This is a genomic window from Bacteroides gallinaceum (assembly GCF_030373775.1).
GTDB lineage: Bacteria > Bacteroidota > Bacteroidia > Bacteroidales > Bacteroidaceae > Phocaeicola > Phocaeicola excrementipullorum.
Genome location: NZ_JAUDEN010000002.1, coordinates 115343 through 173013, shown reverse-complemented (window position 1 = coordinate 173013; position 57671 = coordinate 115343). Strand labels below are relative to the sequence as shown.

The window sequence follows — 57671 nt, the reverse complement described above, 5'->3', positions numbered from 1 at the left end:
TACAACATGTCATTCGAAGGCTACGATGTTGCAACCGGAAACAAAGTTTCTTACGGAGGCATCGGCAGCGGCGGTGGCGTGCGTAATCTGAAAGATGAAATCGTTGATTTCGCCGGAAGCGATGCGTTCCTGACAGATGAGGAAATGAAAGATATGAAGCCGGTTGTGCATATCCCGACTTGTATGGGAGCTGTTGTGCTGGCTTACAATTTGCCTGATGTGGTGAAACTGAACCTCTCGGGTGACGTTATTGCTGATATTTATGCAGGCAAGATCACAAAATGGAACGATGCCCGTCTGGTTGAACTGAATCCGGAGGTGAAGCTTCCTGCCAAAGACATTATCGTAGCTTACCGTTCGGACGGCAGCGGCACTACTTTCATCTTTACTGACTATCTGTCGAAGGTGAGTGAAAACTGGAAGAACACTTACGGGGCAGGCAAGACCGTTGACTTTCCTGTAGGCCAGGCAGCCAAAGGCAACCCGGGCGTTGCGGGAATCATCGCTCAGACTCCGTATTCGTTCGGCTACATCGGTTCTGAATATGCTTTTGCTCAGAAGATTCCTTATGCAAGCGTGATGAACAAACGCGGCGAGCTGATCACTCCGTCCACTGAAAGCATTTCTGCCGCTGCCGGCGACATCCCTCAGGATACTCGCTGCTCGATTACTGATGCAGATGCGGAAGGCGCATATCCTATCAGTTGCTTCACCTGGCTGCTGGTATATCAGGAACAGCATTATGGCGACCGCAGCATGAATCAGGCAAAGGCTACTGTAGAGCTGATGCAGTATATGCTGTCTGACAGCGTTCAGCAGAAAACGGCTACGGTACACTATGCTCCGCTGCCTAAGAAAGCAGTAGAACTGAGTCTGCAAAATCTGAAGACCGTTACTTACGACGGACAGCCGATTTTAAAATAAAAAACGTCGTTTATGCAGGATAAAATATTTAAAGTTTTACTGATTTTATCTGCTGTGCTTATACCAATCATCGGTGGGGGAATCATTCTCTCCCTCACCGTTGATGCTTCCGGTGCGTTTGAAGAGTTCGGATTCTGGAAGTTCGTGTTTTCTGATGATTGGGTGACTACGGCAGGTAAAGAAAGCTACGGAGCGCTTCCGTTCATTACGGGTACTTTGCTGACCACTGCCTTGGCATTGATCATGTGTATTCCTTTTTCGCTGCCGGTTGCTTTGTTTACGGGTGAATATTTCAAGGGGCGTAAGATTGCCGCCATTCTGGGAACGGTAATCGACTTGCTGGCCGGCATTCCTTCCATCATTTATGGCTTGTGGGGATTTTATGTGCTTCGCGGGGCATTCATGTATTTGGATCTTTCTCCTCAGGGTTCCGGCATCTTGACAGCATCTTTCGTTCTGGCGATTATGATCGTTCCTTATGCAGCTTCCTTGAGCGCCGAGTTTATCAAGATGGTTCCTGCCGAATTGAAGGAAGGAGCTTATGCAATGGGAGCTACGCGTGCTGAAGTGATCCGCCGGGTGATATTCCCTATGGCCGGTTCCGGTATTTTCTCAGCCTTCATTCTTGCCATTGGCCGCGCATTGGGTGAAACGATGACCGTGACGATGCTTATCGGAAACACCAATCAGATGCCTGATACGCTGCGCACCACAGGTAATACGATGGCCAGTATCATCGCCAATCAGTTTGGTGAAGCTGACGGCTTGAAGCTTTCTTCATTGATTGCCATCGGTCTGCTTTTGTTCTTGATTACGGCTGTAATCAACATTATCGGAAAGATTCTGATTCGCCGTGCCCGCCATGTCTAACTTGTAAATAGAGTGCTATATGGATAAAGTAAAGTTTCGTATATTCAAGAGCCGGCTTCTTTTCATACTGGTTTGTGTGCTGTCGGGGGTGACAGCCATTCCGTTGCTGGCCATTTTAGGTGAAGTGCTCATCAAAGGTTGGAATCAGTTGGGATGGTCGTTCCTCACGGAAGCTACGCCAAACGCATACAAGGCCATGCTTGCCGCTCAGGCTGGTGAGGAAATGCCGGGCGGAATAGCCAACGGCATTATCGGTACTTTTCTGATGCTGCTTTTGGCGGCTGTGGTGGCAATTCCGGTGGGTATCCTTTGCGGTATCTGTCTGTCTGAATACCGGAAAAGCTGGTTTGCGACATTTGTCAGCTATCTGACCGACTTGTTGCAGGGTACTCCCTCTATTATCATAGGTATTATTACATATATTTGGGTTGTTGTGCCGATGAAGGGCTATTCGGCCATTGCGGGTAGCGTGGCACTGTTTATCATGATGCTTCCTTTGATTATCCGTTCTACGGAAGAAACGATGAAAGTGTTGCCCGAAACATTGAAGGAGGCCGGTCTGGCATTGGGAGGAAGCTACTGGCGGGTGATGCTGAAAGTGATGGTTCCTACTGCTCTTGGAAGTATCTTTACCGGTATCTTGCTGGCTATCTCGCGCGTCGTTGGCGAAACGGCCCCGCTGATGTTTACCGCATTGGGCGGTGCGGCCATCAGTTGGAACATGACCAAGCCCATGTCGGCGGTTCCCTTGCTTATCTGGGAATTCTTCAACGACCCGAACCTGCAGAACTTGATTTGGGGAGCATCCCTGTTCCTGCTGGCATTTGTATTATGTTTGAATTTATTAGCTAAACGAATTGCAAAGAAATGGAAAGTATAAAAGACCCGATTCTTCAGATAAAAGATGTATGTATCTCATATACCAGCAGCGTGATGGCTGTAAAGCATGTCAGCGCTGATATCGAGAAAAACTCTATTACAGCCATCATGGGACCGTCCGGATGCGGTAAGAGTACCCTGCTGCGTGCCGTAAACCGTATGCACGAGCTGTATAAGAACATCCGCGTGACAGGCGAAATCCTTCTTAACGGGGAGAATGTGCTCGAGATGGAGCCGATGGTTGAACGTCGCCGTATCGGTATGGTGTTCCAGCGTCCGAATCCGTTCCCGACAATGAACATTTTCGACAATGTGCTTGCCGGATATATCCTGAACGGAATCCGTCTGTCAAAATCCCAGAAAGAAGAAATCGTTGAGCGCAACTTGCGCAACGTGTCCTTGTGGGATGAAGTGAAGGATTCGTTGACAAAGAGAGGAACATTCCTCTCTGGCGGACAGCAGCAGCGCTTGTGCATCGCGCGCTCTTTGGCCTTGCAGCCGGATGTGCTGCTGATGGACGAACCGACTTCGGCTCTCGACCCGATCGCAACCAAGCACATTGAGGACTTGATGGACCAGCTGAAGAAAGAAGTGACAATCCTGATCGTGACTCACAACATGTCGCAGGCCATGCGTATTTCCGACCGTTCCATGTTCATGTTCCTGGGTGAGCTGATCGAATATGATGATACGAAGAAGATGTTTGAAAATCCGTCGGACGAACGTACACGTTCTTATCTGACCGGAAAGATGGGATAACCAGTCTGCACAGCAATATATAAGGGTGTTCTCGGTATGGAAGCCGGAAACACCCTTGTTTGTTTGCGTTGGATCTGGGCCGGTGCCCGTTCAAACCGTTTTCGCTTTCAGCTTGCTTGTGCGCAGGATATTCCAGATATCTTCTTCCGAGCCGGAGAACGGGCCGCTTTTTTCCAGCTTGATGGTAGACATGGCGGCGGCAAAACACCCGGCTTCTTCGCATGAGAAGCCTTTGTTGCGCATGTACAGGTATCCCAGCACGTATGTATCTCCGCATCCGGTAGCGTCTACCACCTCTTTGGGAGGATAAGCCGGAATCTTGTAGAACTTGCCGTTCGCGTAGATGAGCGATCCAAGGCTTCCCAGGGTGAGCAGTATTTCCTTGACTCCCCATTCGGCAAGCTGTCTGGCCGCCTTCTTCGGGTCTTTGTGTCCGGTCAGCACTTCCGCCTCCTGTTCGTTGACTTTCAGGATATCGATGTATTTCAGCGCCTCCCTTTTTTCTTTCCAGTCGGTCGGATACACATGCTCGCCCTTCACTTCGCGCAGATAACCTTGCGCATCCACGGCGAGAATGCCTTTTTGCGCGAGCAGCTTCACCACTTCCAGCGGAAAGTCATCTGCCAGCAGGCTTCCGAGATGGAAGAATCGGGCCTCCTCGTGTTTCAGTTCGTCGGCGGTGAACGGATCGGCTTTTGCAAGCACACGCTGCGTCCGTTCGTCCTGATTTTCTCCGTAGGTATTCTCGAAAAAGACCGTATGTTTGCTTGGCAGCACTTCCACCTGTATGCCCTTCTTTCTCATCTCCTCCACGGTGTTGTATTCGCTGGGAGCCAGTGCCGTTACGAGCTTGTAGTTTTTAGAGTCTTTAAGATGCTGTATGCCGTATGAAAAATAATAGGACGTGCCTCCCGGCATGTAAGTCGTTTTTCGTGGCGTGACAATTTTGTCTAATGTCAGATGCCCGATGCAGCAGATGTCGTTCATGAGCTATTAATTCTGTTTTTGCCCGCAAAGGTACGTATATTTTTAGTGTTTTGTAAGTCCGTAAATGGCATTTTCTTCTGTTTTTATAGCTAATTTTTACTTATTAACCTATAAAATAACGGCAGAAATGGCTTTTTAAAGAAACAAATCTGTAACTTTGGGCGGTTTGTTCCGAAAGTTTCGGGGCGGACTGCCTGAATTTTTGTCAGAAATTTGGGAAAACATAGGTAACAGAAGTGTTTTATTTAAAAATAAAAAAGGAATGGAAAAAATGAATGTAAAACCGGCTGAAGGCAAACTGGGAGTTTTGTGTGTGGGGCTTGGAGCTGTGGCTACCACGTTTATGACCGGTGTGCTGATGGTCCGTAAAGGGCTTGCCAAACCTGTAGGATCCATGACTCAGTACGACAAGATTCGTGTGGGGCGTGGTGCTGAAAAGAAGTATCTTCATTACAATGAGATTGTTCCGATGGCTGAATTGAGCGACATCGTATTCGGAGCGTGGGATGTATATCCTGCCAACGCTTATGAGTCTGCAATCAATTGCGAGGTACTGAAGGAGAAAGATATTAATCCGGTCAAGGATGAGCTGGAAAAGATTGTTCCCATGAAGGCCGCTTTCGACCATAACTATGCGAAGCGTCTGGACGGAAACAATGTGAAAGACTGTGCTACGCGCTGGGACATGGTGGAACAGCTGCGTGAAGATATCCGCCGTTTCAAGGCTGAAAACGGGTGCAGCCGTATCGTGGTGCTGTGGGCTGCGTCGACTGAAATCTATGTGCCGGTATGCGAAGAAGTGCACGGAACATTGGAAGCCTTGGAAAAGGCGATGAAGGCAGACGACCGCGAGCATATCGCTCCTTCCATGTGCTATGCGTATGCGGCCTTGTCGGAAGGCGCGCCTTTCATCATGGGTGCTCCGAACACCACCGTAGACATTCCTGCGATGTGGGAAATGGCCGAAAAGACCAAGATGCCTATTGCAGGAAAAGACTTCAAGACGGGACAGACGTTGGTGAAGTCTGGTTTTGCTCCGATTATCGGCACACGTTGCCTGGGACTTTCCGGATGGTTCTCTACCAACATCCTCGGCAACCGCGACGGACTGGTGCTCGACGAACCGGCAAACTTCCATACAAAGGAGGTGAGCAAGCTTTCGACGCTGGAGTCGATTCTTGTTCCGGAAAACCAGCCCGATCTGTATACCGACTATTATCATAAGGTAAGAATCAACTATTATCCTCCCCGCAACGACAACAAGGAGGGGTGGGACAACATTGATATTTTCGGCTGGATGGGCTATCCGATGCAGATAAAAATCAATTTCCTGTGCCGCGACTCCATCCTTGCCGCTCCGCTGTGTCTTGACCTGGTGCTGCTGAGCGACTTGGCTGCACGTGCCGGACGCTACGGTATCCAGCGTTTCCTGAGCTTCTTCCTGAAGAGTCCGATGCATGACTATACACAGAACGAAGTGCCTGTGAATCATCTCTTCCAGCAGTATGTGATGCTGAAGAACGCGCTGCGTGAGATGGGCGGTTATGAGGCTGATGAAGAAATAGACTGATCGGTTGCGGACCGCAAGATATAGGCTCTCCCCGCCGGGTTTCATTTCCCGGCGGGGGGAGCCTTGTTTTGGCGGCATTCAATTATTATTGCTGGAGGCGGGAAGTTTTTTTCGGATAAATCGTATCTTTGTCTTCTGAAGACACAAATTAAAAACTTATCGTTATGAAGACCTTATCCAATTCTCATCTCACAATCCGGGTTTCTCCGCACGGCGCTGAACTTTGCAGCATCATGCGAGGCGGAAAAGAATATTTGTGGCAGGCCGATCCAGCTTTCTGGAAACGGCATTCGCCTGTGCTGTTCCCCATTGTGGGCAGCGTGTGGAACAATACTTATTATGTCAATGACAAGCCTTTCGGACTTTCCCAGCACGGGTTTGCCCGCGACATGGATTTCGAGCCGGTGCTTGAAACGGCGGATGAAGTCAGGTTTCGTCTTGCCAGTAATGGGGAAACGCTGGCAAAGTATCCTTTCCCGTTTGTCCTTGAAATAGGATACAGGCTCGAAGGCAATGCGGTGAGAGTGATGTGGCAGGTCACCAATCCGTCTGACGAAGAAATCCATTTCCAGATAGGAGCCCATCCGGCGTTTTATTATCCCGCTTTCAATCCGGCAGAAAGCCGGAGAGGATTCTTCGGATTCGGCGGCAAGCGCAGGCTCGAATACCTGCTTATAGTCGAAAAAGGATGCGTGGACATCGAGAAGAGGAATCATCTGGAGCTTGGCGGAGAGGGACTTCTTCCGATTGACACTCATACGTTTGATCATGACGCACTGATCATTGAAGACGATCAGGTAAAGGAGGTTACGCTTTACGACCTTGAAAAGCGCCCTTACATCACTTTGCGCTTCGATGCCCCCGTGGTGGGGCTGTGGTCGCCTCCCGGAAAAAACGCGCCCTTTGTCTGCATCGAACCCTGGTACGGCCGTTGCGACCGCATGTGTTATGTCAGTGAGTTTAAGGATAAAGACTGGATGCAGCATCTCCAGGCTCACGGCGTATTCCGCGCGGAGTATCTGATTGAAGTGAGGTAAAAACCGGAATATATCCTGTTGTCTTTATCTCTTCACTGGAGTGATACGATCTCCTCACTGCAACGATACGATGTCTTCACTCCAGTGATACGATCTCCTCACTCTAGTGAAGAGATCGGGATGATGCGCTGTCACAGGGCTGACGCATTACTAAAGTCATTGATATTCAGAGTATCTGATATTTAGAGATATACTAAAGCCAGATAAAAAGGCTGTTTTTTACCTATAAAATCAGTATATGCTGAATAATAAGTACTTAATAATCAATATTCTTTTTAATGCGTCAGCCCTGATGCGCTGTCTGCTGCGTTGTCCCGGCTCTTGTGTGTGGATTTCCTTTGCCTTTCGGTCTGCCTTGCAGCGGGAAAGAAGTTTTCCGGTTGGGTTTTCCGTGCAGCCCGTTGTACGGTTTTTTATCCTATTATTCATAAAAAAAGGTAAGAATATCTGTTTTAGGACATGTAAATTTGTGAAAGACCTTTTTGCTATGTAATTTTACACGCTATTTGTAAAATGACAGATAAGGTCTTGTTTTTTAATATGGTAAAAAGATTTGCATTGTTCGTGACTTTGTGTGTGGCGATTGTAAGGTTGTCGGCTCAGACAATCACGGGGGTCGTGACTGATGCTGATTCGGGCGAGCCGTTGCCTTACCTGAACGTATATTATGAAGGAAAGAACGTAGGTACCGTTACAGATACGGACGGAAAATATTCGATAGCTCTTCGTCCGGAATGGAAAGTTCTGACATTCTCGATGGTGGGCTATTCGTCGCAGAAGCTGAAGGTGACTTCTTCAACGAGGAAACTGAACGTGAAGATGAAAGCCGACCTTGTGCTCGATGAAGTGATTGTCAAGCCGAAAAAGGAAAAGTATTCGCGGAAGAACAACCCGGCGGTGGAGATGATGAAGAAGGTGATCAAGGCAAAGAAACTGTATGATCTGGGAGCGAACGACTATTATCATTATACGAAGTACCAGAAGATTACCTTCTCGATGAACGACATTACGGCAGACTCGCTGAAAGAGTCGAACTTCTTCAAGAAGTACCCGTTTTTCCGCGAGCAGGTTGAGGTTTGTGATGTGACCGGAAAAAACATCCTCCCTTTGTCGATGGATGAAACGGTGTCGGAAAAGGTGTACCGCAAGGAGCCGCACAGCGAAAAGACAATCATCAAAGGGATGAACTCGTCGGGAATCAACGAGCTTTTCAATACGGGTGATATCCTTACGACGATTCTGAAGGATGTGTTTCAGGACATAAACATCTATCAGGACCGGTTCCGCTTCCTGCAGTATCCTTTCGACAGCCCGATTTCGAATGCGGGTATCAATTTCTACAAGTACTATATCATGGACACGCTGGAAGTTGACAAGGAAAAGTGCTTCCGGCTGACGTTCGTGCCGAACAACTCGCAGGACTTCGGGTTTACGGGCGAGCTGTATATCCTTGCGGATTCAACCTTCCGCGTGCATAAGTGCCGGCTCAAGCTGCCCAAGAAGTCTGACATCAACTTTGTGGACAACATGATCATCGACCAGAAGTTCGGCGCGCTGCCTTCGGGCGAGTGGGTGCTGAAGGAAGACGACATGCTGTGCGAGCTGTCATACTTGCGGAAGATTCTGGGTTCGTTCCAGGTGCGCAGGACCACGCGGTATTCTGACTTCGGCTTTGAAGAGATTCCCGACCGGATATTCAAGAAGAAGGGCGATGAGATAAAGGATGTCAATGCCATGATGAGGGACGAGAGCTTCTGGAAGGATTACCGGCCGGAGCAGCTGACCAAGTCGGAAGACAACATGAGCAATTTTGTGGAGAATCTTTCCCAGATCAGAGGGTTCAAGTACATCATGTTCGTGCTCAGGGCCTTTATCGAAAACTTTGTGGAAACCGGTGTCAAGGGACGTCCCAGCAAAGTGGACATCGGGCCCATCAACACGATGATTTCGAGCAACTACATCGACGGGCTGCGCTTGAGAGGCTCTCTGCAGACCACCGCCAATCTGAATCCGCACTGGTTCTTCAGAGGATATTATGCCTACGGATTCAAAGACAGAAAGTCGAAATACAAGGGAGAGGTGGAGTATGCCTTTGACAAGAAAGAGTATCTGCCGCGCGAATATCCGATCAACTCGCTGACCCTGTCGTATTCATACGACAACATGCTGCCCACCGACAAGTTCATGGGTACGGACAAGGACAACGTGTTCACTTCGCTGAAGGTGACCGATGTCGACCAGTACAATTACGAGCGGACGGCAAGCGTCAAGTATGAGCTTGAACGGGAATCCGGACTGAAGACCACCATCCTGCTCCGCCATACCAATCTGGAACCTTGCGGAAAGCTGTTCTATCGCACGATGGAAGGCGAGAGCCGGCTGCAGCAGGACATAGCCTCAGGCGCATTGAGCGGTACCGAATGGGTGCGTTCGCCTTATAACACGCACGACTTCTCGGTGGCTGAGGCTTCGGTTGCTCTCCGCTATGCTCCCGGTGAAACGTTCATCAACACAAAACAGCGCCGTCTGCCGATCAATCTCGACGCTCCGGTGTTCACGCTCCAGCATACGCTGGGACTGAAAGGCGTGTTGGGAAGCGACTATACCTATAATATGAGTGAAGTCACCTTCTACAAACGCTGGTGGCTGAGTTCGTGGGGAAACATCGATACTTCTCTCAAGGGAGGAATCCAGTGGAACAAGGTTCCTTTCCCGCTGCTGATCATGCCTGCCGCCAATCTTTCGTACATCATCCAGGACGAAACATTCAGCCTGATCAACAACATGGAGTTCCTGAACGACCGTTACGCTTCGCTCGACGTGTCGTGGAACATGCAGGGAAAGATTTTCAACCGCATTCCGCTGCTGAAGAAACTGAAGTGGCGCGAATTTATCAGCGTGAAGTGTCTGTGGGGCAAGCTTACGGACAAGAACAATCCGTTTCTTCCGCAGAATGCGAACGACCCGACCTTGATGATGTTCCCCGGCCATTACGATGCGGCCGGCAACTTCCATACGTCGAGCTATGTGATGGATCCCAAGAAGCCGTATGTGGAGGTCAGCGCAGGAATCCACAACATCTTCAAGCTGCTCCACGTGGAGTATGTCCGCCGTCTGAACTATAATGAACTGCCTACGGCAAGCAAGTGGGGCATCCGCTTCATGATCCGGACGGTGTTCTGAGAATATTCTTTTTTCTGACAAAATTACTTGTTTATATAAAGTTTTTGTAATTTTGTCATATAATCCGAGGAAACTTATGGTGAAGACAGAAATACAGAGCGTGAAGTTGCGGTTCGGCATCATCGGCAATACCGAGGGACTGAACCGCGCGATAGATATAGCCATGCAGGTGGCTCCTACCGACCTTTCCGTATTGGTGACGGGAGAGAGCGGTGTTGGTAAGGAAAGTTTTCCGCAAATCATCCACCAATTCAGCCGCAGGAAGCACGGGCCTTACATTGCCGTCAACTGCGGAGCGATTCCTGAAGGTACCATTGATTCGGAACTTTTCGGCCATGAGAAGGGAGCGTTTACAGGCGCAATCAGCGACCGGAACGGTTATTTTGCCGAGGCTAACGGAGGTACAATCTTTCTGGATGAGGTGGGAGAGCTTCCGTTGTCTACCCAGGCGCGCTTGCTCCGAGTGCTTGAAACCGGCGAATATATAAAGGTAGGTTCTTCGAAAGTGCAGAAAACCGATGTGCGCATCGTGGCGGCCACGAACGTGAGTTTTGCCGATGCCATCGCCGAAGGCCGTTTCCGTGAAGACCTGTACTACCGTTTGAATACGGTGCCCATTAAAGTGCCGCCCTTGCGCGAGCGTCCCGATGACATTGTTCTCCTGTTCCGCAAATTTGCTTCAGACTTTGCCGAGAAATACCGTATGCCGGCCATTCAGCTTACAGAGGATGCCAAGCGTGTGCTCGTGTCGTATTCGTGGCCGGGCAATATCCGCCAGCTGAAGAATATCACCGAACAGATTTCTATCATCGAAACGAACCGTGACATCAGTGCGGAGATTCTGAAGAATTATCTTCCGGCACAGCCGGAATCGCAGCTGCCTGCATTGTTGGGGATGAAGCCGGGTGAGAAGAAGTTTGAAAGCGAGCGCGAAATCCTTTATCAAGTGCTCTTTGATATGCGGCGTGACGTGACGGAACTGAAGAAGCTGGTTCACGGAATACTTGCCGAACGTAACGGAGGGGCTTCCGCAGCTTCTCCGGAGGTGCAGAGTGCGGTGCATTATTTGCAGAATCCGCCAGTGAATGTCATTCAGGATCCGTCGATTGTGGTGAATGCGCCTTCTGTGACTCCGGTCAGCACCATTACTCCGGCGGATGCGCCTCAAGTGAAGCTGGCTCATCCGGCTGTAAAGGTGACTCCGGTCATGATGCCTGAAGTGCAGGATACGGAAGAGTATGTGGAAGAGAATCTTTCGCTTGACGAGGTGGAAAAGGAAATGATCCGCAAGGCTCTTGAAAGGCATCACGGGAAAAGGAAAAACGCGGCAAACGATCTCAAGATATCAGAACGTACACTTTATAGAAAGATAAAAGAATATGGGCTTGATTAACAGAATAAAGAAAAAAACAGTGGTCTGCTTTTCGGCTGCCGTGCTCTGTGTGCTGACGGCGTGCACCATCTCTTATAAATTCAACGGTTCGTCCATCAACTATGACAAGGTAAAGACCATTTCGTTCGATAATTTTCCCAACCGTTCAGCTGCTTTCGTGTGGGGTCCGATGGAGTCAATGTTCAATACGGCCTTGCAGGACAAGTACATGCAGCAGACAAGACTGCGGCAGGTGCGACAGAACGGTGACCTGCAGCTCTCGGGAGAAATTACGAATTACGACGCTTATAATAAAGGCGTAGGGTCTGATGGCTATTCTACGATGGCCGAACTCCGCATGACTGTCAACGTGCGTTTCGTGAACAACTCCAACCATGCGGAGGATATTACCGACCAGCAGTTCTCGGCGAGCCGGGAATACAACTCCAGCCAGCAGCTCTCTTCCGTACAGGAAGAGCTTGTGACGCAGATGATTGATGAAATCGTTGAGCAGATTTTCAATGCAACCGTAGCTAACTGGTGATGCGGACTATGATGTGGCAGCAGCTTATACAGAAATGGATCAGGCATCCCGAGTCGTTGGACGGAGAAAGCCTCAGGCAGTTGAAGGAACTGCTGGATGCTTTTCCTTATTTTCAGACAGCAAGGCTTCTTTATCTGAAGAATCTGTTCTTGTTGGGCGATCCCGGCTTTAAGGAAGAGCTGCAAAAGGGAGCTTTGTTTGTTGCCGACCTGAGCGTACTGTTCTATTTCATTGAGGGAGAGCGTTTCGAGCTGAAGAAGCATTTGCCTGAGGCGGCCGGCGTATCGGAAGCGGAAGGTGACCGGACGCTTGATCTGATCAACCGTTTCTTGTCGGATGCGGAGCAGGCGGGCGATGACGGCCTGCTTCCTTTGCCCGTTGAGTCGAGCGTAGACTATACGTCTGTCTTGCTGGAAGAAGGAGAGGAAGACGGCGGATCCGCATTGCCTTTGCAGGGACATGAGCTTATAGACCGTTTTATAGAAAATGCCGGTTCTGAGGAACTTTTGCCGGATTTGCCTGCCGGGAAGCCGGAAGAATGTGCCGCTGAGGACTCCCTTGCGGGAGATGCTTGCGCAAAAGAGGATGACACAGAGGAGGATGAAAGCTATTTCACCGAAACCTTGGCTAAAATATATGTTAAACAGCAACGGTATGACAAAGCTTTGGAAATTATTAAAAAATTAAATTTGAAATATCGAAAAAAAAATACTTACTTTGCAGACCAAATGAGATTTCTGGAAAAATTGATTATTAACGCTAAATCAAAATAGGAAAATGTATTTATTATTAGTTGTATTATTGGCGCTTGCGGCTGTACTGATGTGCTTTGTCGTATTGGTGCAGAATTCTAAGGGTGGCGGCCTTTCGTCGGCATTTGCCTCTTCAAACCAGATTATGGGTGTGCGCAAGACTACTGATTTCATTGAAAAGCTGACGTGGGGACTGGCTGTTTTCATGGTTGTAGTGAGCGTTGCGGCATCGTATGTGATTCCGTCGCAAACGGGAAATTCTTCTGTAATCATGGACCGCGCGGTGAAAGAACAGACCACTAATCCTTTGAACGCTCCTGCAGGCTTTGCTGCTCCTCAGAGCAATGACGGAGCTGCTGCGACAACTCCGGCACCTGCCGCAAATGATTCTGCCGCGAAGAAATAACTATTGATCAAAACAGCAGTTGGTTTCAGATATGCTTGAAATCATAAGATAAACAGACAACGGACCTTGTATTTCTCTGGAAAGATGCATTCAAGGTCCGTTGTTTTTATATTTACTCGGTCAACTATGGAAACGCAGTCAAAAAAACGCATCCTGGCAGTCGACGCTTTGCGCGGATTTGCCGTAATGGGGATAATACTTTTGCATAATATCGAGCATTTCAACTATTATTCTTTTCCGGAGGCTCCGTCGCCTTTCATGAAATCGCTCGACACTTCTCTGTGGAATTTTCTGTTCTTTTCGTTCTCCGGAAAGGCGTATGCCATCTTTGCTTTGCTGTTTGGCTTCACTTTTTATTTGCAGAGCCACAGTGCGGCAAAGAGGGGCGAAGATTTCAAGAACCGCTACATGTGGAGGCTGCTTCTGCTGCTGGGCTTCGGCTTCATCAATTCGCTGTTTTTCCCCGGAGAGATATTGGTGCTGTATGCAATATTGGGCTTCATCCTCGTGCCTGTCCGCCATTGGACAAACAGAAGCCTGCTTGTGCTGGCCATAATTCTCATGCTCCAGCCTTTGGACTGGATAAAAGTTTTTATGGGGCTGTCTGATCCGTCTTATGCTCCCGAACAGATGATTTATTCTTTGGGTGACGTTTATCCTCAGTTGGGCGGGGACTCGTTTTGGGAGATGATCAAGGCGAATTTCGTTGCCGGACAATTGGCGAGCCTGAACTGGGCATGGTGTTACGGACGTGTATTCCAGACTTGCTCTTTGTTCATTCTGGGCATGCTGCTGGGCCGTCTGGGGTATTTCAGGTTTGCAACGGACGACGAGCAGAAGCGTTCGGCCCGTTTCTGGATCCGGATGCTCTGCGTTTCGCTTCCTCTGGCTGTGGTGTTGTATTACTTCAAAGAGCTTGTATTTGCCTGCGTTGACCAGAAGCTGGTGCTGGAGAGCCTGAAAACCATCTTGAACTCATGGTACAATCTGTTTTTCATGTTTTCGATGGTGGCGGCTTTTCTGTTGCTCTATTGGGTCAATGAGGGCAGAATCCAGCGCATCCTTGCTCCTTACGGACAAATGAGTCTGACCGACTATATCACCCAGTCCGTAATCGGCAGTTTTTTGTACTATGGATACGGACTTGAACTGCATAAAGTGTGCGGCACGACTTACAGCCTGCTGATCGGTATCTGCTTCTTGATTCTGCAGGTGATATTCGCTCACTGGTGGTTCCGTCATTTCAAGCGCGGGCCGTTGGAAACCGTTTGGCACAAGCTTACCTGGCTTGGGAGCGGCAGATAGTCTTCGGTCTGCGTATCCCGCATAAAATCAAAGCCGCAGCCGCGATGATATGCGTCCTTTTTCTTGCAGGACGGTTTCATCACGGCTGCGGCTTTTTCCTGTTGCGGTATGCTCCGATCGGCCTTAAAGTTTCAGTTTCATTGTTACGAACTGTTTGATGAAGTCAACGGTTCCGTCGATGCCCAGCACGGAAGAGTCAATGCAGAGATGATAGGTCGCTGCGGCTCCCCATGTATTGTAGCTGTAATAGTTGTAATAGGATGAACGTTTCTTGTCGGCCTTTTCCATCAGTTCTTCGGCTTCGTCTGCCGTAATGTCATGCAGTTTCATCAGGCGTTCGATGCGTGCTTCGGGTGCGGCAGACACGAACACGTTCGCGCAGCGCGGATGGTCGCGCAGGATGTAGTCGGCGCACCGTCCTACAAACAGGCACGATTTCTCTTCCGCCAGCTTGCGTATCACGTCGCTCTGGATCTTGAAGAGCGAATCGTTGCTCAGGTATGAGTTATATGGATAGGCACCTTCGGTGATAAAAGGAAAACGGGTGCCGAACAGTCCTCCCAGAATCGTTTGCGAAGCTTTTTCGTCGGCCTTTTCAAAAAATTCCTTGCAAAGTCCGCTTTCTTTTGAAGCCAGGTTTATCAGCTCCTTGTCATAGAAAGAAATGCCCAGCTTTTTCGCCAGCTTTTCACCTATTTCTTTTCCGCCGCTTCCCAGTTGGCGGCCCAAATTGATAACATAGTGCTCGTTCATAGCGTATCAGTATTAGTTATAGTGCAAAAATATAATTTTTTTGCAACGGAAGGCTATTGCGATCGTATTTTTTTGAGGCTGAACGCCCGCTTTTGTCCTGTTCGCTCTGCCGGCAGAGCCTCAGTCAGGCCGGGGTGTGCGGCGGAAGAAATGCGGGAGTGTGGCGGCGGATTCTTTATCTTCAGACTGGAGATGCAAATCTTCAGCCTAAAGATACATATCTCCAAGCTGGAGATACACATCTTTAGGTTAAAGATGAAGATTCTTTTTTATGCGATTGAGTTTGCGGCCCGCATTCTTTGGAAACGCGGCGTGTGTTTGTCCTGTTTTCCTGTGGCTCTTGGCGTTACAGCAGCAAGTCCGGAATCAGGTAGACGCTTTCTTCTGTCACTCCCTGTTCAAGCAGCGCATCTTTGTCTGCGAGGTAGATTTTCATAAATTCGTCGTGGGTCTTGGACTGCTTTTCCGCGTGTCGGTAACATTCCAGCGCCTTGGGTATCTGGTGCATGGCCAGATAGACGTGGCCCGTATTCAGCCAGTCGGAAATCTGCGCGTCGGAAGCCTGTATCAGTTTCTCGAAGAACCGCAGCGCTTCTGCGTGTTTCCCGGTCATGAAGTAGCACCAGCCTATGGCGCGCTGTGCGTTGGCCGGCGTGCGGTCAAGGTATTCCACCTTGAAGAAATATTGCAGCGCCTTGTCGTAGTTGCGCAAGGTTGCCAGGCATTGCCCGATTTGGAGCAGCAGGTTCAGGTTGTCAGGCTGGATGCTTTCCACGCGGTAGAAATATTCCAGCGCCTTTTCAAAGTTATGGGTCCGCTTGTAGCATTGGGCCAGGTGCTTGAGAGTCCATATATGGTCGGGCTTCACAATGTCTGCTTGCAGATAGGCGTTGATAGCGTCCTCATATCTTTCCATTTTTTGATAGGAGAATCCCAGCTTCTGCCAGCTTCCCGCTTCTTCGGGATTAGACTGCACCAGTTCTTCATACAGTTCCGAGGCTTCTGGAAAATAGTCTTTGGCAAAAAGATAGTCCGCTATCTGCTTTCTCCGTTCGTTTTGCAGGATGAGGCGGTTGAGGAAAGGAGATTTCCAGAAAGCCAGTTCGTCGGCAAAGATGTCGTGCTGTTCGCTTCTGTACATCCACAGCTTGAAGAACCTGTAGAGGTCGTGGATGTATTGCCGGCTGATGATGTTGGCTTTGTCCCGGCTGCTTGTTTCTCCGGCCAGCTTGTCCAGGTTTTCTTCCATGACTTCGCTTTGCGATCCGATCTGCGACCTCAGCGCATCGATTTGCAGCTTGGGCAGCGAGAAGAGTGTGAGGCAGAACGAATATTTGTCTGAATTGCAGAAAATGGGTGATTCGAGCAGCATCTTCAAGAGCGACTTGTCGCTTATGTCGTTGTCGGCAAACAGGTCGGCAATGTCGGCCGTTTGCTTGTCGAACGGGTAGAACCAGTGTGCCGCCTGTCCGAAAAAAGCATAGCTTTTCAGTTGCGAGAAAGTGCTCATATACGTGTCGGCCCCTTCCATCTGGAGCTCGCCCAGCTGCTGTATCTCGTCGCTTATCTGCTGCATTTCTTTTTCCCATTCCGGATTTTTGTCTTCCAGATCTTCTATGTCGATGATTTTAAAGTCGGTTTTTCTCAGCCTGGGGTTTCGCATCATCTTTGGAATGATCTGTTCGCGCATCCTTTTTCCGATTTTTTCCGTTTCTCTGGACAGCAGAAACAAAATCTGTATGTCGTGAAGCTGCTGTACGGTCTGCGCGTTGTCACCCAGCATCGTCAGCGCGGCTGTCAGTTCCGGATAGAGAGAAAGCCGCTTTTCCTGATAATATGCCGTGAGCAGTATGCCGGCAAGCGCGCGTTGTGAAACGACGGCTTCCGTACGCCTCCGGTAGGCAAGCAAAAGAAACTGTAACTTCTGAGGGTCAAACAGTTGCAGCAGGCTTAACGTCGCGGCACTCACCATGACAGCCAGCGAGTTGGCCGGTATAAGCTGGGAATCCAGCAAGGCAGAAGCCTCTTTCGCTTCTTCGTCAGTCCAGTGGGCAGATGTCCATATCTTGTCGAAGAGTTCGTCTGTAGCCTTTTCCTTTTGCTTGTAAAGCTTTTTCAGTTCGCTGTTTTTGTCTGCGTTTTCAGCGAGCATCAGCGGAGTGACGCTCAAATCTTCCGCATTGGTTTCCAGTGTCATTCCGATTTCCTGGAACGAATGGACTGCCGTCTGTTTGAAAGTCCGGCATTTTGTTGCGAAGAATCCTTTTGAGGCGGATTGCTGTCTGATGAATTCCGCCCGGTCTGCCAGTTCATATCCTTTGCGGTACAAATGCGCATACATCTTTCCCTGCTGCGGGTCTTCTGTTCCCTGAGCGGCATATTGCAGCATATATCCGTAGGTGTTCTGCAGCGTTTCCACTTCGGATGTCAGAGTCCAGTTGTTTGTTTCGGAAGCCAGTGAACCAAGTTGCGCGAAAGCTTCTTTCAGTCGTTTTTGGTCGAGAAGCTGAATGATGTCCTTATACATGAGTTGTTTCAATAAGAAAATTATCATTTACAATCACTGCAAAAATAGCAATTATTTTGTAATTTTGCATATCTATCTATAGAACAATGGGTATAACGGAACTTCAAAAGGTGTATGCCGGTCATCCGAATTTGTCGGGGCTGGCATCATTGTTGGATAACAAAGAAATAAGAACGATATTTTTAGACGGGATGCACGGTTCGTGCGCGTCGCTGTTCGCTTCCGCTTTTACCAGGCGGAATGCGGGCGTTCATGTGTTTGTATTGGATAATCTGGAAGAAGCCGGGTATTTTTATCACGATATCGTGCAGGTGAACGGGGAAGGGCAGACTATGTTTTTCCCTTCATCGTACCGCAGAGCCATCAAGTACGGCCAGAAAGATGCGGCGAACGAAATCCTGCGTACCGAAGTGCTGGGAGCGTTTGAACGGAACGAGCCGGTTACGGTGGTCACTTATCCGGATGCGCTGGCAGAAAAGGTGGTGTCGCAGAAGGTGCTGAGCGACAAAACGATCGCGCTTAAGGTCGGGCAGCATATTGCAACCGGGAAAATAATGGAGGAGCTGGCCGGACACGGTTTTGAGCATGTGGATTATGTATACGAGCCGGGGCAGTTCGCTTTGAGAGGAAGCATCCTGGATGTGTATTCGTTTGCGTCCGAATATCCTTACCGGGTTGATTTTTTTGGAGATGAAATCGACAGCATACGTACGTTTGAGGTGGACTCGCAGCTCTCCAAGGAAAAAAAGGATGCGGTGAGCATTGTGCCCGAACTTTCTGCAGCGTCTGGAGGAGACATCTGTTTTCTTGATTTCATTCCGGCGGATGCGGTGTTGTGGGTAAAGGACTTCGTCTGGCTGAAGGAGCGGATTCAGACCGTGTATGAGGAGGCATTTTCTCCGCAGGCTCTGGCCGCTTATGAAGGTGAGCAGGATGGGCTGAAGGAACTTGAAAAGCAGCTTGTCGACGGAGGTGAGTTCTGTGTCCGTGCGTTGGAGTTCAGGCGGATTGATTTCGGACACAAGGCACTTGGTACGCCTCAGGCTTCGCTGAAGTTTGAAACTTCCGTGCAGCCTATCTTTCACAAGAACTTTGATCTGGTGTCGGGTTCGCTGACTGATTATTTGCAGCGCGGATATCGGATTTACATTTGTTCGGACAGCGTGAAGCAGACCGACCGTCTGAAGGACATCTTTCAGGAGCGGGGCGACAAGATTGCGTTTGAACCTGTAGACCGCACGTTGCACGAAGGATTTATCGATCATACATTGCGCTGCTGCATTTTTACCGACCATCAGATTTTTGACCGTTTCCATAAATACAGCCTCCGGAGCGACAAGGCGCGGAGTGGAAAGGTGGCTCTTTCGCTTAAGGAACTGAATATGTTTGAGCCGGGTGATTATGTGGTGCATATCGACCACGGGATCGGGAAGTTTGCGGGACTGGTGCGTGTGCCGAACGGAAACACCACGCAGGAGGTTATCAAGCTGGTTTATCAGAATGACGATGTTGTGTTCGTTTCTATCCATTCGTTGCATAAGATTTCGAAATACAAGGGAAAGGAAGGCGAACAGCCCCGTATCAGCAAGCTGGGTACGGGTGCATGGGAGAAGATGAAAGAGCGGACAAAGACGAAGATCAAGGACATTGCCCGCGACCTTATCAAGCTTTATTCCCAGCGCAAGCAGGAAAAAGGTTTTCATTTCAGTCCCGACAGCTTTCTGCAGCATGAACTGGAAGCCAGCTTCCTGTATGAAGATACGCCCGATCAGCTGAAAGCTACTCAGGAAGTAAAGGCTGACATGGAGAGTGACCGGCCTATGGACCGTCTGGTCTGCGGCGATGTGGGATTCGGAAAGACAGAAGTGGCTGTCCGTGCAGCGTTCAAGGCTGTGGCCGACAACAAGCAGGTGGCGGTGCTTGTGCCTACCACCGTATTGGCTTTCCAGCACTATCAGACATTCAAGAAACGTCTGGAAGACATGCCTTGCACCGTAGAATACCTGAGCCGCGCCCGTACGGCCAAGGATACAAGCCGCATCTTGAAGGAGCTGGCCGACGGAAAAGTCAATATACTCATCGGAACGCATAAAATAATCGGAAAGAGTGTGAAGTTTAAGGATCTTGGCCTGCTGATCATCGACGAGGAGCAGAAATTCGGGGTGAGCGTGAAGGAAAAGCTCCGCCAGATGAAGGTGAACGTAGATACGCTGACCATGACTGCCACGCCGATTCCGCGCACGTTGCAGTTTTCGCTGATGGGAGCGCGCGACCTTTCGGTTATCCAGACTCCTCCTCCCAACCGCTATCCGATTCAGACCGAAGTGCATACCTTCAATGAAGGAATCATCGCTGACGCCATTAATTTTGAGATGAGCCGCAACGGTCAGGTGTTTTTCGTGAACAACCGCATTCAGAATCTTCCGGAACTGAAGGCAATGATTCAGCGGAACATCCCGGACTGCAGGGTGTGCATCGGTCATGGGCAGATGCAGCCTGAGGAACTGGAAAAGATTATTTTTGATTTCGTGAACTATGATTACGACGTGCTTCTTGCCACGACAATCATTGAAAGTGGAATTGATATACCGAATGCCAATACCATTATTATTAATCAGGCGCAGAACTTTGGCTTGAGCGACCTGCATCAGATGCGCGGACGTGTGGGGCGAAGCAACAAGAAGGCATTCTGCTATTTGCTGGCTCCTCCCTTGTCGAGCCTGACCCCCGAAGCGAAACGGCGTCTTCAGGCGATTGAGAACTTCAGCGATTTGGGAAGCGGCATTCACATTGCCATGCAGGATCTGGATATCCGTGGCGCAGGAAATATGCTGGGAGCCGAACAGAGCGGATTTATCGCCGATTTGGGCTATGAAACCTATCAGAAGATTCTGGCAGAAGCGGTTACGGAACTGAAGAACGAAGAGTTTGCCGACCTGTATGCGGATGAAATCAAAGCCGGCGAAGAGAAGATCAGCGGCGAAGAGTTTGTTGACGAGTGTACGGTGGAGAGCGACCTGGAACTGCTTTTCCCGAACGAATATATTCCCAGCAGCAGCGAGCGTATGCTGGTTTACCGCGAACTGGACAAGCTGGAGCTTGACAAGGATGTGGATGAATTCAAGGTGCGGCTGGTAGACCGTTTCGGACAGATTCCTCCGGAAGGGGAAGAGCTTATCCGCATTGTTCCCCTGCGGCGGCTGGCAAAGCGTCTGGGCGTGGAAAAGGTGATTCTTAAGGCTGGCAAGATGACTCTTTATTTTGTCAGCAACCTGGAGAGTCCTTATTACCAGAGCAGGTCTTTCGGGAAGGTAATCGAATACATGTCGAAGAATCCGCGGTATTGCAATCTGAGGGAACAGAACGGAAAACGAAGCATGGTTGTGCAGCATGTAACTACAGTGAAGGATGCGGTGGCTATTCTTCAGGAAATGGTGAGCATGAACGGAGATTCGTTTTCTGCCTGAAGCATCTCAAATCAATGACATCCGGATTTCATTTGTGTTTCATTTGAATTCCGGATGTCTTTTTTATCCGGGAAAGAATGCCGCGCAAGACTGAAATGCTTTATTTTCGCCGGAAATTTTATGGACTACAAAGATAATGGTTGAGTTTATTCAGATGAAAGGAAGGTTGCTGGCCTTGGCTTTGCTCGTTTTCCCGTTGGGAGTGGCGGGGCAGAGCGCTCGTGATGAAATCCGGCAGAATCCGGCTTTGGCTGCCGGAAAGTATTATGCTTATCAGGAGCCGCAGACAAAGTATGCGCCGGCGCCGGCCGGATATGAACCGTTCTATATCTCTTCGTTTGCGCGCCACGGTTCACGCTATCTTACCAAGGAAAAGAAATACGTGCAGCCGATGCAGGCGCTTCTGAAAGCAGGAGATGAAGGCCGGCTTACACCGGACGGCAGACGGGCGTTGAAAATGGTCGTTTCGTTAGCGGAGGAGGCCGAGGGGCGTTATGGCGAACTGACTCCGAAAGGGGCTGAACAGCATCGCAGGCTGGTGGACAGAATGTATGCCAATTATCCGCAGGTGTTTGAAGATGGGATTCATGTGGATGCAAGGTCCACTTACAAGACGCGCGCTTTTCTTTCGATGGCAGCAGCCTGTGTGGAGTTGAAAGGCTTGAACCCGAAACTGAACATCACGACTGAAACAAGCGAACACGATGCCTGGTATATAAAGTATAAGAATCCGCTCTATGAAGCGTTGCACATGGAAAATGTCGATTCGGTATACCGTGCGGCCGACAGTGTCTACATTCATCCGGAGAGGTTGATGAAGCAGCTTTTTAACGATTCTGTTTATGTGGCGGAGAATATCGACGCGAAAAAACTGATGGCGGATCTGTTTGAACTTCACGGAATCAGCCAGAGCAGCTACAGCCAGCCGGATCTGGGCTTCTTGTTTACGGAAGACGAGCTTTATGACATGTGGCAGCGCAACAATTTTGAATGGTATTATGAAAAGGGGCCTTCTCCGTTGAGCGATGCCTGCATGTATAAATTGGAAAGAAATTTGCTGCGAAATTTCATCGAAACCGCAGATACGGTGATTGCGTCGGGGAAAAATGCAGTTTCGCTTCGTTTCGGTCACGATACGAACCTGGCGCCTTTGGCCGCACTGATGGGAATGAATCAGTTGACAACAGCCACAACAGACTGGGAGAAAATCGCTGATACTTACCGCACTTATCGGATCATTCCGATGTGTGGCAATGTGCAGCTGGTGTTCTACCGCAAGAAAGACAATGACGACATTCTGATGAAAGCGCTTTTGAATGAGCGTGAGGTCATTTTGCCTGTCAAAACTGACAAAGCTCCTTATTATCATTGGGAGGACGTGAAAAAATATTGGATGGAACTGATAGAATCCATTGTGCTTCCCTGACATAAAAGCCGGGAAGGTGGCGGAGGGGAATGCGCTTCTGTCGAAATCGGGCGAGAGCCGCGAAAATGCTGGTAACTCAGCGGTTTCGCGGCTCTCGCCTTTCTTCAGGCGGGTAAAAGCCAAGTATGCTGTAATATGAAAGTAATATGGGCGTAATCCAAAAGACACATTTGCGTAATTATGTTGAAAACCCATACTGATACCTTTGCGTCGAAATAAAAAGATAAAGAATGAAAGCTAGATTTATTGCTGTGATGTTTTTATTGGCATCAGCCAGCGTGCAGGCCGGAGTCGTTAAGGGAAAAATAAAGGATGCACGGACCGGGGAAGAAATTATCGGTGCTTCGGTGATGGTGAAAGAGGAACCGGGCAAGGGGACGGTGACGGGTTTGGACGGCAGTTTCAATTTGTCCGTCAACAGGAACAAATATACGTTGGTTTGTTCTTATATCGGTTATAAGAATTATGAAGTAACCGTCGATTCAAAGAGTAAAGAAATAGAGATTCCATTGAATACGGATGAGGTGGCTTTGGGCGAAGTGACGGTGGTGGCTTCCAATCCGGGCCGGACAGAGGCCGGCGCACGTGCCATTGAGCGCAAGGCGATGAACGTGGTGAACGTGATGAGCGCAAAGGCAATCGAGCTTTCGCCGGATATCACCGTAGCCAATGTCATCCAGCGTATGTCGGGAGTGACGATCGAACGCAACAGCAGCGGCGAAGGTCAGTATGCCATCCTCCGAGGCATGGACAAGCGCTATAATTATACATTGGTAAACGGAGTGAAGATTCCGAGCCCGGACAATAAAAACCGGTTTGTTCCGCTCGATATCTTCCCTTCGGAGATGCTTGACCGTCTGGAGGTAACGAAGTCGCTGACTGCCAATATGGAAGGCGACGGCATTGGCGGTGCGGTCAATCTGGTGATGAAGGATGCGCCGGCTGAACGTCAGTTTACGGCAAGTATTTCGACGGGTTATAACGCGATGTATTTCGGTCGTGACTTCCAGTCGTTCAACTACGGGGAGATAGTGAAAAAGTCGCCCTACGAAGCGATGGGGAAGCCGGAGGATTATAAAGTAACACAGGACAATTTCACTTCCTCCAATCTGCGCATGAAATGGAAGAAGCCGCTTCCCGACCTGACCGCCAGTCTGTCTTATGGCGACCGCTTTTTCGGGAACAAGCTGGGAGTGATGCTTGCCGGAAGTTATCTGAATACCTATAGAGGAAAAGAAAGCCAGCTCTATTATCAGCCGGGTGTGACTCATAACGGTATCGAATACCGTAACTATTCGTCCCAGCAGACCCGTATCGGCGCACATGCCAAACTGGACTATCATATCAACGGAAATCACAAGCTGACATGGTATAACGGCTATATGGATATGCGCGAGGCAGAGGTACGTGACGGGGAGGATGACAAGGAGCGTGCCGTACGTATGAAGTGGAATCGTCAGTACATCATCAACTCGACACTGAAAGGCGAACATCAGTTCCTTGAAGACGGCAGGCTGAAACTGAACTGGTCGGCGGTAATTTCCAAGGCATACAGCGAAACTCCCGACAATGCGGAGATATTCATGCAGGGATCTCATGTCCAGACTTCCGGAGCCGCCACCCGCCGTTGGGAGCACAATTCGGACAAGGACAAGGCGGGCTATGTGGATTTGAGCTACAAATGGAGTTTGAAGGATGAATCGTTTTTCGACTTCTCTGTCGGAGGCATGTACCGTGATAAGAAGCGCGACAGCTTCTTCAATGAGTATACTTTCGATTCAGGTACGGGTAGAGATCCGCAATATATCAATGAAGACTGGTATAATTTCGATGAAATCGTGTTTACGCCGGCCATGCGCGGATATGGCAACATTGGAGATCCGTTGAACTATGACGCTTCGGAGAAGATAGGGGTCGGCTACGGTATGGTGAAGTATACGTTCCCGAAGTGGGAGCTGATTGCAGGCGTACGAGTGGAGCATACCAATCAGGGGTATGTGTTGAAGTTCCCGCGTGATGTGGATCCGGAAGGCAGCCAGAAGTATACGGACGTGTTGCCCAGCTTCCATGCGAAATACAACGTGCATGAGAACGCGAACCTGCGCTTCTCGTATGCCCGTGCCATCAACCGTCCGAGCTTTTTCGAAATCGTGCCTTACAGTATTATCAACGAGGATTATAAGGAAAAAGGTAATCCGGACTTGAAGCATACCGTGGCCGACAATGTGGATTTGCGGTATGAGTTCTTTCCGAAATCGTCCGAACAGTTTATGGTCGGTTTGTTCTACAAGCATATCCAGAATCCGATTGAATACAGTCTCAGTCTGGTAAGCTCCGGGCAGGACACTTATTACCAGCCGATGAACTTGGGCGATGCCACGAACATGGGTGTGGAGGTGGATGTTATGAAGTATTTCAACTGGTTCGGCATCAAGGCTAACTATACTTATACGCATTCCAAGATTACTACAGACAAACGTTATATGGACGGCTCTGAGGTCAAGACAAGAAAGCAGTCCCGGCCTTTGTTCGGACAGGCTGCGCATGTGGCCAACCTTTCTCTCCTGTTCAAGGATGCCAAGCGCGGGTGGGAAGGCCAGCTTGCCGGAAGCTATACCGGAAAACGTCTGAGCGACATTTCCAACTGGTACGATAACGATATTTGGGAGGACGGATATTTCCAGCTGGACGCTTCCGTGGAGAAGAGCTTCAAGAAAGGAGTGAGCATCTTTGCAAAGGCTTCCAATCTGCTGGATGTGCCCTTGCTGAGATATGTCCAGAAAGGTCCCAGCACGGAAGGGCTCAATTATGAACGGCATAAAGGCAATGTAATCGAGCGCAAGGAATGGCATGGACAGACCATCATGCTGGGTGTGAGATATAAACTTTAAGGAAAAACAAACTGAACGACATATTGACTAACATCTTAATTTTTCAAATTATGAATTTCAAGAAGTATTTATTCATGGGTGCGGCTTTGATGGCTTTGTCATTCTTTGCTGCTTGTAGTGACGATGAAAATGAACCGCAGACTCCGCCTAAAGATCCGGAAGGTGAACAGCCCGGAGAATCAACCAGTTTGGCAGATCAGTGGAACAATACCAATACGGTGGTTTGGCCTGCTGATACGGTGGTCAACTTGACGGACCATTATGTGGTTCCCGAAGGAAAGACTTTGGTTATCAAGGAAGGCGCGCAGATTATCGCTAGTTCCAAAGGCGTAGGAGCCAACCATGCGGCCATTGAATTTACGGTAAACGGAAACCTGTATTGTGAGGGTACGGCGGAGAAACCCGTTCTGTTCTCTGTTTCCGAAGAGGAACGGACTGAGGAAAACATCTTTGCTGGCTTGTGGGGCGGTATCGTTGCTTCCGAGACTTGCGGCGAAATGCTGATTGACCATACCATCATTGAGTATACGGGAGGTCAGGTTGTGGAAGGTTCTCCTGCCGCGACAAACGGTGTTTATACGGCCGGTGACGATGCTTATCCGCAGATTACTACCAACAACATTAACGGCAAGTATGTCATCATCAACTCCGTTCTGCGTAACGGCTGGTCGGATGGTATCTACATGATGGGCGGTGAGGGCATCATAGCCAACAACTTGTTTGCCGCCAACGGATACGATGGCGCTGAGGCTGTGAACGTGAAGGCCGGATGCAAGGTTGACGTGGCTGGAAACGTGATGTTCAGCCCGAATACCAACGGCTTGAAGTTGTCGAGCTCCGGTCAGGGCGGAAACCGTGGTCAGGCGTTGATTCAGGCATACAACAACACCATCATCAATGCCGGATGGAGACGTGACGGAGAAAAAGGCGGTTGCGTGTATGTGGAAAAGAACGCGCTTGCCAATGTGTTCAACAACTTGATGGTGAACTGCAAGTTCCGCGCCATGACTCCGAGCTTTGATATTCCGAACAATCCGGAAGAAGGATATGATAACAAATCCGTAATTGACTACAATTTCTACGCTTCGGGCAATCAGCAGAGTGACATCATATATGACGGTGAGGACGAAAGCGGTGTGGCATACGCTTGGCAGGGATATAACTACGACCACGAAGACTATAACACGGGAGTGGTTGATGTGCATAGTGTCATTGCCAAAGAAAAAGACTTGAAAGACCCTCAGTTCGTGAACTTCGACATCAATGCCGTGGCATTGACCGGCTATGTATACGATAGCGCATGGGATTTCCATCTGAAAGCAGGTTCTCCGGCTTTGAACGGTGCGGCTGGCGCTTCCGAATCATTTGCAACTCCGCTTTTCGGCACGACTGGTCTGACCATTAACGGAGAAAACTACACTTCTCCGGCGGTTCAAAGCCATTATGGTGCTTACGGCGAATAAATTCAGGCTCTTTTTGAGACACAGCTGATATACATTCATTTCTTTGGAAGCCCGGATCTATTGATAAAAGCATCCGGGCTTTTTTAATTGTTTTTTCGTGGCGGCTGGGATTTTTTCATATTTATTTCAGTTTTCGGACCCAACTTTGCCATGACAAAACGAAAATAACATTTAAAACAGTTTTTAGTATGATTTCATTGAAAAGAACTTTAAGCACTTTGGGAGTGGCTTTGTTTGCGTTTTCCGCTTTCGCACAGACACCGGCCGACTGGAAACCGCTTGAAAAGCCTTTGAATTTCTATTTGGCAAACGATTTGGGGCGTAACGGATATTATGACCAGAAACCGATAGCAGAGCTTATGGGGAAAATGGCTGAAACCATAGACATCGAGTTTGTGGTTGCCGCCGGTGATGTGCATCATTTTGAAGGTGTGCGCAGTGTGGACGATCCTCTCTGGATGACCAACTACGAGCTTATTTACAGCCACCCGGATCTGATGTTGCCTTGGTATCCGATTCTTGGAAATCACGAGTACCGGGGAAATACGCAGGCCGTGCTTGACTATGCAGGTGTAAGTGCACGCTGGCAGATAGCCGGGCGTTATTATACGAAAACGATGGAGGAGGATGGAGCGACATTGCGCCTGGTGATGATTGACACCCCTCCCTTGCTTGACAAATACCGTAAAGACACGGAAAAATATCCGGACGCGCATCTGCAGGACGTCGACAAACAGTTGGCCTGGCTTGATTCGGTGCTTACGGCTGCAAAGGAGGACTGGGTGCTTGTGGTAGGCCACCATCCCATTTATGCGGATACGGACAAGAATGATTCGGAACGGACGGATATGCAGAAGCGCGTTGATTCGGTTCTCCGCAGGCATAAAAATGTCGATATGTATCTTTGCGGGCATATCCATAACTTCCAGCATATCCGCAAGCCGGGAAGCGGAATCGACTATGTGGTGAATACTTCGGGATCGCTGAGCCGCAAGGTGAAGCCTGTCGAAGGGACACAGTTCTGCAGCGATGCTTCCGGCTTTTCGCTCATTACGCTCGACAAGAAAGAACTCTGTCTGCACATGATAGATAAGGAGGGAAAGGTGATTCACACCGTGAAAAGAACCAAGTGACGGATTTGCCCTGCATAATGGGCAAGATGACCGCCCGTATTGCCGAAAATGACCGCCCGTCTTGAGCAAGATGAGCGGTCATTTTGTCTGCCGGTTGCTGCCGTTGTTTGCAAACTGGAGTTTGCGTTTCCTGTATATGCTTTTCCTTCTGTCGGTTTTCTTCGTGTTTTTGGAGATAAAAACATCCCTTTCGGCAAAAAAAAGGCCGTTCTTTGGACTGATGTTTCTTTTTTTGTTATTTTTGCACAGATTTAAGGTTGCTGTGCCGATTTGTCTGGCGCAAGCGGCTTTGTCCGGCCGAAGAGTTCGTGCCGGATTGTCAAACGGAAGTAATAACTAAAACATAAAGCATGATACACAAAGTATTGATCGCTAATCGTGGTGAAATAGCTGTGCGTGTGATGCGTTCGTGCCGCGAAATGGGCATCCGCACCGTTGCAGTTTTCTCTGAGGCCGACAGGACAGCCCGCCACGTACTTTATGCGGATGAAGCCTGTCTGATAGGCCCGGCGGCATCTCGCGAAAGTTACTTGAACATCGACAAGATTATCATGGCGGCCAAGCGTCATGGAGTGGACGCCATCCATCCGGGGTATGGATTTCTGTCGGAAAATTCAGAGTTCGCCCGCCGCTGCCGTCAGGAAGGCATCATCTTCATTGGTCCGGATCCGGAAACGATGGATGCGATGGGGGACAAGATTTCTGCCCGCAAGCACATGATTGCTGCAGGCGTTCCGGTGGTTCCCGGCACAGAGCAGCCTTTGCAGAGCGTTGAAGAGGCGAAAGAAATCTGCAACCGCATCGGCTATCCCGTAATGCTGAAGGCTTCCATGGGAGGAGGCGGAAAAGGCATGCGTCTGATTCACAGTGAGGACGAAGTGGAAGAGGCATACAATACGGCCCGTTCGGAATCCATGTCATCGTTCGGTGACGATACTGTTTATCTGGAAAAGTTTGTAGAAGAGCCGCACCATATCGAGTTCCAGATCTTGGGGGACAACTTTGGAAACGCAATCCATCTTTACGAGCGCGAATGCTCCATTCAGCGGCGCAATCAGAAAATAGTTGAAGAAACTCCTTCGCCTTTTGTAACTCCCGAACTGCGACAGAAGATGGGAGAGGCTGCCGTGGCGGCCGCCAAAGCCGTACATTACAAGGGAGCAGGCACAATCGAATTCCTCGTCGACAAGCACCGCAACTTTTATTTTCTTGAAATGAACACTCGTTTGCAGGTGGAGCACCCGATTACGGAAGAAGTGCTTGGCGTGGATTTGGTGAAAGAGCAGCTCCGCATTGCCAACAACGAGCCGCTTCATCTTAAGCAGGAAGAGCTGGTGCAGCGCGGACATGCGATCGAATGCCGCATCTGCGCCGAAGACTCGGAAAATAACTTCATGCCTTCGCCGGGCGTTATCCGTCAGCTGATTGAACCGAACGGCATCGGCGTGCGCATCGACAGCTATGTGTATGAGAGCTACGAAATCCCTATTTATTATGATCCGATGATCGGCAAGCTGATTGTGTGGGCCACAACCCGCCAGTTCGCCATCGAGCGGATGCGCCGTGTGCTTTATGAATACAAGATCACAGGATTGAAAACCAATATCGGATACCTCCGCCATATCATGAACGTGCCTGATTTTGTGGAAGGCCGTTATGATACGCTGTTTATACCCAAGCATCAGGATATACTCCGCAAGTGGGCTAACAAGAAGGAGGAGGAAACTGAAAACATCGCGATGATTGCGGCCTACATCGATTATTTGATGAACCTCGAAGAAAACAAGACGGCTTCTACGGACAACCGTCCGATCAGCCGCTGGCGTGAGTTTGGCTTGAAGAAGGGTGTATTGAGAATCTAAATAAAGCAGGAAATTATGGAAATACATATAGGTGACAGAGTGGCTGATGTGTCATTGGTCAACAAGGAAGGAAACAAGGTACAGCTTACAATCGACGGCGTTCCTTACGATGTAGACATTGTGATGGCTGAGAACGGAAGCTGCTCTATCCTTCATAACGGCAAATCGTATAATGCCGAACTTATACGCAAGGACGGCGGAAAGAGTTATACCGTCAATGCCCATTATCAGTCGTATAACATCGACATTATCGATTCTCAAGCCAAGTATTTGCGTATGCGCAAAGGTGGCGAAGAAAAACAGCAGGACAAGATTGTTTCGCCCATGCCGGGAAAAGTGGTCAAGATCCCCGTAAAGGTGGGCGACCGTCTGGAAGCGGGCGACATCGTAGCTGTAATCGAAGCCATGAAAATGCAGAGCAACTACAAGGTGAACAGCGAATGTACGGTGAAGGAAATCTTGGTGAATGAAGGTGATTCAGTAAACAGCAACCAGGTGATCATGACTCTGGATGTGATAAATAAAGACGAAGAATAATTATGACAGCAGAAGAACAATATAAGAAATTTGAGGAGCTTGACAAGCTGGCTTCGCAAGGCGGCGGTGTGGAGCGTGTGGAAAAACAGCACGCAAACGGTCACATGACCGCACGTGAACGGATTGACATGTTGCTCGACAAGGGCACTTTCAATGAAATAGACAAATTCGTAGTTCATCACTGTTCTGATTTCGGAATGGATAAGAAGCACATTCCCGGTGACGGCATCGTTTGCGGCTATGGAAAAATCGACGGGCGGCTGGTGTATGTGTATGCATATGATTTCACCGTATTCGGCGGCACGCTGAGCACAACCGGTGCAAAAAAGATTGTGAAGGTGCAGGAACTGGCCTTGAAGAACGGCGCTCCGGTCATCGCTCTGAACGATTCGGGAGGCGCACGCATTCAGGAAGGCGTCGGCAGCATTTCCGGATATGCTTCCATTTTCTATCAGAACACCATTGCCTCGGGTGTCATTCCGCAGATTTCGGCCATTCTCGGACCGTGTGCGGGAGGCGCATGTTATTCTCCGGCCCTGACCGACTTCATTTTCATGGTGAAGGAAAAGAGCCACATGTTCATTACCGGTCCGGATGTGGTAAAGGCCGTGACACACGAAGAAGTCGACAAAGAGGAACTGGGCGGTGCCTATACGCACAGCAGCAAAAGCGGCGTGACTCATTTTCTTTGCGATACGGAAGAGGAAACTCTGATGAGCATCCGCGAACTGCTTAGCTTCCTTCCTTCAAACAACATGGAAGATGCGCCGATGGTTCCATGCACAGATGATGTCCGCCGTGCCGACGAATCGCTGATGTCTGTCATTCCGGACGATCCGAATATGCCGTATGACATCAAGAACATCATCGAGCCGGTTGTAGATAACCAGTATTTCTTCGAGGTGATGCCGCATTTTGCAAAGAACATTGTGGTGGGATTTGCACGTCTGGGCGGACGTTCAGTAGGTATTGTAGCCAATCAGCCGGCTTATCTGGCAGGTGTGCTCGATATCGACGCTTCTGACAAGGCTTCACGTTTCATCCGCTTCTGCGACTGTTTCAATATTCCTATCGTTACGTTCGAGGATGTTCCGGGCTTCCTTCCGGGATGTGCGCAGGAGCACAACGGAATCATCCGTCATGGTGCGAAGATTGTCTATGCCTATGCCGAGGCAACCGTGCCTAAAATCACAGTGATTACGCGCAAGGCCTATGGCGGCGCCTATATCGTGATGAACAGCAAGCCGATCGGTGCGGATGTGAACTTCTCATATCCTACGGCAGAAATTGCCGTGATGGGTGCAGACGGTGCCGTGAACATTCTTTACCGCAAGGCGACGCCCGAGGAAAAGGCACAGGCCATCGAAGACTATAAGGAAAAGTTCTCTAACCCGTACCGTGCGGCTGAACAGGGATATATCGACGAAATCATTCTTCCGAAGGATACACGCTTCAAGCTGATTCAGGCTTTGGAGATGACTCAGAACAAGAGCCAGAGCAATCCGCCGAAGAAGCACGGCAACATGCCGCTCTAATGCCGCTCGATTTTAGAATTAGACTTATCATTTGATAGAAAAAGGGCTGTATCAATCTGTATTTGGTGCAGCCCTTTAGTTTAAACTGTGTTAGGGTATGAAAGAAGCTTTTGTCAAACTTCATCTTTCTATTCTGATAGCCGGAGGAACGGGAATATTCGGAAGGCTGATCACTTTGAACGAGGCGCTGCTCGTGTGGTATCGGATGATGCTTGCCTCGCTGATGTTTGCGGTTTTGCTTGCCGTGTGGAAGAAGCTTCGCAAGGTGACGCTCCGCGATGTTCTGAAGATAGGCGGTGTGGGGCTGCTGCTTTCGGCGCACTGGCTTTTCTTTTACGGGAGCATCAAGGCCTCGAATGTTTCTATCGGCGTGGTATGCCTTTCGCTTATGAGCATTTTTACGGCCTTGTTCGAGCCGGCAATCAACCGCCACCGCATATCTGTGCGCGAGATTCTGTTCAGCCTGGTTGCGGTGATGGGAATTGTGCTGATATTTCATTTTGATACGCGCTACCGCTTGGGCATCTGCATGGGAGTGGTTTCATCCGCTTTGGCCTCTTTGTTCACCATTGTCAACAAGAAGGTTTCGGTGGGATATACCTCGAGCACCATGCTGCTTTATGAGATGGCAGGCGGATTTGTCGGCATATCGTGCGTGTTGCCCTTCTATCTGCATTATTTCCCGGTAGGGACGATTGTGCCCGAGATGAAGGATTTCGTTTATCTGTTTTGTCTTGCATCCGTCTGTACGGTTGTGCTTTACATCCTGCAGATTCAGGTGCTGAAGAAGGTTTCGGCCTTTACGGTCAATTTGAGCTACAATCTGGAGCCTATCTATAGCATCATCGGGGCTATGATTATTTTTCATGAAGCAAAAGATCTGGGCGCGAGCTTTTATTTCGGACTGGGACTGATTATCCTGTCTGTGGTGCTTCAGACGTGCAGTGTCCTGCTCCATCAAAAGAAGATGACTCCTTCAATTTATGTCAAATGGAAACGTTGAGAGTTCGTGTCCGGCAATTGCTGGAAGTATTGAATGAGCGGGTGTATGGAAAAGAGCATGTCATAGCCTTGTCTTTCTTGTCGGCTATGGCGGGCGAGAGCATCTTTCTGTTCGGTCCTCCGGGCGTGGCGAAGAGTATGGTGGCGCGCCGGCTTAAACTGGCTTTCCGTCATGGCGCGGCTTTTGAATACCTGATGTCCCGTTTCAGTACTCCCGACGAGATTTTCGGTCCGGTGTCTATCTCCAGGCTGAAGGATCTGGACAAGTATGAGCGGGTAACAGAGGGCTATCTTCCGACGGCTGATGTGGTGTTTCTTGATGAAATATGGAAAGCAGGACCTGCCATTCAGAACGCTTTGCTGACAGTCATTAACGAGAAAGTCTACCGTAACGGAAACAATCTGCTCCGCATTCCATTGAAGGGACTGATAGCGGCTTCGAATGAACTTCCGGCACAGGGGCAGGGACTGGAGGCGTTGTATGACCGTTTCCTGATCCGTCTGCTTGTGGGAGGGGTGGAAGACGTGTCCGACTTCGACCGGATGGTTCTTTCTTCGGACGAGAGCGAGCCGGTTGTTCCGGAGGATCTGCCGGTAGACAGGGAAGAATATGCGGAATGGCAGCGGCGCATTTCGGAGATAAAGGTACATTATTCTGTATTGGAGGTTATCCATCTGCTGCGCGAGCAGATCGAAGAATACAACGGACGTATCGAGAATGATGCGTCGGGAGTGCCTTATCTGTATGTGTCCGACCGGCGGTGGAAAAAGCTGGTCAGGCTGATGCGGGCTTCTGCCTTTCTGAACGGATCGGATACGGTCCGTTTGTCCGACTGCCTGCTGCTGGCGCATTGCCTTTGGGGCGAGCCGGACCAGATTGACTGGGCTGCGGAGGCGGTGATGGCTTCGGTGAGGAAAAGCATGGAGGGATACATGCTGAATCTTGCGAGTGTGGGCCGTGAACTGGAGAATCTGAAAAGTGAGCTGGCTTCCGTTTCCGGTTTGAATGAAAGCCGTGATCCGGCTCTTCAGCTGGTCGACAATTTTTATTACCAGATAGAGAAAGCGCGCATTCCCGGGCGTCTGCTGCTGTTTGCCGATGATTATCAGAATCTGAACGACAGGGGCAGGCTGTTCTATATGCATAAGGACAAGTATAAAACGAACTGCTATATACTGAAGAAATACGATCCCTCGATGCGGAATAAAGTTCCCCAGTCGAAGATTTATTCTTTGCGCAGGGGATGCCGGTCGGTGCTTGTCAATGACTACGAATATCCTTTGTTGTGTGTGCCGGGAGGCGATGCGGTCCCCGTAAGCGGAGGGATTTCAGAAAAGGCTGTAGAGGAAAAGTTCATTCATCTGGACCGGATGCTTTCGAATGTGGAAGGCGGCTGCCGGGACCTGCTGGATGCGGAGCAGCAGTATTGCCAGGAGCACCTTTTCCTTTCCGCAAAAGAAAAAGAAAAGATGGTGCGGATGTTGCAGGCCCAGCAGGGAGCAGCCGGCCGCTACCGCAACGAGTTTGAAGAGTTGAAGCATGCCTACCGTAAAGAGAATCAGGAATATCCGTCTGAAAGACCTGAAGGCGGTCTATTTGGAGCGTCTTCGCGCTGAGTGCTATGCGAAGCTTGAGGACTGCTTGCGCGAGCAGACCGTGTTTCCGCGCGAGCTGGAAGCGTATGTGTGGGATTATTATCAGAAGACATCGCCTTCCTTGCAGGAGTTCTACTCGCGCTATACTCCCGAGTGGGAGGTGTTTTATGAGAGCGAGCCGCTTTCTCCTTCCGCCATGCTGGATTTCATGAAGCGGATGAAGCCGGCATTTGCAAAGCGTTATCCGCTGTTTGAACTGGATATAGACTATTATATCGGGCGGATGGAGATGCTTCCTCAGGCAGGAAAAGAGCGGAAGGAATTGCAGGAGAGTTTTCTGGACAAGTGGCATCGTCTGCTGAACGCCAAGGAATACGACTACCAGTATCACCACATCGACGAGCTTTGCCGGGGCTTTATCCTGCTCGACAAGCGTTTCGGGCTGAAGACCGAGGCCAGCCAGCCGGGTTCCCGGATCAAGTGGCTGATGCTGAATCATCCCGAACTTTACCGCAGGATATTTCCTTACGAGCGGCAGATGGAAAAGAATGCCTCTATCCGCGAGCTGGTCCGTGTGCTTGGAAAGCGGAGTGCGGGGGAGCGCATGTCGTTTGATTCGCTCTCGGGCATATCGAAAGAAAGCCTGGTGCGCCATGCCGTGCAGAGCGATATTGAAGGAATAACCGTGGGGGATAACCTGAACAGCCTGCTTCCGGCAGAATATTGCTGCCTGTCGGACGAGAAGCTCCATCCGGTCTTTCTCCGGAAATATGTGGAAAAGCGCCTGCAGGTGTTCGATAGCCGTTCGGTGGCCGTTGACAGTTCGAGCCGTTCGGAGCGTCACCCCGTGAGCGGGCAAGGGCCTTTTATCGTTTGTGTCGACACCTCCGGTTCGATGGGGGGACGGAGAGAGATGCTTGCCAAGTCGGCGGTGCTTGCCATTGCCCGGCTTGTGGAAAAGACACACAGAAGATGCTATGTCATCAATTTTGCCGAAGAAGTGCGGACCCTGCTGGTGCGCGATTTCAGAACCGACCTTCCGATGCTGGCCGAGTTTCTTGCGCACAGCTTTGACGGAGGTACGGATATACGTCCGGCCGTCGGCGAGGCGTTGGTGATGCTTCGCAACCAGGGATGGAAGCGTTCGGACGTGGTGCTTATCTCCGACTTTGAGCTTCCTCCCGCCGATGATGCGCTTCTGGAGTCGGTGCGCAAGGCAAAACTGAGCGGCACTTCTTTCTATGCCCTGCTGTTTGGAACGCGCCCCGAACCGGATTATCTGAACTTCTGTGACAAGTATTGGGAAGTACGCTGACGCATCCTGTTTTTTCTTTGTGAGAATATCATTACTTTTGCCTGCTGAAATGTGTTGTATAACTGAAAAAAGAAAATGATTATGGCAAGAGGACTGTTTTCACGCTCCAGCGTTTTGGGCGGATTGGTTGATCTGTGTGCGCTGGCTTGCATCTATATGCTGTGGAATCCGGAAAATACGGTGCTTACCGTGGCGTTCGTAATATGGGGGCTGGTTGTGGCCGTCGATCTGGTTCTCACCGTTTACCGGCTGGTGTTCCGCAGAAAGAAATAAGGAAGGCGGCGATTGCAGAAAAAGCGAAACGCAGGCCGGCGCTTCTTCCCGACGTATGCACATCGGTTTGTTTTCAGCGTCAGCCTGCGTTTTTTTCAGATGTCTGGCAGACAGTGATTATTTCTTGAAATATCTGTTGTACAGACCTTCGAAGCCTTTGCCGTGGCGAGCTTCGTCTTTAGCCATTTCGTGAACCGTATCGTGGATAGCATCCAGATTCAGCTGTTTTGCGCGGGTAGCGATACGCTTCTTGTCTTCGCAAGCTCCGCATTCAGCGTTCATGCGCTTTTCCAGGTTGGTTTTGGTGTCCCATACGCAGTCGCCCAGCAGTTCGGCGAATTTTGAAGCGTGTTCAGCTTCTTCCCAAGCATAGCGTTTGAAAGCTTCAGCAATTTCGGGATAGCCTTCGCGGTCGGCCTGACGGCTCATGGCCAGATACATTCCTACTTCAGTGCATTCGCCCATGAAGTGGTTGTTCAGGTCCTTGATCATTTCTTCATCGCAGCCTTTGGCAACGCCGATGACATGTTCGTCAGCGAAAGTCAGTCCGCCGGCGGTTTCTTCCATTTCCTTGAACTTAGATGCCGGAGCCTTGCAGAGCGGACACTTTTCAGGAGCTGTTTCACCTTCGTAGATGTAACCACATACAGTACAGATAAATTTTTTCATACGTCTAAAAGTTTAAGTTATTAGTTTATATTGCAGTTAGTTAAAACTCAAAATCAGTTTTTCTTGCTCTTCTGTTTCGCGCATTCCGGACAGATTCCTTTGTAGTAGTAGTGGACTTCTTCAACCACATACCCTTCTTCGCCCAGCTTGTCTGTGTCGGTGAGCTCTTCTTTCAGCGGCATGTCGAAAATCTTTCCGCAGCTTCTGCACAGGAAGTGTGCGTGCAGGCTTGTGTTTCCGTCAAAGCAGGCATTGCGCTCGTCAATCGTCAGCATCTTTGCGGCTCCGTGTTCTACAAACAGCTTCAGGGTGTTGTAGACCGTAGTCTTTGAAAGAGTCGGAATCTCTTTGCACAGTGCCATATAAATCTCATCGATACACGGATGCGTTTCATGCTTGAGCAAATAGTCCATAATTGCAATGCGTTGTACGGATGGCTTGATATTGTAATTAAGCAGGTATTCGTAAACGTTCATCTCTTCTTTCAATTATGTAATTGTTACAATTCTAATTCGATGGCAAATGTATAAAGATTTTTTATATTGGCAAAGCCTTGCCTGTTTTTTTTGATTTTTTTACTTTCTTTCTTGCTTTCTTCCTTTGCCGGACATGGCTGGAGGAGGTGTTGAAAATGACGTGTAATCTTGATGAAGATGACGGCTTGTTTTGATGAGGATGATGGGAAAGACTGATGAAGATGACGGGTCATTTTTTTGCCGGAATCAGACGGCATCATTTGTCTTTGCATGCGGGCGCCTTCGGGCGGACGAAAAAAGGGCGAACTTTGCTCCTGTTGTCTGAATATTGCTTATTTTTGTGCATTAAAAGATGTAGATATGAAATATGGTTTTGTAAAGGTTGCGGCAGCCGTTCCCTCTGTAAAGGTTGCTGACTGCAAGTTCAATGCGCAGGAAATAGAGAAGCAGATCGTGATTGCCGACGGCAAGGGCGTGCAGATTGTGGTGTTTCCGGAACTTTCGCTGACGGGCTACTCGTGCGCCGATCTGTTTGCCCAGTCCCTGCTGCTCGAGCAGGCTGAGTTCGCTCTGATGCAGGTGATGAACAACACGCGCCAGCTCGACATCATTTCCATTGTCGGCATGCCCGTAACGGCCGGGCCGGTGCTTATGAACTGTGCCGTGGTGTTTCAGAAGGGCAAGATACTGGGTGTGGTTCCGAAGACTTATCTTCCCAACTATAAAGAGTTTTACGAGCAGCGATGGTTTGCCTCTGCTTCCACGCTTCCGGACAATGCGACGGTCCGTCTGTGCGGCCAGCTTGTTCCGCTCACCGCGAACATTCTTTTCGACACGTCCGACACATGCTTCGGCGTGGAGATTTGCGAGGATATATGGGCGCCCATACCGCCCAGTTCCGGACTGGCTCTGAAGGGAGCCGAGATCATCTTCAACCTGTCGGCCGATACGGAGAATATCAGCAAGCACGCTTATCTCCGCTCTTTGCTCGCCCAGCAGTCGGCGCGATGCCTGGCGGGATATGTGTTTGCCTCTTCGGGTTTCGGAGAGTCTACAACCGATGTGGTGTTTGCCGGAAACGGTCTGATTTATGAAAACGGCAACCTGCTGGCGGCTTCCGAGCGTTTCTCGTTCGAGGAGCAGCTGGTGGTGAGCGAGATTGATGTGGAGCGTCTGCGCGGGGAGCGTCTGGTAAACACCACTTTCGCCGCCAGTGTCCGGGCAAACGCTTCCGGCCAGCCTCTGAGGGTGTCGGCCGAACTGGTGGCTTCGCGCGAGCTGACATTGAGCCGGAGCGTCGACCCGCATCCGTTTGTTCCGTCGGGGAGCAGGCAGCTTGACGAGCGCTGCGAGGAAATATTCTCCATACAGGTGGCAGGCCTTGCCAAGCGTCTGGTGCATACCGGCTGCAAGAACGTGGTGGTGGGCATTTCCGGCGGACTGGATTCTACGCTGGCCTTGCTGGTGTGCGTGAAAACCTTCGACAAGCTGGGCTTGCCGCGCAAAGGGATTACGGGCATCACGATGCCGGGATTCGGAACAACCGACCGCACCTATAACAATGCGCTTTCGCTGATGGCTTCGCTGCAGGTCACGGCAAAGGAGATAAGCATCAAGGATGCCTGCATCCAGCATTTCCAGGATATCGGGCAAGACATGTCGGTGCACGACGTGACCTACGAAAACGGCCAGGCGCGCGAACGCACGCAGGTGCTGATGGACTATGCGAACAAGATCGGGGCGCTGGTTATCGGTACGGGCGACCTTTCGGAGCTGGCTCTCGGATGGGCCACCTACAACGGCGACCACATGTCGATGTACGGGGTGAACGCCAGCATCCCCAAGACGCTGGTGCGCTACCTGGTGGGATGGGTGGCGCAGACCGGCGTGGACACGCTTTCGCGCAACACCCTGCTCGACATCATCGACACGCCCATCAGTCCGGAACTGATTCCGGCGGACGAGAACGGAAACATCAGGCAGAAGACCGAAGACCTGGTAGGGCCGTATGAACTGCATGACTTCTTCCTGTATCATTTCCTCCGTTTCGGCGCGCGTCCGGCAAAGATCTATTACCTGGCCGAGATTGCTTTCCGAAACACATACGACAGTACAACCATCAAGAAATGGCTGACCATCTTCTTCCGACGCTTCTTCTCTCAGCAGTTCAAGCGTTCGTGCCTGCCCGACGGCCCGAAGGTGGGTTCCGTGTCGCTCAGCCCCCGCGGCGACTGGCGTATGCCGAGCGATGCGAGTGCGGCTTTGTGGATGAAGGAGTGCGAAGAGTTGCAGGGGTAGCAAGTAAAAGTCATGGGGATGAAAAAGAATCTGATAAGAAATCTTGCGGGAGTTCTGGCGTTGTGCTGCCCGGCGGCGTGCCTTCATGCGCAGCAGGTTTCGCTGAAGTATTGGAAAGCTGAGGATCATTCCGGGCAGATGAGCATTGAGGTGGCGGGCGATACGCTGGACATCGTTTCGCCGAAAGGGGTGACCTTGTGGTACGCGCCCCGTCTGACCGGGCATTACGAGATTGCGTATCGTGTGTGTGTGCTGATGCAGGGAGGGGCTTGCGACCGGCTGAGTGACCTGAATTGTTTCTGGGGAGCCAACGACCCTCTGCATCCCGGCGACCTTTATGCGCGGGCAGGATGGAGGATGGGAATCTTCCAGCGGTACAAGTCGCTCACGCTGATGTATGTGGGCTATGGGGGGAACCATAACTCAACGACCCGTTTCCGCGAATATTTCGGACGGGGCATGGATACGAAGGATGATGTGACCCGTCCCGTCATTAAGGAGTATACCGACGAAGCCCACCTGCTGAAGCCCAACCGCTGGATGAATATCCGCATCCGTGTGGAGGAAGGGGTTACGACGTATAGCGTGGACGGGGAAGAACTTTTCCGCTATGCCGTGAAGGAAGGCCAGTGTGACGGAAACTTCGGCCTCCGTCTGCTGGAAAACCATGTGCAGGTGACCGGTTTCCGAGTAAAAAAGATTGACTGAGGGCTGTAGAATGGCTGACACCATGAAAAGAATACATTTGCTTTTTGGAACAAGTTTGATTTGCCTGCTTTGTCTGTTGCCCGCAGGTCTGTACGCGGCTCAGGAAAAGGTGCTGGCAAGTTATTTTGACATACTGGTTGATAGCCCGGAAGGGACGGAAGTGACCGGACGCATCCATCTGGAGAGGAACAAGGACGTGCATACGATGCCGGTTCCCGAAGGCTATCACTTTGAGATTCTCCGCCAGCCGGAAGAGGCGCTGTTCCGCATCGAAACCCGGTATGACCTGTCAAAGCGCATGATGGGAGTATTGGAGGTGGATAAAGGGAAAAGCACTCCTTCCGCCCCCCGGAACTATCGGATGATTGTAGCCCTGAAAGACGGGGACAGGCAGTTGGAGAAGTTTGATGTAAACGTGCGCATCGTGAAGCAGACATTGTGGAGCCTGCTTTATGAACGCTATCTTCCGAAGACGCTCAGAAACCCCCGTATGTACGGCAACAAGAAATGTACGGATGCAGAGATTGGAGCCATGATCGAAGAGGTGGAGCGCAATGGAGGAAAGTTCGAGGGCTTCCGTTCGTACGGCACGAAACCGCAGGATTTTGACGGGAGAAATACAATCGAGCACGACTGGACATCCATCGCCAGCAAGATCGGGCAGATGGGCTATGCCTATGCCGCATCGGAGGTATATGGCCCGGAAGGCCGGACGGACAAGCGCGAGCGGTTGAAGAATGCCTTGTATAAGGCTATTCTCGCATATACGAGGTCGGTTCCCGTGGAGGGGGATGACGTGATGATTGACGGGAAGCCCATCGGCGACTGTACGGGCGACGGGTTCAGCCTGCTGGAGGCGGACGGAATCATCGGGCGTCAGGTTCCTACGCACCAGTGGACAATGACCGACCCGCTGGTTGTTCCGGCCTTGCATCTGATGCCCGGTCTGCTTGAGGGCATGAAGAAGGGGGATGAAACCTGCCTGCAGGTGCATGATGCGCTGGTACGTTATTTCCAGATATTCATGTCCGTGATCAAGAGCCGGCGGGCCATCGACAATCCCGACGAGCGCTGGGGGGAAATCCGCGACACGCTCTATTCTTCCGGAGCCTGGGCGGATGCCAATCTCGGGCACCGTTCGCGCACCATGCTGGCCCTTCCGCTTATCTGGGCCGACTATAACCGTCCGATGACATACGTGCAATATTGGTACGAGGACTTTTACGGAGGAAAGCCTTTCGAGGGGTTCAGCTTCCAGCCGGGATGGAGCCCGCACGGTGTGGTGTCTGACGTAAGCTACTGGATGACGAAGTATAACATCCCCGCGCACCGCTATGCCCAGTCCGGCTTCCAGCCCGACGGTACGGTGTCGCATCATATCGGGCACGGTACGGATGCGGCGATGGTGGCATACGGCTTTGAGTGGCTTACGGAGTGTTCGGAGGGATATGCCTGTTTCAGGGACACGCCGTTCAAGATTGCGGACAAGCACTATCAGTTCCAGCTCGACCGCCTGCTGGAGGTGTATCCCAAGTTGTTCTACAAGCAGCGGATGGATTTTCTGGTGGCAGGCCGCTCTTTTTTGCATGATATGCGGCGTTTTGCGCTGAAGACTTATCCGAACGCCGTCCGCAGCCTGTTCAGGGCACGCAGCAGGGATACCCGGCTGGAGAGGGCGGAAGAGCTGGAGGAGGTTTGCCGGAGGCTCAAGGAAAACACTTACGAGCATTCCGGTACGCACGCTTATTGGGTGAACGAGTTTCTGGTGCACCGCCGTGGAGAGAATGAGCCGTCTTTCTATGCCTCCCTCAAGCTGAAGTCCGAGCGTACCGTGGGTGCGGAGGATTTTGACCGCAAGGTCCGTCATTCCTGGCACATGGGATATGGAATCCTTCCGGTGAAGGTGGACGGCGACGAGTATTCGGACAAGGTGCTGAAGAACTTCGACTGGCACGCCTTGCCCGGTCTGACCGAGGAGTGGCGCACCGACCCTTTTCCGCTGGAGGGAGGTTCGCAGGCATCGCTTCCCGGAAAGAACAAGATTGCGGGGGTATTGTCCGACGGGCTGAACGGGATGGGCATCTATCATCATCTGCCGGCGGAAACCTACAGCTCTGCCTCCGCCTTCAAGAGCTATCATTTCATTGAAGACAAAATTGTACTTCTGGCCAGCGGAATCGCCCGGGAAAGGGAGGGGCAGCAGAAGGACATCGCGACTTTCGTTGACCAGACGGCCTTGCGAGGAACGCTTACATGGCACGCCAACGGAAAACGGCATGAAATCGCCCCCGGCGAGTCGGTGAATATAGCCGAACCTGTCGAGGGCGTATGCTGGCTGCATCAGGGCAAGAAGGGATATGTGCTGCTTCCGGAAGGAAAATTGCAGCTGCTGATAAAGACCGGAAAGGAAATCAATGCAACCGACCCCCGGGAGGCGGGAGGAAAACCAAACTTCATCATAGCCATCGGCCACGGATCGGTGCCGGGAGAGGAATGGAGCGACGCTTGCCGCTATATCCAGCTTCCGAACGTCAGTGCGGAAGAAATGCCGGAAAAAGTTGAGGCTTTGCTGGGCAGTCTGGAACTCGTGCAGAAGCCGAAGTCGGCCCATGCGGCCTATTCCGCTGATGAGAAAACCTGGCAATACGCTTTCTTCCGCCCGGACGAGATTGAAGCCGGAGGGGTGAAGGTCGTATCAGACGATGTAGCCGAGATTATGCTGCGTGATATGGGGGACGGATGGGTGCTGTCCGTCGGCAATCCCATGCCCGACGGAAAGAAGCAGACGCTGAGCTTCACGTTGTCCCTTGCCTTGAACCCCGGAGTTTACGCATATCCCGTGCCGGGCATGAATCCTTATGAGGGAGAAACGGTTACGGTGGCATCGGAAGGCGCACGAAGCAGGGTTACGGTAGAGCTTCCCGACATCAGGGATGCCGCGCGTTACGGCTGCCAGTCGGATTTGTACTCCGCCGTTCCCGTTGTGGTGAGGATTCCCAAGGCTTTCTGAGGAGGCATGTAATCCGGGGGAGGAGTTACCGGATGTATTTCCCCACAAACTCCTTCGTCCTCCGTGTATATTCTTCCGGACGGTTGCGGTATGCCTCTGCATGTTCCGTGTCCGGAACGATCCATAGCTCCTTGGGCTGGGGCTTGGCCTCGTAGAGCGGATAGACCATCCATGTGGGCACGTAGTCATCGTCTGCTCCGTGGATGAAGAGCATCGGCTTCGTGCACTTCGCCACCTGCTTCAGCGCTGAGGCCTCGCGGAAGTTCCATCCGTACTTCATGCCGCAGAGCCAGCTCGCGGTGTGGAGCAGAGGGAAGGGAGGGAGCCCGAACTGCGTCTTCAGCTCCTTGCTGAACTCGTCCCATACGCTCGTATAGCCGCAGTCGTCTATAAAGCAGCGCACATAGCCGGGGAGGTCTTCGCCCGACACCATCATCGTTGTGGCTCCTCCCATGGATATGCCGTGTACCGCCATCCGGAGCGAATCGCCGAAGAGAGCCGGAGCCGCGCCGATCCATTGCATCACGTCCAGCCGGTCGAGCCAGCCCATCTGGATGGCCTCGCCTCCGCTCTGTCCCGCATGGCGCAGGTCGGGCATCAGGATGTTGTATCCGAGCGAATGGTTGTACATGTATCCGATGTGGAGCATGTCGGTGGCACGGTTTCCGTATCCGTGAATCACCAGTGCCGTGTTTCCCGTCGGACGGGCGGCATACGCATAGAACGCGTGGAGAGCCGTTCCGTCGGGAGCCGTGACGAACGTGTCTTTCAGTGCTTTGTGCCTCTGCAGGCTGTCTGCCCACGTAGTGATGGCGGGATAGTCCTTGCAGGTTTCGGCGATGGCTTCGCGCACGCTGCGTTCCGGCCTGTCGGGGCGGAGAGCATAGTCAATCAGATACATCCCCCCTCCGATGGAGGCGGCCATGAGAGCCAGCAGCGCAATGCCGGCTCCTGCCAGCAGTTTCTTTTTCATGCGGACCCTCCCTTTCATTCGTTCCAGATGTCCCACGACGCGAAAGCCTGGAGCAGAAGCATCTCAAGCCCGTTCTTCACGATAGCCCCCTGGTCGCTTCCCTTTTTCATGAAAAGCGTGGTGTCGGGGTTGTAGAGCAGGTCGTAGAGCAGATGCTGGGGAGTGAGCAGGGTGTAGGGAATCTGCGGGCACTTGTCGGCCTGGGGATACATCCCTACCGGGGTGCAGTTGACGATAACCTTGTAGTCGCTCATTATCTGGGGAGTGATTTCCTCGTAGGTGACGGTGTTTCCGTTGTGCTTGCTGCGCGAAACGAAGAGCGTTTTGAGCCCCAGCTGCTCCAGTCCCTGGCGGATGGCCTTCGAGGAGCCTCCGGTTCCCAGAATCAGCGCGCCCTTGTGGTAGGGCTCCAGGAGCGGCTCGATGGAGCGCGTGAAGCCGATGATGTCTGAGTTGTATCCCGCCAGCTTCACCTTTCCCTTTGTCCGGTCGATTTTTATCACGTTGACCGCTCCGATTGCGGCGGCCGTATCGTCCAGCCTGTCGAGATAAGAGATTACCTTTTCCTTGTAGGGTATGGTTACGTTCAGCCCTTCCAGGTTCGGGTTTTCGGCGATCACCTTGGGGAGCTCGTCGATGGAGGGGATTTCAAAGTTCACGTATTCGGCGTCGATGTTTTCTGAATGGAACTTCTCGTTGAAGAAGTTTTTAGAGAAGGAGTGGCCGAGAGGATATCCTATTAAACCGTATTTTTTCATGAGTAACCAGTCATAATTAGTTTGTTGTAATGCGTCTGTTTGGGACCGCGTCCGTGTTTCATTTGGTGGCGAAATAGAGCGTGCATATTCCCATTGTGAGCCGTTTGAAGCTCACCTGGCCGAATCCTGCCCGCAGCATGATTTCCTGCATCACCTCGCCTTGCGGGAATGCCTTGATGGATTGCGGCAGGTAGGTGTAGGCGCTCCGGTCTTTCGAGAGGAGTTTTCCCAGTGTCGGGATCACGGCCTTCGAGTAGACGGAGTAGAGCTGCTTCATGGGGAAGCGTTCGGGGGTGGAAAGCTCGAGGATCACCAGGTGTCCGCCCGGAGCGAGCACCCGGCGCATTTCCCTGAGCCCGCGGTCGAGGTCTTCAAAGTTTCTCACCCCGAAGGCTACGGTGATGGCATCGAAGCGGTTGTCGGGGAATGAGAGTGCCGTGCAGTCTTCTTTGGCGAACGAGATCTGGCGGTCGAGCCCCATCTGCTTCACCTTTTCGCGCCCCACGTTCATCATGCCTTCCGAGATGTCCGTGCCCACCAGTTCTTCGGGGTCGAGCATCCGGCAGGCCTTGATTGCGAAATCTCCCGTTCCGGTGGCCACGTCCATGATGCGCCGCGGGCGGAAAGGCTTGAGCAGGTTGATGGCTTTCTTCCGCCAGCTCTTGTCGATGCCCCACGAGAGCAGGTGGTTCAGGTTGTCGTAGGCGGGAGCGATGTGGTCGAACATCTTTTCCACCTGTTCCTTCTTGCTCCCGTTCTTGTCGTAAGGCTTGATGTTTTCTTGAGGATAGTGAGGCATGTTGCAGTTGATGGTTGATGGGTGACAGCCGGCAGTTGGCGTTTTTGTCAACTGTCAGCTGTAAGACTGTAAGTGTTTTTTATTTCAGATAATCCGTCACGTTCTTTTCGATCCGTCCGTTCAGGCTGTCCGTATCCCCTTTCACGAAAGTTTCTCCCGTGAGGTGTTCGTACAGCTCGATATAGCGGTCGCTGATTGACTTCACGATTTCCGGGGTCATTTCGGGCACCTTCTGTCCCTCTTTTCCCTGGAATCCGTTTTCCATCAGCCATTCGCGCACGAACTCCTTCGAGAGCTGGCGCTGCGGCTCTCCGTTTTCGAAGCGTTCCTGGTATCCCTCCGAATAGAAGTAGCGGCTTGAGTCGGGCGTATGGATTTCGTCCATCAGATAGATTTCTCCGTTGTGCTTTCCGAACTCATACTTGGTGTCCACGAGGATCAGTCCGCGTTCGGCGGCGATTTCCGTTCCGCGCTCAAACAGAGCCAGGGTGTATTTCTCGAGGATTTCGTATTCTTCGGGAGTGGCCAGCCCTTTGGCCAGGATTTCCTCCTTCGAGATGTCCTCGTCGTGCAGGCCCATTTCGGCCTTTGTGGTCGGGGTGATGATGGGGTGGGGGAACTTTTCGTTCTCGCGCATTCCTTCGGGCAGGCTCACGCCGCATATTTCGCGCACTCCGCTCTTGTATGCCCGCCATGCGCTTCCGCACAGGTATCCGCGCACGATCATTTCAACGGGGAATCCCTTGCACAGCACGCCCACCGTCACCATCGGGTCGGGAGTGGCGAGCTTCCAGTTGGGGCAGATGTCGGCGGTGGCGTCGAGAAACTTGGCCGCTATCTGGTTGAGCATCTGTCCCTTGTAGGGGATGCCTTCGGGGAGCACCACGTCGAATGCCGAGATGCGGTCGGTTGCCACCATTACCAGTTTTTCGTCGTTGATGTTGTACACATCGCGCACTTTCCCGTGGTACACGCTTTTCTGACCCGGAAAGTGATAGTCTGTCTTAGTCAATGCTTTGCTCATTTCTCTTCTTGTTTAAATTGTTGGATGAATCGGTTTTTTCCTTTCTTGTCTTTTCTTCGAACTTCTCGTAGGCTTCCACGATGCGCGTCACCAGCTTGTGGCGCACGATGTCCTTCTTCGTAAGCTCCACGAAGCTGATTCCCTTCACGTCTTTCAGGATCTTCATGGCCTGCACCAGTCCGGACATCTGCGACGGGGGGAGGTCGATCTGCGTCATGTCGCCCGTCACGATCATCTTCGTGTTCATTCCCATGCGCGTGAGGAACATCTTGATCTGCTGGGCGGTGGTGTTCTGCGCCTCGTCGAGGATAACCACCGCGTCGTTCAGCGTGCGTCCGCGCATGAAGGCGAGCGGGGCTATCTGGATGATGTTCAGCTCCATGTATTCCTTCAGCTTCACGGGCGGGATCATGTCCTGCAGCGCGTCGTAGAGCGGCTGGAGGTAGGGGTCGATTTTCTCTTTCATGTCGCCCGGAAGGAATCCCAGTTTCTCGCCGGCCTCCACCGCGGGCCGGCTCAGTATGATTTTCTTGATTTCCTTGTTCTTGAGGGCGCGCACGGCCAGGGCGATGGCGGTGTACGTCTTTCCCGAGCCGGCCGGACCGATGGCGAATATCATGTCGTTCTTCTCGAACTCGCGCACCAGCTTCAGCTGGTTTTCGCTCCGTGGCGTGATCGGCTTTCCCGTCACGCTGAACACGATGGCGTCGCCCGTCTTCTCTATCTTGGGCATGTTTCCGCTCACGATGTCAAGTATCGCCTCCTCGTTCAGCGAGTTGTAGGTGGCGCAGTGCTTTTCGAGCGCGGTTATCGCGTCTTCGAAGGCGCACATGGCCTCCTCATCTCCCATCACCTTGATGACGTTTCCCCTCGCCACGATTCTCAGTTTGGGAAACAGCGCCTTGATCATCTGCATGTTTGCGTTGTTCACCCCATAGAATATGACGGGGTCGATCTCTTCCAGTACGATATGTTTTTCTATCATTCAGTCAAAATTCGGATTATGCTTGTGTTTCGTTTATTTTCCGCAAATTTAATCATAACTTTTTGATTGTGGCGAAACGGGGGGCATTTTATTTTGGAATGGAGGATTGTTTCGTTCGGATGCTGCTTTGGGATGAGGACGTTGTGTTCTTAAACATGCCATTTTTTGGAGGGATACCGGGATGTTTGCGTATATTTATACATCAGATTGCAAAATACGTTTTTTCCGCAAGTCAATATTGTCCTAACTATTATAAAATCCGTAAGTTATGAAAACTTTAGTCAGAATGATGTTTCTTGTTGCGCTCGCGCTCTTTGCGGGGAGTTGCGGAACGCAGAGAGAAACCGCCGTTCCGTCCGCCGAGCACCGCACGGCACTCGAAGCCTTGCAGGCCGGACGCTTTCTCGTGAAACTGGATGCCGTTTATCCCTCGTCGGCAAGTCCCTGGCAGCATTCTTCGCACACGGAATACCGCGAACTGCACGGAAGCTATTTTGCCGTAGCGGACGGGAAATATACCTCCTATATCTCTCTCGAAGACAGAGGTTTCTTTGCCGACGAGTTTCCGGCAAGGAAAAGGGAAGGGCTTCGTGCGGAAGTTTCCGGGGGAAAAAGATGCGGAACGGAGAAATCCGCTTCAGGGTGAAAGTGACCGGAGGAGGCCTTGTGGCCGACAAGCGTATCGCGGTCTTTCTCGACGGAAAGTCGAACAAATGTTATGTCAAAATAACCCCTCCAAGCGGAAATCCTTTGCAGACGAGCATGAGCGGGCGCGTATATCCGTCCGGATCTGCCGGGAAGTGAATGATGCTTTGCGTTTGCGCAAGTGCCTTTCCTTTCATATTCTTTCCGCAAAATCACCTTAAAGTTGGGATTTTGTGCTATCTTTGCCGGTATAATCTTGAAAAAAAGACATGTATGGGAACTGTTGCTTTGGAGGCATTGCAGAACGAAGTGATACGCGAGGTTCTGAATGTGCGCGATATAAGCGTGTTGAAGAAAGTGAAGAAAATGCTTCTCCGGGAAGACTTTCTGGCAAATTTTGGCCAGGCGTGCAAGGAACTGAAGCAGAACCTGGAAGGCAAGCTGGAGTTCAAAACGGCGGAGGAGTTGCTTGATGAATTGTAGGATAACTTATACGCCGGAACGGAATTGAACTATGATGCGCAAACTTGCACTGGCGCTTGCGCTCTTCTCCGCATTGTGCGGACGGGCGCAGCAGCATACGGCCGAAAACTGTTTCACTTCGCCCTTCGACTTCCCCCTGCTGCTGAGCGCGAACTTCGGGGAGCTGAGGCCGAACCATTTCCATAACGGAATCGACATCAAGACGCAGGGCGTGACGGGCAAGCCCGTGCGGTGCGTGGCCGCCGGGTATGTGGCGCGCGTGGCGGTGCTCCACGGGGGATACGGGCAGGTGGTCTACGTGAACCACCCCAACGGGCTGACCTCCGTATACGGGCATGTCATCTCGTTCGCCCCTGCCATACAGAAGGCGGTGCGCGCATACCAGTATGCCCGCGAAACTTTCGTGTGCGACCTGACGTTCGCGCCCGGAGAGCTTCCCGTGAGGCAGGGAGAGGTCATCGCCCTGAGCGGAAACGAGGGAGCCTCGGCGGGCCCCCACCTGCACCTGGAGCTCCGGCGCACCGCGACAAACGAATACATCGACCCCATGCCCTATTTCAAACGTTATCTCAAGGATACGAAAGCGCCCGTGGCGAGCCTGGTCGGATTCTATCCGGTGCCCGGCCAGGGGGTGGTCGACGGGTCTGCCGCGAAGAAGCTGGCGCCCGTGTCAAGGCTCGGGACTCCGGTCACGGCTTGGGGGAAAATCTATACGGGCATCAGCGCAAAAGACTATATGGACGGAACGTCAAACTTCTACGGGGTGCATTCGGTCACCCTCTATGTGGACTCGGCGGAGGTGTTCCGCTCGGTCACCGATGCCGTCATGCCCGACGAGAACCGGATGATCAACGCCTTTACCGACTTTGAGGAGCTGAGCCGCACGCGCCGGCTGATCATGCGCTCGTACAAGTCGCCCGGAAACCGCCTGCGCCTGCTCCATACGGACGGAAACCGCGGCGTTGTGGACATCTGCGAGGAACGCGACTACCGCTTCCGCTATGTGCTGGAAGACAACTTCGGAAACCGCCGCACGTACAGCTTCACGGTGCGGGGCAGGAAGCAGGAGATACCCGCGCGGGAAGAGCGCAGGGGGCAGACCCTCTGCTGGAACCGGACGAACGTGGTGCAGCGTCCCGGCCTGGAGCTGGTGGTGCCGAAATACAATCTCTATGACGACGTGAAGCTCCGCGCCGGAATCTGCGGCGACAGCGCCGGAATCTCCTTCGACTATGTGCTCGACGCCGGATACACGCCCCTGCACGCCTGGTGCCCCCTGTCGATAGGCATGCGCTGCCTTCCGGTGGCCGACACCGCGAAGTACTACGTGGTGCAGAAGTGGGGCAGGAGGCGCGCCCCGATGGGCGGGAAATACGAAAACGGATGGATGAAGACCAGGGTGCGCTCGCTGGGCACCTTTGCCGTGGCGCTCGACACGGTGGCGCCGCGCATCGTCCCCCTGGGGCAGGAAGGCTGGAGGGCGTCGCGCAACATCCGCTTCCGGGTGAGCGACGCCGGGTCCGGAATCGCTTCCTATAAAGTGTACGTCGACGGAAAGTTCGTGCTCTTCGCGCTGAAGAAGGGCGTGCTGGTCATCCAGGACAAGGAGCGGGTGAAGCGCGGAGAGGCGCACAAGGTGGAGGCGGTGGTGACCGACTGCTGCGGAAACGTGGGGCGCTGGGAGTGCTCGTTCTGACAAGAAACGGAAATCAAAAAAAACGCATATAAATGAGAAAAATGATGATGGGAATGAAAAAACTGATGGCCGCGGCTCTGATGCTGGCGGCAGGAGTGGCGAGCGGATGGGCTTGCACCAACTTTATTGTCGGCAAGAAGGCATCGGCCGACGGGTCGGTAATCGTGTCGTATTCGGCCGATTCATACGGAATGTACGGCTTCCTGTGCCATTATCCCGCGGCGGCACATGCCGGAGGCGAGATGCGCGACATCTACGAGTGGGACACCGGAAAGTATCTGGGGCAGATCAGGGAGGCGAAGCAGACATACAACGTGATCGGAAACATCAACGAGTTTCAGGTGACTATCGGCGAAACAACCTTCGGCGGACGCCCCGAGCTGGCCGACACCGCCGGCGTGATGGACTACGGAAGCCTCATCTACGTGGCCCTGCAGCGCTCGCGCACCGCAAAGGAGGCCATCAAGGTGATGACCGACCTCGTGAAGGAATACGGATACTACAGCAGCGGCGAGTCGTTCTCCGTGGCCGACCCCAACGAGGCCTGGATCCTCGAAATGATAGGCAAGGGGCCCGGCGTGAGGGGAGCCGTATGGGTGGCCGTGCGCGTTCCTGACGACTGCATCGCCGCGCACGCCAACCAGAGCCGCATACACCGCTTCGACATGGACGACAAGGAAAACTGCCTCTACTCGCCCGACGTGATCTCGTTCGCCCGCGAGAAGGGATACTTCAGCGGAAAGAACGAAGACTTCAGCTTTGCCGACGCCTACTGCCCGCTCGACTTCAGCGGCCTGCGCGCCTGCGAAGCACGCGTGTGGAGCTTCTACAACATGTTCAGCCGCACGACCGGACAGGCATGGCTCCCCTACATCCAGGGCGAGGGAGGAGAGCCGCTCCCGCTCTACGTGAAGCCCGACCGCAAGGTGTCGGTGCGCGACATCCAGCAGGCCATGCGCGACCACTACGAGGGCACTCCGCTCGACATCACCGGCGACATGGGAGCGGGATGCTTCAACACGCCCTACCGCCTGTCGCCCCTCACCTTCAAGGTCGACGGCCAGGAGTACTTCAACGAACGCCCCATATCCACCCAGCAGAGCGGATTCGTCTTCGTTTCGCAGATGCGCTCGAAACTCCCCGATGCGGTGGGAGGAGTGCTGTGGTTCGGGCTCGACGACGCGAACATGACCGTGTTCACCCCCGTATACTGCCAGACCGACAAGGTGCCCGTCCCCTACAGGCAGGGCAACGGCGACTGCGTGACCTTCTCGTGGGATTCGGGATTCTGGATCTACAACTGGGTGGCCGGCATGGTACGCCCCCGCTACAGCCTCATGGAGGGCGACATGCGCGCCGTGCAGAACACGCTGGAGGATACGTTTGCCGACGCGCAGAAGGGCATCGAAAGCACGGCCCTCGAGCTATGGCAGCAGGACCCGAAGAAGGCCCGCGAGTTTCTCTCCGCCTACACCTCGATGACGGCGCAGACGGCCGTAGACAGCTGGAAAAGGCTGGGCGAGTTCCTCATCGTGCGCTACAACGACGGGGTGGTGAAGCGCATGAAGGACGGGCAGATACAGCGTCCGGCCACGGGAAACACCGCGCCCCTCGACCGTCCGGGATACTCCGAGGACTTCCTCAGGCAGCTGGTGAAGGAAACGGGCGACCGCTACAGGGTGAAAGCGCTGAAGTGATGTCAAAGACCTCCGCCGGAAGGACTTGTCCGCTCAGATTCATGGTTCCGGGCGGACAGGTTCCGCATTTTTCGCGGCAGAAGAGAAATCTCTGCCGTGATTTTTTTTTCTCTGCACAGTTCTGAATACCTGGGGCGAAAGTAGCGGGAATCTGCGGAACGGAGTTTGCAGACGTGCCCGGACGCGCAGAAACGTGCAGAAATGTGCAAAAATGTGCAGAAACGTGCAGAAACATGCAGGAATGTGCATGAAAAGCGTGCGTGCCGCCCCTCTTCTTCCTTACAGCCTTACAGTCTTACAGATTACAGTTTGCTTTTTCTGAGATAAAGCTCCCTTTCATCAGCAAAAATGTTAGTAAATAATTTTATAATATATATTATATATAAATATATTTATATATAATATATATTATAACCTCTATATTCCATCGGATACAGACGAATATCAGCTTTTTGTAATACTGTAATCTGTAAGTCTATAAGGGCGTAAGGCTTTTGCGGAAGCGGCGCCGGGGGCACCGGTGGCGGCCGTTCCCGGCAGGCCGAAAAAAAATCGTCCGGCTATAGGATTTCTCGAATAAAATTCTTATTTTTGTCTTCGCATAGACTGAATACCGGAAAACTAAAAAATAGCAACAGAAATCATGGAAAACGAAGAATTGATCAAGCAATGCACGGAAAAAGCCCAGTCGTGGCTTACTCCGGCTTATGATGCGGAAACACAGGCAGAAGTGAAGCGCATGCTGGAAAACCCCGACAAGACAGAACTCATCGACGCGTTCTACAAGGACCTGGAGTTCGGCACGGGAGGCCTGAGAGGCATCATGGGAGCAGGGTCGAACCGCATGAACATCTATACCGTGGGAGCCGCCACGCAGGGGCTTGCCAACTACCTGAACAAATGCTTCGCCGGCAAGGAAGGCATCTCGGTGGTGGTAGGGCATGACTGCCGCAACAACAGCCGCAAGTTCGCCGAAATCTCGGCCGACATCTTCTCGGCAAACGGCATCAAGGTGTATCTGTTCGACGACATGCGCCCCACTCCCGAAATGTCTTTCGCCATCCGTCACCTGGGATGCCAGAGCGGAATCAACATCACCGCCTCGCACAACCCGAAAGAATACAACGGATACAAGGCCTACTGGGACGACGGGGCGCAGGTGCTCGCTCCGCATGACACGGGCATCATCGAGGAGGTGAACAAGGTGAAGGTGGACGGCATCAGATTTGAGGGCAACAAGAGCCTGATCCAGATCGTGGGCAAGGACATCGACGACGAATACCTGAAAGAGGTTCACTCCATCTCGATCGACCCCGAAGTCATCAGACGCCAGAAAGACCTGAGCATCGTATACACCCCGCTCCACGGCACGGGCATGATGCTCATCCCCCAGTCGCTCAAGCTCTGGGGATTCGAGAACGTGCACTGCGTGCCCGAGCAGATGGTGAAGAGCGGCGACTTTCCCACCGTGGTTTCGCCGAACCCCGAAAACGCGGAGGCGCTGACGCTGGCCATCAAGCTGGCGAAGGAAATCGACGCCGACATCGTGATGGCTTCCGACCCCGACGCCGACCGCGTGGGAATGGCATGCAAGGACAGCAAGGGCGAATGGGTGCTCATCAACGGCAACCAGACCTGCCTGATCTTCCTCTACTACATCATCAAGAACCGCATCGCCACCGGCAAGATGAAGGGCAACGAGTTTATCGTGAAGACCATCGTGACCACCGAACTCATCAAGGCCGTGGCCGACAAGAACCATATCAAGATGATCGACTGCTATACGGGATTCAAGTGGATAGCCCGCGAAATCCGCCTGCGCGAAGGCAAGGAGCAGTATATCGGAGGAGGCGAAGAAAGCTACGGATTCCTGGCCGAAGACTTCGTGCGCGACAAGGACGCCGTTTCAGCCTGCTCGCTGCTGGCCGAAATCTGCGCATGGGCGAAAGACCAGGGCAAGACGCTGTATGACGTGCTGATGGAAATCTACGTGGAATACGGATTCTCGAAAGAAGTCACCGTAAACGTGGTGAAGCCGGGAAAGACCGGAGCCGACGAAATCAAGGCGATGATGGACAACTTCCGCTCGTGCCCGCCGAAAGAGCTGGGAGGCTCGGAAGTGGTGCTGGTGAAAGACTACAAGACGCTGAAGGCTACCGACAGCCAGGGCAACGTCAGCGCGCTCGACATGCCCGAAACGTCGAACGTGCTCCAGTTCTTCACCGCCGACGGCACGAAGGTTTCCGTGCGCCCGTCGGGAACAGAGCCCAAAATCAAGTTCTACATGGAAATCAAGGGCGAAATGCAGTGCCCCAAATGCTATGCCGGAGCAACTGCTGACGCGATGGAAAAGATTGAGGCCGTGAAGAAGTCGCTGGGAATCTGACACCGGAAAAGAATTTTCTTGCATATTTGGCCGCCGTATGCCCTGAAAAGGTGTACGGCGGCCGTTTTTTTCGTTTATATCAGTAAAAAAGGGCGGAAAAGGTCCGGGTGTGAAGGGGAGCATGGAAGGAGGCGTGCCGGAATAAGCGGATGTTGAGAAACCGTTTATGCAAAGCCTGTCTGTCCGGAAACGCAGGCTAACGCGGATTTTCGCAGATGATTTATGCGCGGCTCGGAAAACGGCATCTGATAAACTGACAATAAAACACACTTGTTTCTTACGAATAATAATTTATTTGAAAAAAAAGTGTCATTTTATTTGTTTGTTTCAAAAAAGCCTTTACCTTTGCAAGTGTAAAACAACCGAAAAAAAAGAAACAGAATGAAAGCAATTCATACACTGATTGTCCTGGCAGTCCTGCACATTATTCGCGTCGTGGTCGTCGAACCAAGAGGTGAGGGAGCTTCATGTATGTAGTTGCTTGCAGTGATATTGTACGAAAGCCTTTCTCACCCGAATGATGAGAGAGGCTTTTTAATTGAAAAACAGAAGGAAAATGAAACACCAGTTACGCAGCTCGATGAGTACCGAAGGCCGGCGGATGGCCGGAGCACGCGCCTTGTGGAAGGCCAACGGCATGAAAGAAGAAATGATGGGAAGGCCCATTATAGCCATAGTCAACTCGTTCACCCAGTTTGTGCCGGGGCATACGCACCTGCACGCAATCGGCCAGCAGGTGAAGGCGGAAATTGAAAGGCTGGGATGCTTTGCCGCAGAGTTCAACACGATAGCCATTGACGACGGAATCGCCATGGGACACGACGGGATGCTGTATTCGCTCCCCTCGCGCGACCTGATAGCAGACAGCGTGGAGTATATGGTCAACGCGCACAAGGCAGACGCAATGGTCTGCATCTCGAACTGCGACAAGATAACTCCCGGGATGCTGATGGCCGCCATGCGCCTGAACATCCCCGCCGTGTTCGTGTCGGGAGGGCCGATGGAAGCCGGCGAATGGAAGGGGCAGCACCTCGACCTGATCGACGCGATGATCAAGTCGGCCGACCCTACGGTGAGCGATGAGGAGGTGTTCCAGATCGAGCGCCGCGCCTGTCCCGGATGCGGAAGCTGCTCGGGAATGTTCACGGCAAACTCGATGAACTGCCTGAACGAGGCCATCGGACTTGCCCTGCCGGGAAACGGAACCGTGGTGGCCACACACGCCAACCGCAGCCGCCTGTTCAAGGACGCGGCCGAACTGATCGTGAAGAACGCCTGCAAATACTACGGGGAGGGCGACGAGAGCGTGCTTCCGCGGAGCATAGCCACACGCGAGGCGTTTCTGAACGCCATGACGCTCGACATCGCCATGGGAGGCTCTACCAACACCGTGCTCCATCTGCTGGCAATCGCCCACGAAGGCGGGGTGGACTTCCGCATGGACGACATCGACATGCTGTCGCGCCGCGTGCCCTGCCTCTGCAAGGTGGCTCCCAATACTCAGAAATACCACATACAGGACGTGAACCGTGCGGGGGGAATCATGAACATCCTCGCGGAGCTGGCAAAGGGAGGGCTGCTCGACACTTCGGCGAAGCGTGTAGACGGAATGACGCTGGCTGAGGCCATCGCAAAATACGACATCTGCAAGCCGGCCTCTGAAATCGATCCCGAAGCCAGGCGCATCTACTCGAGCGCGCCCGGAGGAAAGTTCAGCACCGAGATGGGCTCCCAGCAGAACGAATACAAGGAATTCGACACAGACCGTGAGGCCGGATGCATCCGCGACCTGAAGCATGCCTATTCGGCCGACGGAGGCTTGGCCGTGCTGAAAGGAAACATCGCGCAGGACGGATGCGTGGTGAAGACCGCCGGAGTGGACGAGAGCATCTGGAAGTTCTCAGGCCCCGCCAAGGTGTTCGACTCGCAGGAAGCGGCCTGCGAAGGCATACTCGGAGGCAAGGTGAAGAGCGGCGACGTGGTGGTCATCACCCACGAAGGCCCTAAGGGAGGGCCCGGAATGCAGGAGATGCTTTATCCCACCTCCTACATCAAGTCGAAGCACCTGGGCAAGGAATGCGCCCTCATCACCGACGGGCGTTTCAGCGGAGGCACGTCGGGACTGAGCATCGGACACATCTCGCCCGAAGCCGCGGCCGGAGGGAACATCGGAAAAATCGTTGACGGCGACATCATTGATATAGACATCCCCAACCGCTCGATCAGCGTGAGGCTGACCGACGAGGAGCTGGCCGCAAGGCCCATGGCGCCTCTCACGCGCAGCCGGAAGGTGTCGAAGGCGCTCAAGGCTTACGCAAGCATGGTCAGCTCGGCCGACAAGGGGGGAGTCAGGATTGTTGAATGATAAAATCAAAAGTAGGTATGAAAGAAAAGATAACAGGTTCTGAGGCTTTGATGCGCTCGCTGGAGCATGAAGGGGTGAAGACGATTTTCGGATACCCCGGAGGAGCGATCATGCCCGTTTTCGATGCGTTGTACGACCATCTCGACAAGCTCAACCACGTGCTGGTGAGGCACGAGCAGGGAGCTGCACATGCGGCGCAGGGCTTTGCGCGGGTTTCGGGAAAGGTGGGGGTGTGTCTGGTCACCAGCGGACCCGGAGCCACGAACACGATTACCGGAGTGGCCGACGCCATGATCGACAGCACCCCGATTGTGGTGATTGCCGGACAGGT

Annotated in this window: 47 protein-coding genes (2 of these 47 running past the window's edge); 36 read left to right on the top strand and 11 right to left on the bottom strand. The window is 51.9% G+C overall.

The features are described 5' to 3' along the window. The 4 genes in view from pstS to pstB are tightly spaced (at most 19 nt apart) and all read left to right on the top strand, a layout consistent with a single transcriptional unit that may run on beyond the window. Positions 1-924, top strand: the 3' portion of a protein-coding gene (gene pstS, locus QUW60_RS01955) for a phosphate ABC transporter substrate-binding protein PstS (RefSeq protein WP_434736774.1). Its footprint begins 90 nt before the window's first position; only the last 924 of its 1014 coding nucleotides appear in the window; the start codon falls outside the window, past its left edge; the stop codon is at positions 922-924. 12 nt (positions 925-936) lie between these two features. Beyond that, positions 937-1794, top strand: coding sequence for a phosphate ABC transporter permease subunit PstC (gene pstC, locus QUW60_RS01950; protein ID WP_258338489.1), 858 nt, complete (start codon positions 937-939; stop codon positions 1792-1794). 19 nt (positions 1795-1813) lie between these two features. After that, positions 1814-2674 (top strand): phosphate ABC transporter permease PstA, encoded by an 861-nt coding sequence (gene pstA / locus QUW60_RS01945; protein ID WP_258338490.1) that lies wholly within the window; start codon positions 1814-1816, stop codon positions 2672-2674. Next, on the top strand, positions 2662-3432 hold the full coding sequence (pstB, locus tag QUW60_RS01940; RefSeq protein ID WP_258338491.1) for a phosphate ABC transporter ATP-binding protein PstB: 771 nt from the start codon (positions 2662-2664) through the stop codon (positions 3430-3432). Before pstA ends, pstB begins: the two co-directional genes overlap by 13 nt. Positions 3433-3522: 90 nt before the next feature. Here the strand turns inward: pstB and QUW60_RS01935 are convergent, their stop codons facing one another. Next, a complete protein-coding gene (locus QUW60_RS01935; protein ID WP_258338492.1) occupies positions 3523-4419 on the bottom strand; it encodes a PfkB family carbohydrate kinase in 897 nt (298 codons plus the stop codon). A 262-nt stretch (positions 4420-4681) separates the two neighbouring features. On the opposite strand from QUW60_RS01935, the gene QUW60_RS01930 reads away from it, so the two are divergent. The 8 genes from QUW60_RS01930 (at position 4682) to QUW60_RS01895 (ending at position 14588) form a co-directional block, all read left to right on the top strand. Beyond that, on the top strand, positions 4682-5989 hold the full coding sequence (locus tag QUW60_RS01930) for an inositol-3-phosphate synthase (RefSeq protein ID WP_258338493.1): 1308 nt from the start codon (positions 4682-4684) through the stop codon (positions 5987-5989). A 164-nt stretch (positions 5990-6153) separates the two neighbouring features. After that, on the top strand, positions 6154-7026 hold the full coding sequence (locus QUW60_RS01925) for an aldose 1-epimerase family protein (protein WP_289558248.1): 873 nt from the start codon (positions 6154-6156) through the stop codon (positions 7024-7026). A gap of 540 nt (positions 7027-7566) precedes the next feature. After that, positions 7567-10209, top strand: coding sequence for a DUF5686 and carboxypeptidase-like regulatory domain-containing protein (locus tag QUW60_RS01920; protein ID WP_289558247.1), 2643 nt, complete (start codon positions 7567-7569; stop codon positions 10207-10209). A 76-nt stretch (positions 10210-10285) separates the two neighbouring features. Beyond that, positions 10286-11602 carry a sigma-54 interaction domain-containing protein gene (locus tag QUW60_RS01915; RefSeq protein ID WP_289558246.1) on the top strand — a complete coding sequence of 439 codons (1317 nt, stop codon included), beginning with the start codon at positions 10286-10288 and terminating at the stop codon, positions 11600-11602. After that, entirely contained in the window at positions 11589-12125 is a 537-nt protein-coding gene (lptE, locus tag QUW60_RS01910; protein ID WP_258339409.1) for an LPS assembly lipoprotein LptE, read from the top strand. The genes QUW60_RS01915 and lptE overlap by 14 nt, the downstream gene beginning before the upstream one ends. 11 nt (positions 12126-12136) lie before the next feature. Next, positions 12137-12898: a DUF8458 domain-containing protein gene (locus QUW60_RS01905; RefSeq protein ID WP_289558313.1), complete on the top strand. Its 762-nt coding sequence runs from the start codon at positions 12137-12139 to the stop codon at positions 12896-12898. Positions 12899-12902: 4 nt separating this feature from the next. After that, complete coding sequence (gene secG, locus QUW60_RS01900) at positions 12903-13283, top strand: preprotein translocase subunit SecG (protein ID WP_258339410.1); 381 nt, start codon at positions 12903-12905, stop codon at positions 13281-13283. 126 nt (positions 13284-13409) lie between these two features. Next, complete coding sequence (locus QUW60_RS01895) at positions 13410-14588, top strand: DUF418 domain-containing protein (protein WP_289558245.1); 1179 nt, start codon at positions 13410-13412, stop codon at positions 14586-14588. A 123-nt stretch (positions 14589-14711) separates the two neighbouring features. On the opposite strand, the gene QUW60_RS01890 is transcribed toward QUW60_RS01895, so the two are convergent. Next, complete coding sequence (locus tag QUW60_RS01890) at positions 14712-15341, bottom strand: cytidylate kinase-like family protein (RefSeq protein ID WP_258338374.1); 630 nt, start codon at positions 15339-15341, stop codon at positions 14712-14714. Between the two features lie 346 nt (positions 15342-15687). Then, on the bottom strand, positions 15688-17868 hold the full coding sequence (locus QUW60_RS01885) for a tetratricopeptide repeat protein (RefSeq protein ID WP_289558244.1): 2181 nt from the start codon (positions 17866-17868) through the stop codon (positions 15688-15690). An 86-nt stretch (positions 17869-17954) separates the two neighbouring features. On the opposite strand from QUW60_RS01885, the gene mfd reads away from it, so the two are divergent. The 13 genes from mfd to QUW60_RS01820 all read left to right on the top strand — a co-directional run bounded on the left by mfd (position 17955) and on the right by QUW60_RS01820 (position 36368). Then, positions 17955-21335, top strand: a complete 3381-nt coding sequence (gene mfd, locus QUW60_RS01880) for a transcription-repair coupling factor (RefSeq protein WP_289558243.1) — start codon at positions 17955-17957, stop codon at positions 21333-21335. A gap of 154 nt (positions 21336-21489) precedes the next feature. Further along, a complete protein-coding gene (locus tag QUW60_RS01875) occupies positions 21490-22761 on the top strand; it encodes a histidine-type phosphatase (protein WP_289558242.1) in 1272 nt (423 codons plus the stop codon). Positions 22762-22991: 230 nt separating this feature from the next. Beyond that, positions 22992-25652 (top strand): TonB-dependent receptor domain-containing protein, encoded by a 2661-nt coding sequence (locus QUW60_RS01870; RefSeq protein ID WP_289558241.1) that lies wholly within the window; start codon positions 22992-22994, stop codon positions 25650-25652. 50 nt (positions 25653-25702) lie between these two features. Continuing rightward, positions 25703-27115 (top strand): beta-helix domain-containing protein, encoded by a 1413-nt coding sequence (locus tag QUW60_RS01865; RefSeq protein WP_289558240.1) that lies wholly within the window; start codon positions 25703-25705, stop codon positions 27113-27115. A 188-nt stretch (positions 27116-27303) separates the two neighbouring features. Beyond that, positions 27304-28248, top strand: coding sequence for a metallophosphoesterase (locus tag QUW60_RS01860; RefSeq protein WP_289558239.1), 945 nt, complete (start codon positions 27304-27306; stop codon positions 28246-28248). A 39-nt stretch (positions 28249-28287) separates the two neighbouring features. Next, entirely contained in the window at positions 28288-28503 is a 216-nt protein-coding gene (locus QUW60_RS01855; protein WP_289558238.1) for a hypothetical protein, read from the top strand. 95 nt (positions 28504-28598) lie between these two features. Beyond that, positions 28599-30110: an acetyl-CoA carboxylase biotin carboxylase subunit gene (gene accC, locus QUW60_RS01850; RefSeq protein WP_258338382.1), complete on the top strand. Its 1512-nt coding sequence runs from the start codon at positions 28599-28601 to the stop codon at positions 30108-30110. Positions 30111-30125: 15 nt separating this feature from the next. Continuing rightward, entirely contained in the window at positions 30126-30647 is a 522-nt protein-coding gene (locus QUW60_RS01845) for an acyl-CoA carboxylase biotin carboxyl carrier protein subunit (protein ID WP_258338383.1), read from the top strand. A gap of 2 nt (positions 30648-30649) precedes the next feature. Next, positions 30650-32182, top strand: a complete 1533-nt coding sequence (locus QUW60_RS01840) for an acyl-CoA carboxylase subunit beta (RefSeq protein WP_258338384.1) — start codon at positions 30650-30652, stop codon at positions 32180-32182. A gap of 97 nt (positions 32183-32279) precedes the next feature. Beyond that, positions 32280-33185, top strand: a complete 906-nt coding sequence (locus QUW60_RS01835; RefSeq protein WP_258338385.1) for a DMT family transporter — start codon at positions 32280-32282, stop codon at positions 33183-33185. After that, positions 33173-34801: an AAA family ATPase gene (locus tag QUW60_RS01830; RefSeq protein ID WP_258338386.1), complete on the top strand. Its 1629-nt coding sequence runs from the start codon at positions 33173-33175 to the stop codon at positions 34799-34801. Before QUW60_RS01835 ends, QUW60_RS01830 begins: the two co-directional genes overlap by 13 nt. Then, a complete protein-coding gene (locus QUW60_RS01825; RefSeq protein WP_289558237.1) occupies positions 34725-36095 on the top strand; it encodes a vWA domain-containing protein in 1371 nt (456 codons plus the stop codon). Before QUW60_RS01830 ends, QUW60_RS01825 begins: the two co-directional genes overlap by 77 nt. An 81-nt stretch (positions 36096-36176) precedes the next feature. Continuing rightward, the gene (locus tag QUW60_RS01820) at positions 36177-36368 is read left to right on the top strand and encodes a hypothetical protein (protein ID WP_258338388.1); all 192 of its coding nucleotides are present in this window, start codon (positions 36177-36179) and stop codon (positions 36366-36368) included. A gap of 117 nt (positions 36369-36485) precedes the next feature. Here the strand turns inward: QUW60_RS01820 and QUW60_RS01815 are convergent, their stop codons facing one another. Genes QUW60_RS01815 through QUW60_RS01805 form a run of 3 tightly spaced genes read right to left on the bottom strand, consistent with a single transcriptional unit; the run spans position 36486 to position 37785 of the window. Further along, positions 36486-37037 carry an NADH peroxidase gene (locus QUW60_RS01815; RefSeq protein WP_258338389.1) on the bottom strand — a complete coding sequence of 184 codons (552 nt, stop codon included), beginning with the start codon at positions 37035-37037 and terminating at the stop codon, positions 36486-36488. A 53-nt stretch (positions 37038-37090) separates the two neighbouring features. After that, a complete protein-coding gene (locus QUW60_RS01810; RefSeq protein WP_258338441.1) occupies positions 37091-37513 on the bottom strand; it encodes a Fur family transcriptional regulator in 423 nt (140 codons plus the stop codon). A 23-nt stretch (positions 37514-37536) separates the two neighbouring features. Then, the gene (locus QUW60_RS01805) at positions 37537-37785 is read right to left on the bottom strand and encodes a hypothetical protein (RefSeq protein ID WP_289558236.1); all 249 of its coding nucleotides are present in this window, start codon (positions 37783-37785) and stop codon (positions 37537-37539) included. An 88-nt stretch (positions 37786-37873) separates the two neighbouring features. Between QUW60_RS01805 and QUW60_RS01800 the strand changes: the two genes are divergently transcribed. The 3 genes from QUW60_RS01800 to QUW60_RS01790 are packed head-to-tail and all read left to right on the top strand — an operon-like array spanning position 37874 to position 43529. After that, positions 37874-39811: an NAD(+) synthase gene (locus QUW60_RS01800; RefSeq protein WP_289558235.1), complete on the top strand. Its 1938-nt coding sequence runs from the start codon at positions 37874-37876 to the stop codon at positions 39809-39811. 18 nt (positions 39812-39829) lie between these two features. Beyond that, positions 39830-40519, top strand: a complete 690-nt coding sequence (locus QUW60_RS01795; RefSeq protein ID WP_289558234.1) for a DUF6250 domain-containing protein — start codon at positions 39830-39832, stop codon at positions 40517-40519. 22 nt (positions 40520-40541) lie between these two features. Next, positions 40542-43529, top strand: a complete 2988-nt coding sequence (locus tag QUW60_RS01790; protein ID WP_289558233.1) for a polysaccharide lyase family 8 super-sandwich domain-containing protein — start codon at positions 40542-40544, stop codon at positions 43527-43529. Between the two features lie 25 nt (positions 43530-43554). Here QUW60_RS01790 and QUW60_RS01785 read toward each other — a convergent pair whose 3' ends face one another. From QUW60_RS01785 to QUW60_RS01765, 5 genes are all read right to left on the bottom strand, one after another. Further along, positions 43555-44502 (bottom strand): alpha/beta hydrolase, encoded by a 948-nt coding sequence (locus QUW60_RS01785; protein WP_289558232.1) that lies wholly within the window; start codon positions 44500-44502, stop codon positions 43555-43557. A 14-nt stretch (positions 44503-44516) separates the two neighbouring features. Further along, positions 44517-45260: a shikimate dehydrogenase family protein gene (locus tag QUW60_RS01780; RefSeq protein ID WP_258338395.1), complete on the bottom strand. Its 744-nt coding sequence runs from the start codon at positions 45258-45260 to the stop codon at positions 44517-44519. A gap of 58 nt (positions 45261-45318) precedes the next feature. Continuing rightward, positions 45319-46059, bottom strand: coding sequence for a bifunctional demethylmenaquinone methyltransferase/2-methoxy-6-polyprenyl-1,4-benzoquinol methylase UbiE (gene ubiE, locus QUW60_RS01775; protein WP_258338396.1), 741 nt, complete (start codon positions 46057-46059; stop codon positions 45319-45321). 79 nt (positions 46060-46138) lie between these two features. Next, on the bottom strand, positions 46139-47083 hold the full coding sequence (locus QUW60_RS01770) for a phosphoribosylaminoimidazolesuccinocarboxamide synthase (RefSeq protein WP_289558231.1): 945 nt from the start codon (positions 47081-47083) through the stop codon (positions 46139-46141). Further along, the gene (locus QUW60_RS01765; protein ID WP_258338398.1) at positions 47064-48068 is read right to left on the bottom strand and encodes a PhoH family protein; all 1005 of its coding nucleotides are present in this window, start codon (positions 48066-48068) and stop codon (positions 47064-47066) included. Before QUW60_RS01765 ends, QUW60_RS01770 begins: the two co-directional genes overlap by 20 nt. A 268-nt stretch (positions 48069-48336) precedes the next feature. Between QUW60_RS01765 and QUW60_RS01760 the strand changes: the two genes are divergently transcribed. The 8 genes from QUW60_RS01760 to ilvB all read left to right on the top strand — a co-directional run. Then, on the top strand, positions 48337-48714 hold the full coding sequence (locus tag QUW60_RS01760; protein ID WP_289558230.1) for an outer membrane protein assembly factor BamD: 378 nt from the start codon (positions 48337-48339) through the stop codon (positions 48712-48714). Next, positions 48684-48872 (top strand): hypothetical protein, encoded by a 189-nt coding sequence (locus QUW60_RS01755; protein ID WP_289558229.1) that lies wholly within the window; start codon positions 48684-48686, stop codon positions 48870-48872. The genes QUW60_RS01760 and QUW60_RS01755 overlap by 31 nt, the downstream gene beginning before the upstream one ends. Before the next feature lie 114 nt (positions 48873-48986). Continuing rightward, positions 48987-49196 (top strand): hypothetical protein, encoded by a 210-nt coding sequence (locus QUW60_RS01750; RefSeq protein WP_289558228.1) that lies wholly within the window; start codon positions 48987-48989, stop codon positions 49194-49196. A gap of 31 nt (positions 49197-49227) precedes the next feature. Continuing rightward, positions 49228-50892 (top strand): M23 family metallopeptidase, encoded by a 1665-nt coding sequence (locus QUW60_RS01745; protein ID WP_289558227.1) that lies wholly within the window; start codon positions 49228-49230, stop codon positions 50890-50892. A 53-nt stretch (positions 50893-50945) separates the two neighbouring features. After that, entirely contained in the window at positions 50946-52589 is a 1644-nt protein-coding gene (locus QUW60_RS01740) for a C69 family dipeptidase (protein WP_375337980.1), read from the top strand. Between the two features lie 643 nt (positions 52590-53232). Next, positions 53233-54975 carry a phospho-sugar mutase gene (locus QUW60_RS01735; RefSeq protein ID WP_258338401.1) on the top strand — a complete coding sequence of 581 codons (1743 nt, stop codon included), beginning with the start codon at positions 53233-53235 and terminating at the stop codon, positions 54973-54975. Positions 54976-55531: 556 nt separating this feature from the next. Next, positions 55532-57340, top strand: a complete 1809-nt coding sequence (gene ilvD, locus QUW60_RS01730) for a dihydroxy-acid dehydratase (protein ID WP_258338402.1) — start codon at positions 55532-55534, stop codon at positions 57338-57340. Positions 57341-57357: 17 nt separating this feature from the next. Next, on the top strand, positions 57358-57671 hold the 5' end (the start) of the coding sequence (ilvB, locus tag QUW60_RS01725; protein ID WP_289558226.1) for a biosynthetic-type acetolactate synthase large subunit. It continues 1381 nt past the right edge of the window; the window shows 314 of its 1695 coding nt (coding positions 1-314); the start codon lies at positions 57358-57360; its stop codon lies beyond the right edge, outside the window.

Coding starts and splice junctions, on each gene's coding strand:
- QUW60_RS01740 (WP_375337980.1), top strand. CDS start 50,946: ATGAAAAAACTGATGGCCGCGGCTCTGATGCTGGCGGCAGGAGTGGCG.
- QUW60_RS01770 (WP_289558231.1), bottom strand. CDS start 47,083: ATGAGCAAAGCATTGACTAAGACAGACTATCACTTTCCGGGTCAGAAA.
- mfd (WP_289558243.1), top strand. CDS start 17,955: ATGGGTATAACGGAACTTCAAAAGGTGTATGCCGGTCATCCGAATTTG.
- QUW60_RS01785 (WP_289558232.1), bottom strand. CDS start 44,502: ATGAAAAAGAAACTGCTGGCAGGAGCCGGCATTGCGCTGCTGGCTCTC.
- QUW60_RS01800 (WP_289558235.1), top strand. CDS start 37,874: ATGAAATATGGTTTTGTAAAGGTTGCGGCAGCCGTTCCCTCTGTAAAG.
- QUW60_RS01825 (WP_289558237.1), top strand. CDS start 34,725: ATGCCTACCGTAAAGAGAATCAGGAATATCCGTCTGAAAGACCTGAAG.
- accC (WP_258338382.1), top strand. CDS start 28,599: ATGATACACAAAGTATTGATCGCTAATCGTGGTGAAATAGCTGTGCGT.
- pstC (WP_258338489.1), top strand. CDS start 937: ATGCAGGATAAAATATTTAAAGTTTTACTGATTTTATCTGCTGTGCTT.
- ubiE (WP_258338396.1), bottom strand. CDS start 46,059: ATGCCTCACTATCCTCAAGAAAACATCAAGCCTTACGACAAGAACGGG.
- QUW60_RS01810 (WP_258338441.1), bottom strand. CDS start 37,513: ATGAACGTTTACGAATACCTGCTTAATTACAATATCAAGCCATCCGTA.
- QUW60_RS01780 (WP_258338395.1), bottom strand. CDS start 45,260: ATGAAAAAATACGGTTTAATAGGATATCCTCTCGGCCACTCCTTCTCT.
- QUW60_RS01835 (WP_258338385.1), top strand. CDS start 32,280: ATGAAAGAAGCTTTTGTCAAACTTCATCTTTCTATTCTGATAGCCGGA.
- QUW60_RS01885 (WP_289558244.1), bottom strand. CDS start 17,868: ATGTATAAGGACATCATTCAGCTTCTCGACCAAAAACGACTGAAAGAA.
- QUW60_RS01865 (WP_289558240.1), top strand. CDS start 25,703: ATGAATTTCAAGAAGTATTTATTCATGGGTGCGGCTTTGATGGCTTTG.
- QUW60_RS01830 (WP_258338386.1), top strand. CDS start 33,173: ATGGAAACGTTGAGAGTTCGTGTCCGGCAATTGCTGGAAGTATTGAAT.
- QUW60_RS01750 (WP_289558228.1), top strand. CDS start 48,987: ATGGGAACTGTTGCTTTGGAGGCATTGCAGAACGAAGTGATACGCGAG.
- QUW60_RS01915 (WP_289558246.1), top strand. CDS start 10,286: ATGGTGAAGACAGAAATACAGAGCGTGAAGTTGCGGTTCGGCATCATC.
- QUW60_RS01765 (WP_258338398.1), bottom strand. CDS start 48,068: ATGATAGAAAAACATATCGTACTGGAAGAGATCGACCCCGTCATATTC.
- QUW60_RS01875 (WP_289558242.1), top strand. CDS start 21,490: ATGAAAGGAAGGTTGCTGGCCTTGGCTTTGCTCGTTTTCCCGTTGGGA.
- QUW60_RS01735 (WP_258338401.1), top strand. CDS start 53,233: ATGGAAAACGAAGAATTGATCAAGCAATGCACGGAAAAAGCCCAGTCG.
- QUW60_RS01760 (WP_289558230.1), top strand. CDS start 48,337: ATGAAAACTTTAGTCAGAATGATGTTTCTTGTTGCGCTCGCGCTCTTT.
- QUW60_RS01925 (WP_289558248.1), top strand. CDS start 6,154: ATGAAGACCTTATCCAATTCTCATCTCACAATCCGGGTTTCTCCGCAC.
- QUW60_RS01840 (WP_258338384.1), top strand. CDS start 30,650: ATGACAGCAGAAGAACAATATAAGAAATTTGAGGAGCTTGACAAGCTG.
- QUW60_RS01745 (WP_289558227.1), top strand. CDS start 49,228: ATGATGCGCAAACTTGCACTGGCGCTTGCGCTCTTCTCCGCATTGTGC.
- QUW60_RS01870 (WP_289558241.1), top strand. CDS start 22,992: ATGAAAGCTAGATTTATTGCTGTGATGTTTTTATTGGCATCAGCCAGC.
- ilvD (WP_258338402.1), top strand. CDS start 55,532: ATGAAACACCAGTTACGCAGCTCGATGAGTACCGAAGGCCGGCGGATG.
- QUW60_RS01905 (WP_289558313.1), top strand. CDS start 12,137: ATGTGGCAGCAGCTTATACAGAAATGGATCAGGCATCCCGAGTCGTTG.
- QUW60_RS01930 (WP_258338493.1), top strand. CDS start 4,682: ATGGAAAAAATGAATGTAAAACCGGCTGAAGGCAAACTGGGAGTTTTG.
- QUW60_RS01860 (WP_289558239.1), top strand. CDS start 27,304: ATGATTTCATTGAAAAGAACTTTAAGCACTTTGGGAGTGGCTTTGTTT.
- QUW60_RS01820 (WP_258338388.1), top strand. CDS start 36,177: ATGGCAAGAGGACTGTTTTCACGCTCCAGCGTTTTGGGCGGATTGGTT.
- secG (WP_258339410.1), top strand. CDS start 12,903: ATGTATTTATTATTAGTTGTATTATTGGCGCTTGCGGCTGTACTGATG.
- QUW60_RS01755 (WP_289558229.1), top strand. CDS start 48,684: ATGCGGAACGGAGAAATCCGCTTCAGGGTGAAAGTGACCGGAGGAGGC.
- QUW60_RS01845 (WP_258338383.1), top strand. CDS start 30,126: ATGGAAATACATATAGGTGACAGAGTGGCTGATGTGTCATTGGTCAAC.
- QUW60_RS01890 (WP_258338374.1), bottom strand. CDS start 15,341: ATGAACGAGCACTATGTTATCAATTTGGGCCGCCAACTGGGAAGCGGC.
- QUW60_RS01920 (WP_289558247.1), top strand. CDS start 7,567: ATGGTAAAAAGATTTGCATTGTTCGTGACTTTGTGTGTGGCGATTGTA.
- QUW60_RS01895 (WP_289558245.1), top strand. CDS start 13,410: ATGGAAACGCAGTCAAAAAAACGCATCCTGGCAGTCGACGCTTTGCGC.
- QUW60_RS01815 (WP_258338389.1), bottom strand. CDS start 37,037: ATGAAAAAATTTATCTGTACTGTATGTGGTTACATCTACGAAGGTGAA.
- QUW60_RS01805 (WP_289558236.1), bottom strand. CDS start 37,785: ATGCAAAGACAAATGATGCCGTCTGATTCCGGCAAAAAAATGACCCGT.
- QUW60_RS01790 (WP_289558233.1), top strand. CDS start 40,542: ATGAAAAGAATACATTTGCTTTTTGGAACAAGTTTGATTTGCCTGCTT.
- pstA (WP_258338490.1), top strand. CDS start 1,814: ATGGATAAAGTAAAGTTTCGTATATTCAAGAGCCGGCTTCTTTTCATA.
- QUW60_RS01795 (WP_289558234.1), top strand. CDS start 39,830: ATGAAAAAGAATCTGATAAGAAATCTTGCGGGAGTTCTGGCGTTGTGC.
- lptE (WP_258339409.1), top strand. CDS start 11,589: ATGGGCTTGATTAACAGAATAAAGAAAAAAACAGTGGTCTGCTTTTCG.
- QUW60_RS01935 (WP_258338492.1), bottom strand. CDS start 4,419: ATGAACGACATCTGCTGCATCGGGCATCTGACATTAGACAAAATTGTC.
- pstB (WP_258338491.1), top strand. CDS start 2,662: ATGGAAAGTATAAAAGACCCGATTCTTCAGATAAAAGATGTATGTATC.